This is a genomic window from Candidatus Sulfotelmatobacter sp. (genome assembly GCA_035504415.1).
Lineage (GTDB): Bacteria > Vulcanimicrobiota > Vulcanimicrobiia > Vulcanimicrobiales > Vulcanimicrobiaceae > Vulcanimicrobium.
In genome coordinates, this window is sequence record DATJRY010000003.1 from 113931 (window position 1) to 163660 (window position 49730).

At 69.4% G+C, this 49730-nt stretch carries 44 protein-coding genes and 1 tRNA gene (1 of these 45 only partly in view); 23 read left to right on the forward strand and 22 right to left on the reverse strand.

Annotated elements, in window-relative coordinates:
• The 5 genes from VMD91_00740 to rlmD form a co-directional block, all read left to right on the forward strand.
• Positions 1–27 carry the final stretch of a chemotaxis protein CheC gene (locus tag VMD91_00740; protein ID HTW82573.1) on the forward strand. The gene continues 585 nt to the left of window position 1, outside the view, so 27 of the gene's 612 nt are visible here — the last part of the coding sequence; its start codon lies beyond the left edge, outside the window; the stop codon is at positions 25–27.
• Positions 28–59: 32 nt separating this feature from the next.
• Positions 60–2129: a chemotaxis protein CheA gene (locus tag VMD91_00745; GenBank protein HTW82574.1), complete on the forward strand. Its 2070-nt coding sequence runs from the start codon at positions 60–62 to the stop codon at positions 2127–2129.
• Positions 2130–2308: 179 nt separating this feature from the next.
• The gene (locus VMD91_00750) at positions 2309–2785 is read left to right on the forward strand and encodes a chemotaxis protein CheW (protein HTW82575.1); all 477 of its coding nucleotides are present in this window, start codon (positions 2309–2311) and stop codon (positions 2783–2785) included.
• Positions 2786–2818: 33 nt separating this feature from the next.
• On the forward strand, positions 2819–3061 hold the full coding sequence (locus VMD91_00755; protein ID HTW82576.1) for a hypothetical protein: 243 nt from the start codon (positions 2819–2821) through the stop codon (positions 3059–3061).
• A 23-nt stretch (positions 3062–3084) separates the two neighbouring features.
• Entirely contained in the window at positions 3085–4551 is a 1467-nt protein-coding gene (gene rlmD / locus VMD91_00760) for a 23S rRNA (uracil(1939)-C(5))-methyltransferase RlmD (GenBank protein HTW82577.1), read from the forward strand.
• Positions 4552–4559: 8 nt separating this feature from the next.
• On the opposite strand, the gene VMD91_00765 is transcribed toward rlmD, so the two are convergent.
• Positions 4560–6497, reverse strand: coding sequence for a hypothetical protein (locus tag VMD91_00765; GenBank protein ID HTW82578.1), 1938 nt, complete (start codon positions 6495–6497; stop codon positions 4560–4562).
• Positions 6494–8392, reverse strand: a complete 1899-nt coding sequence (locus tag VMD91_00770; GenBank protein HTW82579.1) for a DUF4157 domain-containing protein — start codon at positions 8390–8392, stop codon at positions 6494–6496. The genes VMD91_00765 and VMD91_00770 overlap by 4 nt, the downstream gene beginning before the upstream one ends.
• A 173-nt stretch (positions 8393–8565) precedes the next feature.
• On the opposite strand from VMD91_00770, the gene VMD91_00775 reads away from it, so the two are divergent.
• The gene (locus VMD91_00775) at positions 8566–10185 is read left to right on the forward strand and encodes a hypothetical protein (GenBank protein HTW82580.1); all 1620 of its coding nucleotides are present in this window, start codon (positions 8566–8568) and stop codon (positions 10183–10185) included.
• Between the two features lie 40 nt (positions 10186–10225).
• Complete coding sequence (locus tag VMD91_00780; GenBank protein HTW82581.1) at positions 10226–10960, forward strand: VOC family protein; 735 nt, start codon at positions 10226–10228, stop codon at positions 10958–10960.
• Between the two features lie 59 nt (positions 10961–11019).
• On the opposite strand, the gene VMD91_00785 is transcribed toward VMD91_00780, so the two are convergent.
• The 3 genes from VMD91_00785 to VMD91_00795 form a co-directional block, all read right to left on the reverse strand.
• Positions 11020–11550 (reverse strand): tail fiber protein, encoded by a 531-nt coding sequence (locus VMD91_00785; GenBank protein ID HTW82582.1) that lies wholly within the window; start codon positions 11548–11550, stop codon positions 11020–11022.
• A gap of 12 nt (positions 11551–11562) precedes the next feature.
• Positions 11563–12090, reverse strand: coding sequence for a tail fiber protein (locus VMD91_00790; protein ID HTW82583.1), 528 nt, complete (start codon positions 12088–12090; stop codon positions 11563–11565).
• 122 nt (positions 12091–12212) lie between these two features.
• Positions 12213–14426: a hypothetical protein gene (locus tag VMD91_00795; GenBank protein ID HTW82584.1), complete on the reverse strand. Its 2214-nt coding sequence runs from the start codon at positions 14424–14426 to the stop codon at positions 12213–12215.
• Positions 14427–14862: 436 nt separating this feature from the next.
• Here VMD91_00795 and gatC point away from each other — a divergent pair, with 436 nt between their 5' ends.
• From gatC to VMD91_00825, 6 genes are read left to right on the forward strand one after another with little or no spacing between them, the layout of a single operon-like run.
• Positions 14863–15267 carry an Asp-tRNA(Asn)/Glu-tRNA(Gln) amidotransferase subunit GatC gene (gatC, locus tag VMD91_00800; GenBank protein HTW82585.1) on the forward strand — a complete coding sequence of 135 codons (405 nt, stop codon included), beginning with the start codon at positions 14863–14865 and terminating at the stop codon, positions 15265–15267.
• A complete protein-coding gene (gene gatA, locus VMD91_00805; GenBank protein HTW82586.1) occupies positions 15268–16779 on the forward strand; it encodes an Asp-tRNA(Asn)/Glu-tRNA(Gln) amidotransferase subunit GatA in 1512 nt (503 codons plus the stop codon).
• Entirely contained in the window at positions 16776–18308 is a 1533-nt protein-coding gene (gene gatB / locus VMD91_00810; GenBank protein ID HTW82587.1) for an Asp-tRNA(Asn)/Glu-tRNA(Gln) amidotransferase subunit GatB, read from the forward strand. The genes gatA and gatB overlap by 4 nt, the downstream gene beginning before the upstream one ends.
• A 22-nt stretch (positions 18309–18330) precedes the next feature.
• Positions 18331–18861: a GNAT family N-acetyltransferase gene (locus tag VMD91_00815; GenBank protein HTW82588.1), complete on the forward strand. Its 531-nt coding sequence runs from the start codon at positions 18331–18333 to the stop codon at positions 18859–18861.
• Positions 18851–19057: a hypothetical protein gene (locus VMD91_00820; GenBank protein HTW82589.1), complete on the forward strand. Its 207-nt coding sequence runs from the start codon at positions 18851–18853 to the stop codon at positions 19055–19057. Before VMD91_00815 ends, VMD91_00820 begins: the two co-directional genes overlap by 11 nt.
• Positions 19045–19995 (forward strand): hypothetical protein, encoded by a 951-nt coding sequence (locus VMD91_00825; GenBank protein ID HTW82590.1) that lies wholly within the window; start codon positions 19045–19047, stop codon positions 19993–19995. Before VMD91_00820 ends, VMD91_00825 begins: the two co-directional genes overlap by 13 nt.
• 21 nt (positions 19996–20016) lie before the next feature.
• Here VMD91_00825 and VMD91_00830 read toward each other — a convergent pair whose 3' ends face one another.
• The 5 genes from VMD91_00830 to VMD91_00850 are packed head-to-tail and all read right to left on the reverse strand — an operon-like array spanning position 20017 to position 24758.
• Positions 20017–20922 (reverse strand): phage tail protein, encoded by a 906-nt coding sequence (locus VMD91_00830; GenBank protein ID HTW82591.1) that lies wholly within the window; start codon positions 20920–20922, stop codon positions 20017–20019.
• A 23-nt stretch (positions 20923–20945) separates the two neighbouring features.
• Positions 20946–21458, reverse strand: a complete 513-nt coding sequence (locus VMD91_00835) for a tail fiber protein (GenBank protein HTW82592.1) — start codon at positions 21456–21458, stop codon at positions 20946–20948.
• 12 nt (positions 21459–21470) lie between these two features.
• Positions 21471–22007, reverse strand: coding sequence for a tail fiber protein (locus tag VMD91_00840; protein ID HTW82593.1), 537 nt, complete (start codon positions 22005–22007; stop codon positions 21471–21473).
• The gene (locus tag VMD91_00845) at positions 22007–22546 is read right to left on the reverse strand and encodes a tail fiber protein (GenBank protein ID HTW82594.1); all 540 of its coding nucleotides are present in this window, start codon (positions 22544–22546) and stop codon (positions 22007–22009) included. The genes VMD91_00840 and VMD91_00845 overlap by 1 nt, the downstream gene beginning before the upstream one ends.
• A gap of 13 nt (positions 22547–22559) precedes the next feature.
• Positions 22560–24758: a hypothetical protein gene (locus tag VMD91_00850; protein ID HTW82595.1), complete on the reverse strand. Its 2199-nt coding sequence runs from the start codon at positions 24756–24758 to the stop codon at positions 22560–22562.
• 167 nt (positions 24759–24925) lie between these two features.
• On the opposite strand from VMD91_00850, the gene VMD91_00855 reads away from it, so the two are divergent.
• From VMD91_00855 to VMD91_00865, 3 genes are all read left to right on the forward strand, one after another.
• Positions 24926–27298, forward strand: a complete 2373-nt coding sequence (locus VMD91_00855; GenBank protein HTW82596.1) for an endonuclease MutS2 — start codon at positions 24926–24928, stop codon at positions 27296–27298.
• A complete protein-coding gene (gene tyrS / locus VMD91_00860) occupies positions 27295–28491 on the forward strand; it encodes a tyrosine--tRNA ligase (protein ID HTW82597.1) in 1197 nt (398 codons plus the stop codon). The genes VMD91_00855 and tyrS overlap by 4 nt, the downstream gene beginning before the upstream one ends.
• Positions 28492–28562: 71 nt before the next feature.
• Positions 28563–28856: a hypothetical protein gene (locus tag VMD91_00865; protein HTW82598.1), complete on the forward strand. Its 294-nt coding sequence runs from the start codon at positions 28563–28565 to the stop codon at positions 28854–28856.
• A 3-nt stretch (positions 28857–28859) separates the two neighbouring features.
• Here VMD91_00865 and hslO read toward each other — a convergent pair whose 3' ends face one another.
• A complete protein-coding gene (gene hslO / locus VMD91_00870) occupies positions 28860–29741 on the reverse strand; it encodes an Hsp33 family molecular chaperone HslO (GenBank protein ID HTW82599.1) in 882 nt (293 codons plus the stop codon).
• A gap of 167 nt (positions 29742–29908) precedes the next feature.
• On the opposite strand from hslO, the gene VMD91_00875 reads away from it, so the two are divergent.
• The 4 genes from VMD91_00875 (at position 29909) to VMD91_00890 (ending at position 31496) form a co-directional block, all read left to right on the forward strand.
• Positions 29909–30223, forward strand: coding sequence for an HU family DNA-binding protein (locus VMD91_00875; GenBank protein HTW82600.1), 315 nt, complete (start codon positions 29909–29911; stop codon positions 30221–30223).
• Positions 30224–30261: 38 nt separating this feature from the next.
• A tRNA-Pro gene (locus tag VMD91_00880) sits at positions 30262–30338 on the forward strand.
• A gap of 86 nt (positions 30339–30424) precedes the next feature.
• A complete protein-coding gene (locus VMD91_00885; GenBank protein HTW82601.1) occupies positions 30425–30814 on the forward strand; it encodes a ribonuclease HI family protein in 390 nt (129 codons plus the stop codon).
• A 34-nt stretch (positions 30815–30848) separates the two neighbouring features.
• Positions 30849–31496, forward strand: coding sequence for a hypothetical protein (locus VMD91_00890; GenBank protein ID HTW82602.1), 648 nt, complete (start codon positions 30849–30851; stop codon positions 31494–31496).
• Positions 31497–31503: 7 nt separating this feature from the next.
• Here VMD91_00890 and VMD91_00895 read toward each other — a convergent pair whose 3' ends face one another.
• Positions 31504–31821 (reverse strand): DUF3465 domain-containing protein, encoded by a 318-nt coding sequence (locus VMD91_00895; protein HTW82603.1) that lies wholly within the window; start codon positions 31819–31821, stop codon positions 31504–31506.
• A 71-nt stretch (positions 31822–31892) separates the two neighbouring features.
• Here VMD91_00895 and VMD91_00900 point away from each other — a divergent pair, with 71 nt between their 5' ends.
• Positions 31893–32474, forward strand: a complete 582-nt coding sequence (locus VMD91_00900; GenBank protein ID HTW82604.1) for a GNAT family protein — start codon at positions 31893–31895, stop codon at positions 32472–32474.
• A 1-nt stretch (position 32475) separates the two neighbouring features.
• Here the strand turns inward: VMD91_00900 and VMD91_00905 are convergent, their stop codons facing one another.
• The 3 genes from VMD91_00905 to VMD91_00915 all read right to left on the reverse strand — a co-directional run bounded on the left by VMD91_00905 (position 32476) and on the right by VMD91_00915 (position 35455).
• Positions 32476–33201, reverse strand: coding sequence for a TetR/AcrR family transcriptional regulator (locus VMD91_00905; protein HTW82605.1), 726 nt, complete (start codon positions 33199–33201; stop codon positions 32476–32478).
• Positions 33202–33290: 89 nt separating this feature from the next.
• Positions 33291–33929, reverse strand: a complete 639-nt coding sequence (locus tag VMD91_00910; protein ID HTW82606.1) for a response regulator transcription factor — start codon at positions 33927–33929, stop codon at positions 33291–33293.
• A complete protein-coding gene (locus VMD91_00915; GenBank protein HTW82607.1) occupies positions 33926–35455 on the reverse strand; it encodes a HAMP domain-containing sensor histidine kinase in 1530 nt (509 codons plus the stop codon). The genes VMD91_00910 and VMD91_00915 overlap by 4 nt, the downstream gene beginning before the upstream one ends.
• A 50-nt stretch (positions 35456–35505) precedes the next feature.
• Here VMD91_00915 and VMD91_00920 point away from each other — a divergent pair, with 50 nt between their 5' ends.
• Positions 35506–37608 (forward strand): hypothetical protein, encoded by a 2103-nt coding sequence (locus VMD91_00920; protein HTW82608.1) that lies wholly within the window; start codon positions 35506–35508, stop codon positions 37606–37608.
• Positions 37609–37611: 3 nt separating this feature from the next.
• Here VMD91_00920 and VMD91_00925 read toward each other — a convergent pair whose 3' ends face one another.
• From VMD91_00925 to kdpF, 5 genes are read right to left on the reverse strand one after another with little or no spacing between them, the layout of a single operon-like run.
• Positions 37612–38499, reverse strand: coding sequence for a hypothetical protein (locus VMD91_00925; GenBank protein HTW82609.1), 888 nt, complete (start codon positions 38497–38499; stop codon positions 37612–37614).
• A complete protein-coding gene (gene kdpC / locus VMD91_00930) occupies positions 38496–39125 on the reverse strand; it encodes a potassium-transporting ATPase subunit KdpC (GenBank protein ID HTW82610.1) in 630 nt (209 codons plus the stop codon). The genes VMD91_00925 and kdpC overlap by 4 nt, the downstream gene beginning before the upstream one ends.
• The gene (gene kdpB / locus VMD91_00935) at positions 39122–41173 is read right to left on the reverse strand and encodes a potassium-transporting ATPase subunit KdpB (GenBank protein HTW82611.1); all 2052 of its coding nucleotides are present in this window, start codon (positions 41171–41173) and stop codon (positions 39122–39124) included. The genes kdpC and kdpB overlap by 4 nt, the downstream gene beginning before the upstream one ends.
• Positions 41173–42873 carry a potassium-transporting ATPase subunit KdpA gene (gene kdpA, locus VMD91_00940; protein HTW82612.1) on the reverse strand — a complete coding sequence of 567 codons (1701 nt, stop codon included), beginning with the start codon at positions 42871–42873 and terminating at the stop codon, positions 41173–41175. Before kdpA ends, kdpB begins: the two co-directional genes overlap by 1 nt.
• Before the next feature lie 13 nt (positions 42874–42886).
• Positions 42887–42976 (reverse strand): K(+)-transporting ATPase subunit F, encoded by a 90-nt coding sequence (gene kdpF / locus VMD91_00945; protein HTW82613.1) that lies wholly within the window; start codon positions 42974–42976, stop codon positions 42887–42889.
• Between the two features lie 272 nt (positions 42977–43248).
• Between kdpF and VMD91_00950 the strand changes: the two genes are divergently transcribed.
• Positions 43249–44598, forward strand: coding sequence for a tetratricopeptide repeat protein (locus VMD91_00950; GenBank protein HTW82614.1), 1350 nt, complete (start codon positions 43249–43251; stop codon positions 44596–44598).
• On the opposite strand, the gene VMD91_00955 is transcribed toward VMD91_00950, so the two are convergent.
• Together VMD91_00955 and VMD91_00960 are read right to left on the reverse strand one after the other, a co-directional pair.
• Positions 44595–45455, reverse strand: coding sequence for a CheR family methyltransferase (locus tag VMD91_00955; protein ID HTW82615.1), 861 nt, complete (start codon positions 45453–45455; stop codon positions 44595–44597). The genes VMD91_00950 and VMD91_00955 overlap by 4 nt on opposite strands.
• A gap of 29 nt (positions 45456–45484) precedes the next feature.
• Positions 45485–49714, reverse strand: a complete 4230-nt coding sequence (locus VMD91_00960; protein ID HTW82616.1) for a response regulator — start codon at positions 49712–49714, stop codon at positions 45485–45487.
• Positions 49715–49730 lie beyond the last annotated feature (16 nt).

The window sequence follows — 49730 nt, forward strand, 5'->3', positions numbered from 1 at the left end:
CTCTCGGTTTTCGGCGTCGACGACTGAGGACCCACGCCGAGTCCCTCGGCGGGTAGGACATGAACGACTTCTTCGACCGCTCCGAGTTCATCCAGTACTTCCGTGACGAGACGGACGAGCTGCTGCAAGCGATCGACGCCGATCTGCTGCGGCTCGAGCAGTTCGTCGATACGGGGACGATCGACGCCGAGATCGTGAACTCGCTCTTCCGCGCGCTGCACACGATCAAGGGCAGCGCGGGGATGCTCGAGTTCGGAGAAGTCCAGCAGGTCGCGCACAAGCTCGAGAACGTCTTCGACCTGCTGCGCAAAGACCGCATGCCGCTCACCGAGAGCGGGATCAACCTGCTGTTCGAAGGCCGCGACATGTTGACCGCGCTGGTGCGCGCGGCGGTCGACGAGGGCGAAGCGGCCCCCGCCGGGGTCGACGACTACGTCACGCGCCTGGACGACTTCGCGGCCGTCTACGACTCGACCGCGCAGGCCATCGAGGGACCGCGTCCCACCGTCGAAGAGCACGACGAGCACCTCATCCCGCTCGACGCCGCCCAGGTGGCGGCCTTCGAGGCCGAAGTCGAACGACTGCTGGCCGCCGCGACGCAGGGAGGCCCCGCGGCCGCTCCCGCGCCGGCCGTTCCGGCGCCGGCTGCCGAGGCGAGCGAACCGGTCGACGTGAACGCCGCGCAGGCCGCCGTGGACGCCCTGTTCGCCGCCGCGAGCGCGGCCAAGCCGGCCGCGCCGGAGAAGCCGGCGGCAGCCCCCGCCAAACCGGCCGCCAAGGCCGTCACACCCAAGCCCGAGGCGCCGGCCGAACCGGCGGCGCCCGCCCCGGCCCCCGCGGCGGCGTCCGCGGCGCCCGCTTCCGCGAACGGTGACGCCAAGCGCGCCGCCACCAAGAACCAGACGATCCGCGTCGACATCGAGCGGCTCGACATGCTGCTCAACCTGGTCGGCGAGCTGGTCATCAACCGCACCCGCATCTCGGACATCGCGGGGACGCTGGGCCGCGAGCTGGGCGGCAACGGCCGCTCCGACAACGGCCTCTCGCAGCTGGCCAAGGACCTCTCGGAGTCGTCCGCGCTCCTGGCGCGCACGACCAACGAGATCCAAGAGAGCATCATGAAGGTCCGCATGGTGCCGATCGGGCAGGTCTTCGACCGCTTCCCGCGGATGGTGCGCGACCTGGCCAAGGCGCGCGGCAAGGAGATCCACCTCGAGATCGCCGGTGCCGAGACCGACCTCGACAAGACGATCGTCGACGAGGTCGGCGAACCGCTGATGCATCTGGTCCGCAACTGCGTCGACCACGGCATCGAGCCGCCCGAGGTCCGTGAATCGCGCGGGAAGCCGCGCCACGGCACGATCCGTCTCAACGCCTACCACGAAGGCAACCAGGTCATCATCGAGATCGCCGACGACGGCGGCGGGATCGATCTGGCGCGGGTCCGCGAGAAGGGCATCCGCCTGGGCCTGATCACCGAGAACGACCGGCTGACCGATCGCGAGATCATCGAGCTGATCTTCACGCCGGGCTTCTCGACCGCCGATCAGATCACCGACGTCTCCGGCCGCGGCGTCGGGATGGATGTGGTCAAGAAGAACATCTTGCGGCTCAAGGGCGTCTTCGACGTCGACTCCGTGCAGGGCGAAGGCACGAAGTTCACCATGAAGCTGCCGCTGACGCTGGCCATCATCCAGGCCCTGCTGGTGCGCGTCGCCGACGAGCTGTACTCGATCCCGCTCGACGCGGTCATCGAGTCGCAGCGGATCGAGGCCGGCGAGGTCCGGACCGTCCACGGCGGCGAGGTCATCACGCTGCGCGGCCAGGTCGTGCCGCTGATCAGGGTCGGCGAGTTCTTCCGCCTCGACGCCCCGCGCGACCCCGACAAGGTCATGATCGTCATCGTCGGGCTGCAGGGCCGCCAGGTGGGGCTGGTCGTCGACTCGTTCCAGGGCGAACAGGAGATCGTCATCAAGCCCCTCTCCGACGTCATCGGCCGCATCGCCGGCATCTCGGGCGCGACCATCCTGGGCAACGGCTCGATCTCCCTGATCATCGACGTCCACTCGCTGGTCGCCAGCGCCTACGGCGGCGGCCGGGTCACCCGCGCCGAGTTCTCGGGCGTGTAAGGCTATGGTTGTCCGCCTGGACTCCTCGGCAAAAGCTGCCGATATGTTGTTGGAAGCCCCCTGGGGGAATCGAGCCTCTTCGGCATGCCGCCGGGCTTCCGCGCATGGGGGCCCCGCGCCGCAGGCGTGGGGGGCGCGGAGCCAGGGGCGGAGCGCCGTTGAACCGGAGTGTGGTAATCGTGTCTGAGACCGTGCAGGTCGTCTCGTTCAAGCTGGGCTCGGAAGAGTACGGCGTCGAGATCGCTCAAGTGCAGGAGATCAATCGCATGGTGGCCGTGACGCACGTGCCGCGTGCGCCGCAGTTCATGGAAGGCGTGATCAACCTGCGCGGGCAGCTGATTCCGATCATCGACTTGCGGACGCGCTTCGGCATGCCGCGTGCCGAGCACACCAAGAACACCCGCATCGTCGTCACCGACATCGGCGCGAAGCGGGTCGGCATGGTGGTCGACTCGGTCTCCGAGGTGCTGCGCCTGCCCACCGACGCGATCGAAGACGCGCCGGAGATGATCACGGGCGTGGACACCGAGTACATCCGCGGGGTCGGCAAGATCGAGGACCGTCTGATCATCCTGCTCGACCTGGCCAAGATCATCACCGGCACCGAGAAGCGCGAGCTCGAAGCGGCCGACGTCGACGCCGTAGCCGTCGGTTAGGGAGTCGGCGCGGTCGGCGCCGAAGCCACGCGGGTGACCGAACAGACCGCCGCCCCGAACCCCGAGATCGCCGCGTCGCGCCCGTCGAGCTTTCCGCTCGCCCGCACGCTGGTGTGGCTCGGCATCGCCGGGGCGTCCGCCGCGCTGACGTTCGTCGCGCTGCGCGCGACGATGCGCCGCGCTCCCGCCGCCGACGAGACGACGGAGCGCATCCAAACCCTCATCGAGGAAGCCAACCGGCTGATCAAGGCGCTCGACGAGAAGAAGCCCACCTAGTGGCCCTTCGGCCGCCTCGCACCGTGTCCGGGCTCGTGCCGGGCACCGTTGCGTCGGTTCGGTTCACCGATTTGCTCGCCAACGGGCAGGCCGTCGGCCGGATCAACGGGCTGGTCGTGTTCGTGAACGGGCCGCTGCCCGGCGAGCGGGCCCGGGTGCGGGTCACCCAGGTCAAGCCGAAGTACGGGGTCGGCGAGGTGGTGGCGTACGAGTCGCAGTCGGAGATGCGGGTCAAGCCGTTCTGCGGCGTGTTCGGCGTGTGCGGCGGCTGCCAGGTCCAGCACCTCGCCTACCCGGCGCAACTGGCGTGGAAAGAGCAGATCGTGCGCAGCGCGCTGCGGCGCATCGGCGGCTTCACCGACGTCGTCGTGCAGCGCGCGGTCGGGATGACGCACCCGCGCAACTACCGCAACAAGATGGCGCTGGTGGTCGACCACCAGGCCGGCGAGACGGTGTTCGGCTTCTATCAGGCGCGCTCGCACGCGCTGGTCCGCATCGACACCTGTCCGGTCGTCCTGCCGCAGCTCGACGCCGCCATCGGCGGCCTGTACGACGCGGCGCGCGCGGCCGATTCGCGCGAAGCGTTCGCGAACGCCAAGCACGCTATCGTGCGCGCCGGCGCGGCGACCGGGCAAGCCGTGCTCTCGATCACCACGGAGCGCCAGTCGCCGGCGATCGCGCAGCAGGCCGCGGCGATCGCGCGCCGCGTGCGCGGCGTGGTCGGCATCTCGAACTCGTTCGAGCCGCGCACCGCGAATGCCGTGCTGGGCCGCAGGATGCTCTACCCCTGGGGCCAGCGCGAGATGGAAGAGACGATCGAAGGCGTGCGCTACCGCGTCTCGCCGGCCTCGTTCTTCCAGGTCAACAGCGAGATGGTCGGGCGCATCTTCCGCTTCTTGGCGCCGGGGGTCAAGCCGGGCCGCACCATCGTCGATCTGTACTGCGGCGCCGGAACGTTCGCGATCTACTTCGCCTCGCGCGGCGCGCAGGTCGTCGGCGTCGAGGAGAACCCGGCCGCCGTGCGTGAGGCGCGCGAGAACGCGTCGGCCAACGCCGTCGAGGCCCGGGTGGTGTTCGTTGAAGGCCGCGTCGAGGGCGCCGTCGCGAACAAGCACGGGAAAGAAGCACTGGCGAACGCCGAGATCGTGTTCCTGGACCCGCCGCGCAAGGGCAGCGACGCCGCCACGCTCGACGCGATCGCGTCGGTGCCGGTCCCGAACATCTGGTACCTCTCGTGCAACCCCGCGACGCTGGCGCGCGACCTGGCCTATCTCGCCAAGCACGGGTACAAGCTCGGCGTGGTGCAGCCGTTCGACATGTTCCCGCAGACCGGCCACGTCGAGACGCTGGTCACGCTGCACCACGTGGCCAAGGAGGCCGAGGTGCCGCGGACCGAGCGCGAGCCGACCCCGTGGGACGAGCAGATACCGCTGTGGCCGCCCGACGACCCGTTCGCGGCCCACGAATACCCCGACTTCGTCGAGCAGTAGACGGGCGGCTAGCGCCGCGCTTGCAGGACGTTGATCCACCCGTCAGGCCAGCTGCCGTTCGGGTTGCGCATCGCGTGATACAGGCCGGCCGGCTCGTCGACGGCAAGGACGTGCAAGAAGCGGTTCCCGTCGAACGCGACGGCGGTTTGTACGCTGCGATCGAGCGTCGGGAGGCGTTCGCCGCCGATCGCGCCGTTCACGTTGCCCCACGCGTCCCAGGCCCCGGTCGTCCGCCGGATCGTGTGCCACAGCGCGCCGCGCTGATCGATCGCCGCCACGTGCAGCTCGGCGTTGTCGCAGGCGATCGCGGCGAAGCGCAACCGCCCGAGCTTCGCACCCGGTACGTGCGCGTCGACGTCGCGCCACGGCGCGGACCAGGTGCCGTTCGCGAGGCGCTGGGCGTGCCAGAGCCGCGCGTCCTGGTCGAGCGCGATCAGGTGGAGGTCGCCGGCATGGCTGGCCGCCGCCGCGACGAGCACGACCGGACCCAGTGCGGTACCGGCGCCGCGTTCGAGCGCGCCGTTGACGTCGAGCCACGGATCGGGCCAACTGCCGTTCCCGTCGCGTCGCGTCAGCCACGGCCGGCGGAGCGCATCCAGCGCGACGACCCACAGGTTGCCGCGCACGTCGGTAGTGCCGGTGACGTAGCTGATCTGACCGATCGAAGGATGACCGGCGCGCTGCACCTGCGCCTGAACGTCGCCCCACGCGTCCCACTTGCCGTTCTTCTGGCGGATCGAATGCCATAGCGTGCCGGCCTGGTCGATGAGCAGCCCGTTGACGCGCTCGTCGGAGAAGGTCGCGGCCGCGACGAGCAGCTTCGTATGCGGAGGCCCCGACGGGGTGATGCTCTCGAACGGGGTCCACGAACCGTTCCCGTTGCGCTGCGTGTGAAACACGAGGGCCTGTTCGCTGACGATGAAGGCGTGGAAGTCGCCCGACGGACCCGCCGCCGCGGCGGCGAAACCGGTCGGTCCCTGCAGAACGAGCACCCGGTACGCATAGCCGTGGATGCCCGCGTACACGTTGTAGCCGTCGGTTGCCAAGCGGGTCTCGTAGTCGCCGCCCGGCACGCCGAAGAGGCTCGCCAAGAGCACGCTGCGGCCGATCGCCCCGTCCCGCGGATTGAGGTCGAAGAGGTAGCCGTTGCTGCCGACGATGAGCCGGTCGGCGAAAGGCAAGACGTCGACGCGCGGCCAGGTCGAGGACACGGCCCGGTTCCAGCTCGCGCGCTTCCAGTCGTTGCGGTCGATACCGTACGCGTAGCCGTGAACGCCGGCGTACACGAACTTCTCGTCGGCGGCGACGCGCGTCGTGTAGTCGCCGACGCCGACGCGGCTGCTGACGAGCAGGTTGTGCTCGATCTTGCCGCCGGTCGAGATCTGGTAGACGTAGCCGTTGCTGCCGGCGAAGATCCGCTGCTGCGCGAAGACGACGTTGACGGGCTGGTAGGCGGCGGTGCCGCCGACGGCGACGTCCCAGCGGGCTCGGCGCCAGTCGCCGAGATCCAAGCCGTAGACGTATCCGTGCATGCCGATGAACAGTGAACGACCGTCGCTCGCCAGGCTCGGGCGGTAGTCCCCGGTGCCGAACCTGCTGCCGAGCAAGAGCTCGTGCACGATCCTGCCGTTGCCCGGATCGAGCTCGTAGAGGTAGCCGTTCGAGCAGGCGAAGAGCCGCGCGCCTTGGATGAGCACGGCAGTGGGCTCGAACTTGCCGGTTCCACCGACGCCCGTCGTCCAGGCGGGGCGCGACCAGTCGTTGCGCGCGATCGCGTAGACGTAGCCGTGAACGCCGACGTACAGCCGGCTGCCGTCGGCCGTCACCGCGGTCGTATAGTCGCCGATCCCGATCGCGTCGGTCACGCGCAGCTTGTGGCGCACCGCGCCGGTGAGCGGATCGAGCTCGAGCGCGAAGCCGTTCGTGCCCAGCAGCATCGCGCTCATCGGTAGAGCAAGACCTCGACGGGCTTGTAACGCGTGTCGGGCAAGCTCGTGTTCCACACCTCCGAGAAATCGAAGTCGCGCGAGGGAATCCCGAGCCGCGGCGAGGCGAAGCGCGTCAGCAGCGTCTTGAGGGTCGGCACGAAGTTCGAGAAGGAGTTGAACGCGAAGCTTTTCTGCTGTTCGTTCCACGTGCGCAAGTCGGTCACGTTCGTACTGCTCGAGCCCGCGCGATTGGGGAAGTGCCGCCGGATCGCCTCGGTGGTGATGCTCGAGGAGCCGTTGGCGAGGATGTCGAGCAGCGCTTGCTGCGAGAGATGCGCGGTGCTGCTGGTCGCCTGCACCCCGTTGCGGCCGTTGGCGCCCGTCAGGAGCGTGTCGTCGCCCCAGACTTCGTAGGGCGTCGGCGTCGCCAACGAGCTGACCCAGGCCGAGGTGGCGTTGTAATGGTCGTGCAGGCTCGCCGAAGCGAGCTGGGCGGCCGCGCTGGTCATGAACGTGAGGAATTGCTGGTACGTGTCGCCGGCGCCGGCGATTCCGGTCGCTGCAAGGCGTCCGTAGAAGGTGAGCTGCTCGTCGGCGGTCTGCGGATCGTTCGAGGGACCCATCCCGTTCGGATCGTACAGCTGCGACCCGGCCAGCCCCGGTTGCTGCTTCGCCGTCATGTTCTTGATGCGGTCCCAATCGGCGACCGGTAAGAGCGATTGGCCGGCGGCCCACTCGACGAACCACTGCATCACGAGCGTCTTGTTCACGAGGTGGCCGGCGGCGAACGAGTCCTGGAGAAAGTGATCCGCATAGCCATGGAAGACCCAGGCGTCGTGCGTGAGCCGAGCGCGTTCGCCGCTGTCGGGCGCGTTGTGGGCACGGCGGGCGAGGTCGCGCGCGATGATGTGATTCGCCTGCCAGCGGTACCACGAGAACGGCGCGAAGTGGCAGGCGTTGCGCGCGAGCAGACCCTGGTAGTGGTCGGACCCGTTGATTCCCAGGCCGAACGTCAAGCTGTCGAGCGCCATCGTCTCGACCAACGCGTTGACCATACTCAGCTTCCACGGCGCCGCCGCCGCGCGCGCGAAGGTGACGTTCGGGTTTCTCCCGCTCCGCAGCAGCGTGAGCTGGTTGTAACCCTCTTGTCGAATGCACTGCAAGACCGGCACCGTGATCGCCGCCGGCAACGTGTCGAGCGCGATCGGGTTCGAGAGGTAGTCGGGCAGCGCGTTGAGCTCACCATAGGTGACCAGAACGTTGTCCGGTCCCAAGCGCAGCGTGCGAATCCACGGCGAGAGCGCTTGGACGTCGCGCTCGGTGACGCTGTCCGGGTTGTACTGCCATTTCTGGAGCAGCGCGATCTGGTTCGCGAGGATCGCGTCGCGACGGGACCCGTGCGTCGAAATCTCGATCAGGTCCGGCGTGGGCCCGTCGCCGAGTAGACGGTGCTCGTACGAGACGTGGCGCTGGATGACGTCGCTCAGGCCGGCGGGCGGCGTCGAGCTCGCGCCGCCGACGACGAGCCCGCCGTGCAGCGCGCGTGCACCGAGCGCGTCGGCGGACCGTTCCGCGAGGGGCGAGTCGAGGACGCGCGGCGGGTGTGTACGATCCGGCGCTGGTCGACGGCGCGCCTGCTGCAAGACGTGCACGATCTCGTGCGCGATCAGCAGCCGTCCCGCATCCGTGTCGGGCGCAAAGCAGCGCGAGCGAACGACGACGTGCGCGCCGCACGCGAACGCGTCGGCTTGCAACGCCTGCGCGAGCTGATCCGTGCGCGCGTCGTGATGGATGCGGACCGCACGGAGATCGGTCGCGAACGCCGCTTCGAGAACGGCTCGCAGCGCCGGCGCGAGCGGCTCGCCGCCACACGCGAGCGAACGCAGCGCTTCACCTACACCCGAAGGTACCATTGCCTACCCCCCGGCAGAGACTTCCGCGTGTCCGTAGGCGGGTGCCTGCCGCCCGGCTCGAAGGGCATGGACACCGGGCCGCGGGACCCCTCGACTCGGACAACCCGTTGTCGGTGGTCGAGCCGGCGGCCGGATGGTAGGCTGAGAAAAACGCTGCTTTCGAGGAGGGTCGTATGGGTGTGCTTCGCGCTGCGTTCACGTTCGTCGTCGTCGTCGCGTGCGCGCTCGGCGGCGGCGTCGCCGGTCTGCTCGCCGTCCACGGCGCCACCAGCCCGGCGGCGCTGGCGGCGCCGGCCGCCGTCGCCTACGTCCCGATCGATCCGGCGGACTACATCTCGACCAAAGCCGCCACGGCGATCGCGACCGCGCAGAACGACGCCGCCGCGCAAGCCCACGCGGCGCGCATCTGGTCCGGCCTGACGCGGCGCACCAACCAGAGCGTCGACGGCGTGCGGCTGGCGACCTACGACACCTGGTACTCGCCGTGCGACGTCTTCCCGGACAACCCCCCGGACTGTCAGGTCAACAACGCCAACCCCTCTCAGGCGACGCCGACTCCCGCGCCGGGCGGGCACTTCGCGCTCGCCGCGCAGCCGAACCCGGCCGGGCGGCGCGCGTTCGTCGTTCCGGTACAGTTCTTCCACGAGCCCTCGCTCGCGCCGAGCGACGTTTTCTCGCTGGTCAAGTACAATCGTGAGATGGCCTCGTTCGTCGGGCAGTACGCGAACGGGCAACAGCTGGCGGCGCTGATCGGTCAAGGGACCGCGGAGATCCCCGACTCGATCTCGCCGCGCGCGATCATGACCAAGCCCGTCTACGAGCTGCTGCACACGACCAAGCCGACGGTGCTGCAGGTCTGGGCCGGACCGGGTCTGAGCGTTCCGCCGAGCTCGACCAGCGCGATCTTCACGCCGGGGCCGGACACCTGGAAGACGATCGTGGTCGTCGTGCCGCCGGGCGTGCGGTACACGCCCAAGCCCGAGCACGTGTGCGTCAACACCTACGACGAGAACGGGAACGGCACCGGTCACTACTGGACGACGGCGACGCCCGAGAAGGTGGTGCCGCTGAGCGATTTCTACGCGCTGCCGGCAAACGCGCAGACGATCCAGAACGTGCAGAACGCGCGCGCGACGTTCGCGCGCCTGCACCGGCTGCGCTTCCCACGCTTGGGAGCGACCGCGAGCGCGAAGTTCAGCTGCCCGCTCGAGACCTTCGACGCCGGCAGCTCGGTCGAAGCGCTGGTCGCGATGCACGTCGCGACCGCCGAATACCCGCACGTGTGGACGTGGGAGACGTTCTGGTATCAGCCGCTGGCGAAGGGGCTGCCCGGCGCGGTCGGACCGTTCGCGCACTTCGACGCGAAGACGGCCTGGTGGACGCAGGACGGCAATCGTTTCCGCTACACGTTCAACCCGTATCTCGAGGCCGGCTTCGGGCGCTGCGTCTTCTTGACGAACACGTGGCCAGGCAACGGCGCGACGCCCGGACCGTGCACGGGGACGCTGCCGCCCGCGTCGCCGACGCCGCCGTCGCTCGCCGCGGGGGCGCCGCTGCCGGCCGCGACGAACGTGCCGGTGCCCAACCTCGGGCGCACGACGAACTGCATCTCGTGTCACGAGAACGCGACCTACACCGTGCTCGGGAGCAAGGCGAATCCGGGCCCGGGCTACGTGGCGCACGACAAGCAGCCGCAAGCGAAGGTGCCGCAGTCGATCTTGGTGCTGAACCTGTGGAGCTTGGCCAACGACGCGCCGGCGCCCCCGAGTCCGAGCCCGACGGCCACGCCGTAGGGCAGCAGTAACGCCCAGCGCGGAAGCCGTAGAGTCCCGCGTGGGAAGAATCGTCGCCTTTCACCTGCCGGCGCGGGATCTCGAACGCGCAGCGGGGTTCTACACCAAGGTCTTCGGGTGGGAGCTGATACGCGACGACAACTCGCCGACGCCGTACGCGACCGATCCGGGCGGCACGGGCCGCGCGGTCGCCGGGGCGATCATCGCGCGTACCGAGACGGTCAAACAACCGGTCCCGGTGTTGGCGGTCGACGACGTCGACGCGACGCTCGCGCGGCTCGAGCGCCTGGGCGGCCACGCCGAGCCGGGCGCCAGCGGCGAATTTCGCTACGCGCGGGACTCGGAAGGCAACGTGCTCGGCCTCGCGCTGCGCGCGGGGGTGCGGCTCGGCGCGAGCGAGACCGGCGTGGGACGCTTCCTCAACCTGCACCTGCCGGCCGACGACATCGTGCGGGCGACGGTGTTCTACAGCGAACTGTTCGGCTGGGAGCTGCGCGCGACGCCGGGGGCGGTGCCCTACATCGTGACCAACCTCGCCCAGCTCGACGGCCCCGGCCTCGAAGCGGCGATCGTGCAGCGCGCCGAGCCGATCAAGGCGCCCACCCCGACGATCGAGGTCGACTGGATCGACGACGTCATGACGACGCTGGCGATGAACGAGGGCCAGGTGGCGCAAGTGAACGACATCGCCGACGTCGGCCGTTTCGGCTACGCGAAGGACTCCGAGAGCAACACGATCGCGCTGCTCCAGCGCAGCTTCTTGCTGCGGAGCTGAAGAGCGCGCCGGGCGGCTGCCCGACGCGCTCTTCGCGACCGTGCGTCTTCGGTGCGCCGTCAGTTGCGCGAGGGGAAGATGCCGACCAACGCGATCTCGAACGAGATGCACAGGTACGGCTGCTGGATGCCGAACGGCACGTTGCCGCCGGCGTTGCCGAGCATCGTCGGCTTCATGGTCGTGTTGGTGGCGGCGTTGGAGTAGATCTCCGGCTTCTGGCCGTTCTGCTCTGCCCCCGGGAGGTGGTTGGTCGGCGTGATCTGGTTCGAGAGCGAGCTCACCGCGTTCACCAGGTGGTTGTGCCGCGGTAGATTGTTCAGCGACAGGCCGACGTTTTCGCTCCCGCCGGCCTGGCCGATCACGTAGGTCGAGAGGCCGAGTCCGGTGCCTTGGTGGATCGGAAAACGGCTCTGCATGTTGGGAAGCTGAAACGTATTTACCCCGTTGCCGCCGTAGTACGTGCCGATGACCGAGAACAAGGCCGTATTCGTCTGAATCGCGAGCGTCTGTCCGTTGCACAACTGCCAGCCGTAGACCGCGAAGTTGCCGGCGAACATGCCGATGGTGGCGATGTAAGGAGGATAGTACATGAACCGTCCTCTCTAGTTCCGCGAGGGGAAGATGCCGACCATGGCGATCAGGAACGTAACGCATAGGTACGGCTGCATGATGGAGAACGGCACGTTTCCGCCGGCCGTCGCGATCATGTTCGGGTTCATCGTCGTGTTGGCGGTCGCGTTGGAGTAGATTTCCGGCTTCTGGCCGTTCTGCTCTGCGCCCGGGAGGTTGTTGGTCGGCGTGATCTGGTTCGAGAGCGAGCTCACCGCGTTCACCGTGTGGGTGTGGATCGGCATGTTGTTGTAGAGCAACGTGGTGTTCTCGGTCCCGCCGATCTCGCCGATGACGTACGTTGAAAGCCCGAGACCCGTCCCTTGGTGCAGCGGCACTCGGCTCTGCATGTTGGGGAGCTGGAACGTGCTCACGCCATTGCCGCCGTAGTAGGTGCCGATGACGGAGAACAGCGCCGTGTATGAGGAAATCGAGAGGGTCTGGCCGTTGCACATCTGCCAGCCGCGTATCGCGAAGTTCCCGCCGAACATCATGATGCTGCCGAGATAGGGTTGACTCATCCGCTACAAACCTTTCGCCGGAGAGGGAGGTGGTCGTATGGTCTGTGTGCTGCGGGACACGAGAGTCTGCGGGAGCCGGTGCCCGAGGCCGGCTCGCGCTGGTTACCTGGTCTCGAACGGCTCTAGAACGAGACCGCCGAGTCGGAGACGACATAGCAGTTGGGGGATTCGCCGCTGCAACTGCTCGCGAAGTCGGTGGTCGCCGAGTGCGGGCTCCCGCTGATCTGCGTTCCGGACGGCGTGAACTCGTACAGGTTGACGAAGATCGACGTTCCCGCCTGGTTCGGGCCGCTGTCGGTGGCGACCAGGTTGTCGCCGGGGATGAAGTGCATCGACGTGAATGCCTGGAAGCCGGGGTTCACCGTGGCGCCCGTCGTCCAGCCGGTGCCGGGATTGTGGAACCACGTGATTTCGTCGGTGGTGCCGTTGTACCAGGCGACGGCGACGGAGGTGCCGTCGCGCGATACCGCGACGTATTCCGGCAGCCCGGCGACCGAGCCGACCGAGACCGGGGCGTTGAGGCTCGCGCCGGTCGTTCCGTTGCGGGTGAGTTCGATGACGTTCGCAGAGCCGCCGGTCGTCGCGTTGACGTAGATCAGCGACTGGCGCCCGTTGTCCCAGGCCAGAACCGGGATGGCCGGGTCGTTGCCCGAGACGCTGGTGATGTACGGGCTCGAGATGTCTTGCTCGACGCCGTTCGCCCCGGTCGTGACGACGATCTCGTCGGGGGTCGCGTCGTCGACGTTCGCGATGTCGAAGGCATACCCGAACACGGTACCGGAGGCGTTGTCGAGGACGGCCACGCTCGGGAATTGGAGCTCCGTCGGCGAGTACCAATTACCGCTCGCCTCGAGCGAACTCGTCCAGTTGGTCACCGACGAGCCGCCCTGCGGGATGAAGCTCAGCCACGGCGTGTCGCCGGGCGTCGCGTAGTAGAAGTTGTTCATCCCGACGGCCCCGCTCTGCGTCGCGGTGCCGATCGAGACGTCGAAGCCGAAGTTGCTTCCGGTGTTGGGCGGGCTGCCGACGGTGCTCAGCGTTCCGAACGTCTGCGTCCCGCTGTTGTACGTCGTCGAGTAGACGTGGTAATTCGCTTGGTCGGCTATGAAGAGATCATCGCGCGTGTCGAAGCGCCCGTAGGTGTAGCTCTTGGTCGTCGTCGCGAGGACCTGAGTCGGGTCGCCGAGCGAGGTGTTGTAGGTGACCAGCTCGCACGTCTCGGTCGCATTGCCGTTGCAGCCGAGCGGGGCGATGAGGGTCACTGCGATCGTCACACTCCACGATGCGGTCGAGGGCCCGAGATTGTCGCTGTAGTGGTAGACGTTGGCACCGCTGCTGTGCGCGTGCGACAACCCCGTCGACACCGTGATCGTCGTCCCCGACACCCCGGTGACCAGCGCCTTCTCGGTGAGGACCGTCGTCCCCGAGAACGCGAGCTCGTCGATCACCAAGTACTGGCCGATGAAGATTCCGCTCGCCGAACTGACGGTGAAGCTCGTCGCGCCGGCGCTGGGCGAGGAGGCCAACGTGGTGGTGACGTTTCTGGTGCCCGCCGGGTCGGCCGCCACCGCGAACGTGAACGAGGTGCAGCTCGAGCCGGGCGTCAGCGTCAGCGTCGCGCCGCTCACCGACGTGGTCGAGCCGCTGCAACCGGTCACGGCGGCGTTGTTCGCGAACGTCGGCAGTCCGGGCTGGCTGCCGAACGCCGTACCGTGCGCGTCGACGACGGCAAGGGTGTACGACTCCGCGCTCGTGCCGTTTTGGGCGAAGCTCGTCCCGGAGGTTTGCGTGTTGGCGGTGATCGCACCGGGGTTGGCGTCGAGCGTGATCGGGGAGGCGACCGAGCCAAAGGTGTTGGCATGCCCTTCGACGACCGTCGCGCTGTAGAGCGTCTCCGCGAGCAAGTTGCTGCTGGCGTCCTCGATGCTGATCTGGGTCTCGTCCGTGCCGATCGGCATCTGCGCCGTGACCGTGCAGGTGTAGTCGCCGGCGCTGACCGTCGAACACGACCCGGAACCGGGTGTGAGCGTCGAGGTCTGCGCCGCATCGCTGACGGGAGAACCGCCGACCTCCAGGACCTGCACGGCGACCGTATGCGCCGTCGCCGGAATGTAGGCGGGGCCGCGGCGGCCCGCGGCCGCGGAGGTCGTGGGCGCCGGAATCGTCAGGGTCAGCGTGGCCGGTGCGCGCTGCCCCGAATAGGTGGGCGCCGTCGAGGTGCCGGTGGGTGCGGGGTACGGCTGCGGCAGGGCATGTGAGCCGCCACCCGCACAACCCGTCGCCAGCGCGACCAACGTGCCGAGCGAGGCGGACCATACCAAAGAACGCAACTGCACGAAGAAACCTTCCCGGTCAAGGTTAGCCGCACGCACCCGGGGGCGCGAATCAGCGCGGGTCTTCGAGGGGCCCCGAAGATCGCATGGAGATCGGTTTCGCGGCGCGCCCCGGTGCTCCTTGGCTGCTTGCCGCCGCTAGGTTGATAGAACAGAGGAAAAGTGGGACTCCGGGAGCGGATAAGAGGGACATGGATCGTGCGGGTTCCCTCTCTCGGGGCGCGGCGCTCCGTCTGGTAGCGGCTCTTCCTGGAGTGCTGCTCGGCGTTGCCCCGGTCCTCGCCAACGCGCAAAGTATCGAGTCTCTCAAGCAGAAGTACCGGTTTCAGGGACGCTCGCGCGGCAGCCAGGCGTGCCGGAACTGCGCGCACTTCACCAAGACGATCGGTGCCGCAGGAACGTGTTCGGTCTTGCAGACCCGTGTAACCCGGTATTCTTGGTGCACGGCCTGGAGCCCGAAGACCACCACCTGATCGTCGTCTGTCCGCCGGCGCCCGAGCTCGGCGGAGGGCGGGTCGCGAGCCGCGAACGATTCTTGGTCATGGCATCGGACCGGATCGATATCCGCCACGTCGCGAAGCTCGCACGGTTGGCGCTCACGGAGGACGAGGTCGCGCTCTACGGCGCGCAGCTCGGCAACCTCATGTCGCACGTCGACGCGCTGGCGCAACTCGACACCGCCGAGGTCCCGGCCACGGCCCAAGTGATCCCCTCCCGCAACGTCCAGCGGGCCGATGCGCTGCGGCCCGAGACGATGCTGACCCGCGAGGCCGCTCTGGCCAACGCGCCGCAGGCGCAGCTCGGGTTCTTCCGCGTTCCCCGCATCATCGGCGAGGAGGGCTAGGTGGACCCGATCCGCGACTCGGCCGCCGCCATCGCGCGCGCGGTCAACGCCCATGAGGTCAGCGCCGCCGAGGTCGCCGAGACCGTCCTGGCGCACGTCGAGCGCGCCGACGCGAGCCTGCTGGCGTTCCGGACCCTGACGCCCGAGCTGCTGCGCGAGCAGGCCCGGCTGGTCGACGCACGCCTGGCGGCCGGCGAGACGCTGCCGCTGGCCGGCGTCCCGGTGGCGCTCAAGGACAACCTCTGCGTGACCGGTACCAGGACGACGGCCGGCTCGAAGATCCTCGAGAGCTTCGTCGCGCCGTACACGGCGACGGCGGTCTCGAAGCTGCTGGCGGCGGGCGCGCTGCCGGTCGGAAAGACCAACCTCGACGAGTTCGCGATGGGCTCCTCGGGCGAGAACTCGGCCTTCGAGAAGCCCCGCAACCCCTACGACCTCGACCGCGTCCCGGGCGGGTCGTCCGCCGGCAGCGCGGCCGCCGTCGGCGGGTTCGAGACGCCGATCTCGCTGGGCAGCGACACGGGCGGGTCGATCCGCGAGCCGGCCGCGTTCTGCAACATCGTCGGCTTCAAGCCGACCTACGGCCGCGTCTCGCGCTACGGGCTGATCGCCTTCGCGTCCTCGCTCGACCAGATCGGGCCGTTCGCGCGCACCGTCGAGGACGCCGCGCTGACCTACGACGCGATCGCCGGCCACGACCCGCTCGACGCCACCAGCGTCGACCGCGTCGCCGAGCCGACCGCGAGCGGGCTGCGCACGGATTTGCGGGGCGTGCGGGTCGGCATCGTCAAGCAGTTCGATCTGGCCTCGCTGGCGCCGGACGTGCGGGCGTGCTATGAAGCCGCGTACGCCGACCTCGAGCGGCTCGGCGCGACGCTGGTCGAGGTGGAGTTGCCGACGGCCGACTACGGCGTCGCCACGTATTACTTGATCGCGCCGGCGGAATGCTCGTCGAACTTGGCGCGCTTCGACGGCGTGCGCTACGGCCTGCGCGTCGACGGCGCCGACGTCGGCGAGATGTACGAGCGCACCCGCGAAGCCGGCTTCGGCCCCGAGGTGAAGCGCCGCATCCTGATCGGGACGTACGCGCTCTCGTCGGGTTACTACGACGCCTACTATCTCAAGGCGCAGAAGGCGCGGACGAAGTTCGCGCAGGACTTCGCGCGCGCGTTCGAGCGCTGCGACGTCATCGCGTCGCCGGCCGCTTCGACGCCGGCTTTCACGTTCAACGCGAAGTCCGATCCCGTCTCGATGTATCTGATGGACTACTATACGATCCCGATCTCGCTGGCCGGTCTGCCTTCGCTCAGCGTGCCGTGCGGCGCGGTCGTCCCCGAGGACGGGACGCGGCCGATGCCGCTGGGTCTGCAGCTGGCGACACCGCTGTTCGCGGAGCGCGAGCTGCTCGGCATCGCCCACGCCTACGAGCGCGCAACCCAACACGCCCAGAAGTTGACGCCGGTGACAGAAAGCACTATGTCGTTGCGCGCGCCCTCGGGGAATCTCGCATGAGCACGATCGATAGCGCGCGCGCGAACGGGGGGCCCCACGCCGAAGGCGTGGGGGGCGCGGAGCCAGGGGCGGAGCGCCTTTCAAACTGGGAGGCGGTCATCGGGATCGAGTGCCATGTCGAGCTGAAGACCGAGTCGAAGATGTTCTGTGGGTGCCCGAACCAATTCGGCGGCGCACCGAATACGAACGTCTGTCCCGTGTGTCTCGCGATGCCGGGTGCGTTGCCGGTGCCGAACGCGCTGGCGATCGAGCACGTCGTTCGCGCCGGGCTGGCGTTCGGGGCGGAGATTCCCGAGCACTCGAAGTTCGACCGGAAGAACTACTTCTATCCGGACATGCCCAAGAACTATCAGATCTCGCAGTACGACATGCCGCTCACCCAAGGCGGCGTGGTGAAGTACTGGCTCGAGGACGGGACGCGCGGCTCGTGCCGCTTGACCCGCATCCATCTCGAAGAGGACACCGGGAAGTCGACCCACGCCAGTGCCGACGGCCGGCTGGCCGGCGCGACCTCGTCGCTGGTCGACTTCAACCGTGCCGGCGTGCCGCTGATGGAGTGCGTCGGCGAGCCCGACCTGCGCAGCGCCGACGAAGCGGTCGCGTTCCTCGAGACGCTGGCGCGCACATTCCGCGAGCTGGGCGTCTCGGACGTCAAGATGGAAGAAGGCTCGCTGCGCTGCGACGCCAACGTCTCGGTCCGCCTGCGCGGCGCGACCGAGTACGGCACCAAGGCCGAGATCAAGAACATGAACTCGTTTCGCAGCGTGCGGCGCGCGATCGTCTCCGAGATCGCGCGGCAGATCGCCGTGATCGAGAGCGGCGGGCGCGTGATCCAAGAGACGCGCGGCTGGGACGAAGGCGCGGGCGTCACGCGCAGCCAGCGCTCGAAGGAACAGGCGCACGACTACCGCTACTTCCCCGATCCGGATTTGGTGCCGCTCGACATCGCGCGCGGCGACGTCGACCGGCTGCGGACCGCGCTGCCGACGACGCCCTACGCGCGCTTCGAGCGTTATCTCGACGACTACGGGATCGACGTCAAGCGCGCGACGCAGCTGGTCGACGACGCGCGGCTCTCGGCGTTCTACGACGCGACGGTGTCGATCTCGAACAACCCGCTGGGGACGCTGGCGTTCGTGCTGGGCGACCTCTCGCGGTTGGCGAACGAGTCGGGCACGCACGTCGCCGACGGCAAGGTCACGCCGCCGGCGCTGGCCGAGCTGGTCGCCCTGACCTCGTCGAACGCGATCAACTCCAAGGCCGCCAAACAGGTGCTCGAGACGCTGTGGGCCGAGGGCGGCTCGGCCAAGGCGATCGTCGAGCGCGAGGGACTGGCACAGGTCAGCGATCGCGGCGCAATCGAGAAGATCGTCGACGAGGTGTTGGCCGCCAACGCGCAGTCGGTCGCCGACTACAAGGCCGGCAAGACCAACGTGCTCGGCTTCCTGACCGGCGCGGTGATGAAGGCCTCGAAAGGCAAAGCCAACCCGCCGCTGGTGCAAGAGCTGCTCAAAGAGAAGCTCGGCTGATCGCGGCGCGGCGGGTGCGCGAGTGATCGAGACGGCGCGGCTGCTGCTGCGCGAGCCCGAACCCGGCGACGCCCAGGCGTTGCGTGACTATCGCGTGCGCAACGCCGAGCGCTTCGACCGCTGGGACCCCTCGCTCGGCGACCAGGTCGAACGGCACCTGGAGTGGATTGAGTACGTGCGCGGCCGGCGCTACGAGGGTCGCGCGGCGACCTTCGTCGGCTTCGATCGCGCCGCCGTCGACGGCAAACCGATCGTCACCGTCGGCCTCTCGGGCTTCGGTTCCGATCCGCCGGCCGCGATGGTCGACTACACGCTCGACGCCGGCTACGAGGGACGCGGCTACGCCTCGGAGGCCGTGCGCGGCGTCCTCGACTACGCGGCGCGCGAGCTGGGGATGCGGCAGTTCAGCGCGACCTACGATCCGGCCAATCTGCGCAGCGGCGCACTCTTGCAGCGGCTCGGTTTTCAGATCGTCGCGCAGACGCCCGGCCTGCCGGGAATGATGCGCGCGCAAGTGTTGGCGGTGCTGGTCGGGGAGCCGCGTGTCGGCTGACGGGCTCGCGGCACTCCGCGCGCTCGTCGCCGCCGATGAAGACTGCGCCCGCGGCCTCGCGTCGGTGCCCGACGAGGCGTGCGCCGAGGCGGTGCTGCGACTCGCCGTGGAGCGTGGCCTGGACGTCACGCCGGCGGACCTCGACGCCGCGCGTGCGCAGGCTGCGTACGCGTGGAACCTGCGATGGATCGCCTGACGGCCGACCTGCGCGGCTGGACGCCGGTCCACCTCGCGATCCGCAGCGGGCCGCCGACGATCACCTGGGCGCGCCTGGGGGGGCCGCCGCGCCAACCGTTCTTCGAGCTCGACGCCGACCGCGCGATGCGCCGGCCGTTCAACGCGGTGTTCGCCGTGCGCACGCCGCTCGACGTCCTCGACGCGCTGGTCGACGACGCGGCGGCGCACCTGCCGGCCGGCTTCGTCTTCCACCAGTCGCGCGCGGGCTCGACGCTGATCGCCCGCATGCTCATGCAGCTCGACGGCGCCGTCGTGCTCTCCGAAGCGCAGCCGCTCGACGCGCTCCTCCACCTGCGGCGGCACGTGCCGGACGCGGTCACGCCGCGGCGGCTGCACGCGATGCTGCACGCGCTGGCGCGGCCGGCCGGCGAACGCGCGCGGACGTTCGTGAAGTGGGGCGCTTGGCACGCGCTCGAGCTGCCGGTCCTGCGCGCGGTCTTCCCCGCGGTGCCCTGGGTGTTCGCGTTTCGCGAGCCGCGCGCGCTGCTCGAATCGCAGGCGCGGCAGCTGGGTCCCGAGGCGGTGCCGGGGACGATCGATCCGCGATTGTTGGGGATCACCGATCCGGCCGAGCTGGCGGGCGAGGACTACGTGCCGCGCTTCCTCGCGGCGCTCGCGGAGTCGGCGCTGCGCGAAGACGCCGAACCCGGTGCGTTCGTCGACTACGCGGAGCTGCCGGAGGCGGTGTTCGCGCAGGTGCTGCCGCGCTTCGGCATTACGCCGACCGCCGGCGAGACCGCCGCGATGCGTGCGGTGACGTCGCGCGACGCAAAGCAGCCGTCCGTTGCCTTCGCGCCGCGCGCGCTCGACGCGGATCCCGAGCGGGACGCGTGGGCGCGCCGCTGGCTCGATCCGCTCTACGTGCGGCTGCGGACGCGGGGTGCCGCGGCGCGCTGACGTCGCGCCCGGGACCGGTGCCTATTCGCGCGCGGCGATCGCTTGTGCTTGTTGCGGCGTGATCGCCACCGAGACGAGGAATCCCGCCGCGGCGAGCCGCGCTTCCGCCGCGTTCGGCGACCAGCCGCCGCTGAACGGACGCAGGTAGCCGGCGTTGGCGCCGTTGAGTGCCGCGACCTCATCGTCGGTCAGCGCCGCTGCCGTCGCGGTGACGGCGCCGTGAAGGTCGGTGCGGCCGGCCGCCGCCGCGTCGATCGCGCCGTCGACCTGCGCTCGGGTCGCGGGCGAGAGCGCGCCCAGCGCCGCGGTGCGCGCGTCGCTGGTCGCCGCGGCGAAGCGCGTGCGATCGGCGCCGGAAAGCTCGGCCGGCGTGGCGCCGGTGACGTGGACGGCGGTGCGTGCGAGCTGACGCGCCGCGAGCTCCTCCGCTGTGGGCGGTGTCGGCAGCCGCGGCGGCGCGGGCCGCGCGTCCGGCCCGAGGCCGGCCGCGGCAACGGTCGAGGGCCGGCGTACCGCGGCGAGCGTCGCCGGACTGGTCGGTCGAGCGCCTTCAACGGCGATGATCAGTGGGAACGCTGCGAGCGGGAGCGCGAACGTCGCTTTCGCCGTCCCGTTCGAGCGGCCCAACAGTTGAGCGAGTCCCGCGTAGAGGTCGGACTGCAGCGCCTGGCCTTGCGCGAACATCCACCCGCGCGGCGCCACCGAGCCGTTGAAGCGGCGAGCTTCCCCGACGATCGGGTTGGCCAGCACGTCGGCGGGAATGGGGTCGGGCGTGACCGGGACCAACTGCAGCTTCGCGTTCGATTTGTGCGCGACCGCGGCCGGCGCATCGAGGCCGGGGATCGCCCGCATGACGGAATGGCCTCCGCCGCCGCAGCCGGCGAGCAGCGCGGCGCCGCTGCCGAGGAGAAAAGGAGCGCGCTTCATCCGTGTGTCTCGTCCTCTCGCGATCAGTTTCGGCTCGGAAAGATGCCCGCCACGGCGATGCAGTAGTTGAGCACCAGGAACGGTTGCCGGTTCTCGTGCGCGCCGCCGCTGCCGTAGGACGTCACCATCGAGGGCGACATCGAGACCATGTTGCTGCTGCCGGCGGAGTACATCGGCAGCGTGGTCGTGTAGGCCGGGTAGGCGCCGTTCATGTTGACCGAGTTCGCGTCGCCCAACTGCCCGTCGGCGCTCGCGAAATGAAGGTGGGCCGGCAGCTCGCTCTGCGTGAGCAGGTGGCTTTCTTCGCCGCCTTTCCCGCCCAGGACGTAGCCGCTGCTCACGTGCATGGCCACGCGGCCTTGCAGGTTGGGCAGGCCGAACGTGGTCGTGCCGTTGCCGCCGTACGTGGTGCCGATCAGCGAGAACATGGCCGGGTACGTGTTGATCGGCAGCGTCTGGCCATTGCACATCTGCCAATTCTTGGGGGCGAAGCTGAACGAGAAGATGCGGATCTCGGTGAGGAACGGGGTGGACATGCGCTCTCTCCTCTAGCTGCGCGGCGGGTAGACGCCCTGCAGGCAGATGCAGTAGTTCAGCGTCAGGTAGGGCATGAGGTTGTTGTGCGCGCTGCTCGAGCCCGTAACGCCGATCATCGACGGGTTCATCGTCACCGTCTGCGGTGTTCCTGAGGTCGAGTAGATCAGGGTCGGCGTCGCGTTGGCGGGTATCGTGCCGCTCGGCGAGGCGTACAGCGCGTTCGCGGGCGTGAGGTCGCCTTGCACCGTGTGCGTGTGCGAGGGAATCTCCGAGATGAGGAGCTGCAGCGAGGCCTCGCCGCCGGTGGCGCCGATCGGGAACGTGCCGAGCGGCGAGCTGGAGTAGCTCGTCGTGTGCATCGGCACCGCGCCCTGGAGATTCGGCAGGCCGAACGTCGACGAACCGTTGCCGCCATAGTTGGTGCCGAGCAGCGAGAAGAGCGCCGTGTTCGAGGAGATCGAGAGGAGCTGTCCGTTGCAGAACGCCCAGCTCACGGGCGCGAAGTTGAACGGGAAAACGCGGATTTCGGCGACGTATGGGCTCGACATCAGGTCGCGCTCGGGTAGACGCCGTAGATGGCGATGATGAACGTGATCGCCAGGTACGGTTGCATGTTGTCGTGCGGCTGGCTACCGCCTTGCATCGCCAGCATGGCGGAGTTGAAGGAGCGGTACGTCGTCGGATGCGGATTGTGCGCTCCGCCCGGCGTGCTATAGAGCGTTTTCGGCGCGACGTCGGCGTAGTAGGCGCCCGACGGGTTGCCGGTCGTGGCGGCGTTTCCGTCGGCGATCACCGCGTGCGTGTGCGAGGGGATCGTCGCCGAGGTCAGTTGGACGGTGGTGACGCCGCCGGTTTGCGCGAGGGTGTACGTGCTCGCGCTGCCGGTCCCCATGTGCAGCGGCACGCGAGCGGCGAGGTTCGGCAGCGCGAACGTGTTCACGCCGTCGCCGCCGTACGTCGTCCCGATCAGGTCGAAGAGCGTGTCGTAGTCGGCGACCGCGAGCAATTGACCGTCGCACGTCATCCAACCGGCGGGTGCGAAGTTGCCGGCGAACAACCGAATTTCGCCGAGGTAGGGTTGTCCCATCGTCCTCTCTCCGTTACGGCTTGAAGGCGACGCCGTGCGGCGTCGAGCTCAAGTGGGTGAAGCTGGTCTGCTCCGGCGCGGCCGCGAACGGCGTGCTCGTGTCGTCGTAGCAGTAGCGGTCGTCATCACCCGGGGGGACCGCACTGGCCGTAATGTCGTAAATGTACAGGCCGGTATAGGAATTCACGCTGTCGTACACTTCGAGCAGGAGCTTCGTGTTCGAGAGCCACGTCATTTGCTCGACCAGCACCGTCGCATTGGCGCCGCCGTCGACGTAGGTGTCGCAGTTGCTCGCCGCGTCGGTGACGCCGTTGAACGGAATCGGGCCGAGCACGGCGTTGCGCGCAGTGGTGTTGTCGTAGACCTGGACGAGGCTGTTTCCGGTCCACGCGGACCCGTACGCGACGGCGACGTAGCCGTTGGGGGCGGTCGCGACGAACGTCGCCTGATCGGAGAACGTGTCCGCGCCGATGACGTGCGTCTGCGTCGCCGACGGCGCGTTGCCGCTGCCGCCGATGGTGTAGAACGCGACGCTGGGGTGATACGCGGAGTGGTTCGCGATCACCAGCTGGCTGTTGGTGGAGTCCCACGCCAGCGCGTACGGCACGTCGACGGCCCAGGCCGTCGGCGTCGTCGTCTGCGAGATGCTGGTCTGGGTACCGTTGGGGCTGAGGATGACGATCTTCGACGTCCCGGCAGGGTTGCCGGACGCCGACGCGTCGGTCTCGGCGCCGTCGGTGAGCGCGGCCGCGTAGGTGCCGTGGCTCAAGGCGCTCAGCGGGATGTCGACGGCCCAGTTGTCGCCGATGCTCCCGTTGATCGGTGAGATCTGGCGAGCCGACGAGGCCAGCGTGTAGTCGCCGGTGAGCAGATACTCCGAGAGCAGGTACGTCGAGGTCGGCGAGAGGTCGGAGAGCGCGACGCTGCCGTCGCCGCTGTCGTAAGCGACGTTCTGCGGCGCGGTGACGTCGACCGAGGTCGTGGTGCTCGTGTTCGCGCCGGTCGTGATCGCGCCGGCCGGTACGCAGGCGAGGTTGCCCGCATTGTGGCTGCTGTTGTCGGCGTTGGCGATCAGCAGGTCGCCGCTGCTGTCCCAGGCGAGGCCGGTGGGGTTGTCGACGTCGGGTTTGTTCTCGTTCGTCGAGTTGGTGACCGCGAGGGTCGGCGTCGAGTAGGCCGTCAGCGAATCGGGGCCGCCGCTCCCGCCCAGCGAGACGTTGTAGAAGTTGACCGTCCCGCTGGTCGCGCTCGTCTGCTCGACGGCGGCCAGGAAGTTGTGGGCCGGGGGTGCCACACCCGTCGCGAACGTGAACGACTTGGTCAGCGCGAACGAGAGGCCGTCGCTGCCCGGTGGGACGAGCTTGACGTTGACGGTCGCGCCGGTTTCGCTGGAGCTCGTCGGCGTGAGGGTGAACGTTCCGGCGCTTTGGTTGATCGTGAACGTCACGTTGCCGCCGGTCCCGTTGATGGTGCCCGAGGCCGACTGATAGGTCGAGGTGTTGTCCTCGATTTCGACCGTCGGCAAGCCGGGTGCGACGATCGTCTTGCCGTCGGCGTCGGTCGAGGCGGTCGTGAACGTGACCGGCGTCGTGCCGGTGTCGCCGAACGCGGTGCCGACCGTCCCGACGCTGCACGCGCCGCTGCCGGTGACGGTGAACGCCGACGCATTGGCGTCGAGCGAGAGCGAGAACTGATTGGCGACGCCTTCCTCGACCCACTCGGTCGGCGTTTGCTCGGAGAGGACGTTCCCGGTGCCACCGTTGGCGTCCCAGCTCTTGATCGCGATCGTGGCGTCACCGATCGGGACGTAGGCGTTCACCGTGCACTTGTAGTTGCCGGCGTTGCTCGGGTCCGTACCGCACTGGCCGGCGGTGTTCGGGTTGCCGGTCAGGTTCGCGAAGTTGAAGGTCTGGTCGGCGAGCAGATATGCAGGCTCGGTCGACGTGATGTCCGTTCCGGTGCCGTGGATCTTGACGTCGGTCGTCTGGATCGAGACCGACTTGGTCGCGCTCGACATGTAGCGCGGCGAGCGGCGGTTGCTCGCGCTGGTCCCCGGCTTCGGGTAGCTGAACTGGAAGACGACCGTGGCCGATTGCGGCGAGTCGGGGGTACCCGGGCTGCTCCCGTGCGTCGCCGGAACCGTCGCGCCGCGCCCGCCGCAAGAAGACAAGCAAATGCCGAGTACGCCCGCCGCTATGATACGGCGCACCATGTCAACCCGCGATTGGCGCACGAAAACCCCCTAGGAGACAAGAGGAACGCACGCCCACCCGAAAAGGCGCGCCCGGACCGCATTCTGTACGCGGAATACAGGAGAGGGCCTGCGTCGGGCCGCCGATCTGTGGAAGCGCGCGGGTCCACGTCGAAGAGAGACTAGTGATGGAAAGCCTCCCGATCGACGAGCGCGGCCTGGACGTGCTCGATTTCGGTCGTATTCGCGAGCTATATGCCGGCCAAACGCACGGCGTGCGGGCCCAGGCGCGAGCGCTAGCGTGCATTCCGACCACCGATCGAGCGATCGTTCAGACATTGTTGGGTGAAACGACCGAGATGCGGGAGCTCGCACAAAGCGGCTACGGGCTCGAGCGCATCGACGACGTCGACGAGGCGATCGCGACCGCGGCGCGCGGCGTCGCGTTGCCGGCTCGCGAGCTGCGCGCCGTCGCCGACGCGCAGGCCGCGGCGAGCGCGGCGGTGCGCGGGCTGCGCGAGGCGGAGCTGGAGCTGCCGCTGCTGCGCGCGCGCAGCACGACGTTCCGGGCGCTCCCGCAACTCGTCAACCGCATCCACGATGCGATCGACGAGCGCGGAACCGTCCTCGACCGCGCCTCACCGGCGCTGGGTCGCATTCGCCGCGGCATCGCGCAGGCGCAAGACGACGCGCGCGATCGCGCCGCGGCGCTGGTGCGCTCGGCGCGCTACGCGGCGGCGATCCAGGACGCGATCGTCACCATCCGCGACGGCCGCTACGTCATTCCCGTCAAAGCCGAGTTCCAAGGCCAGATCCCCGGTATCGTGCACGACTCGAGCGCCAGCGGCCAGACGCTGTTCGTCGAACCGCTGGAGACCCTCGAGGCCAACAACCGCATGCGCGCGCTGCAGGCGCAAGAGCAGGCCGAGATCGCCCGCATCTTGGCGGAGCTCTCGTCACTGGTCGCACGCGAGGCCGAGCAGGCCGCGATCAACGTCGACGTCTACGTCGAGCTCGATCTGGCCGCGGCGCGCGCGCGCGTCGCCGACCGCATGAACGCCGTCGCACCCGTGCTGGCCGGCGACGCGGTCGTCGAGCTGGTCGACGGGCGACACCCGCTGCTCGGGGAGCGGGCGGTGCCGCAATCGATCCGGCTCGACGAGGAGATCCGGATGCTGATCGTCTCGGGGCCGAACATGGGCGGCAAGACGGTCACCCTCAAGCTGGTCGGGCTGGCCGTGCTGATGACGGCGTGCGGCCTGCACGTGCCGGCCGTCGCGGCGCGGATCGGCGTCTTCGCGCGCATCTGCACCGACATCGGCGACGAGCAGTCGATCGTGCAAAACGCCTCGACCTTCTCCGCGCACGTCCGGCGCTTGGCCGAGATCGTGGCCGGCGCGGACGCGCGCACCTTGGTCCTGATCGACGAGATCGGGAGCGGCACCGAACCGAACGCGGGCGCCGCGCTCGCCGTCGCGGTGCTCGAGCATCTGCTGGCCAGCGGTGCGCGCGTGCTGGCGACCACGCACGCGACCGAGCTCAAGCTGTTCGGCGCCGATCATGCGCACGTCGCCAACGCCAGCGTGCGGTTCGACCCCGAGACCTACGAGCCGACCTATCAGCTCGACGTCGGGTCGCCCGGTCAGTCGCTGGCGTTCGCGCTGGCACGCCGGATGGGCTTGGCACCGGCCGTGGTGGCGCGCGGGGAAGAGCTGCTCGGCGAACAGGAACGCCACTACGACCGCGCGCTGGCCGAGGCGGCGGAAGAGCGCACCCGCGCCACCCGCACGCGCGAGGAGCTCGAACGCGAACGCGCGCACGTGCGGACGCTGGAAGAGAACGCGCGCCGGCGCGCGGAGGCGCTCGAGCGCGAGCGACGCGAGCTGGCGGCGCAAGCCGACGCGAAGCTGGCGGCCGCGTTACGAACGTTCACCGCCGAGCTGGAACGGCGCGCCGCCGCCGGCGGCGAGCGAGGCGTTCGCGCGCCGCGCGTGACCAGCGGGCAGGCCGACCTGTTGGCGCGCACGCTCGACCAGATGCACCGCGAGCTCGGCCTCGAGGCGCAGCCGAGCGCGCCACGGGCCGGCGAGAGGGCCGTGCCGGTCGGGGTCGGCGACCGGGTCCACGTCGTCTCCTGGGACCAGGACGGGACCGTCCTCGAGGACCTGGGCGAGAGCGCTTTGGTGCAGATCGGCGCGATGCGCATGACCGTCCCCAAGCGCGACCTGCGCCCGCGCGGTGGCCCGGCGCCGGCCCGGGAACGCCGCGCCGAAGGCGGCGCCGCGACGCTGGCCGCCGCCACCGGCGCGCAGACCGAGCTGGACGTGCGCGGCAAACGATTCGTCGAGGCCGAGCCGCTGGTCGATCGTTGGATCGACGATGCCATCATGGTCGGGCACTCCCCGCTGCGGCTGATCCACGGCAAGGGGACCGGTCTGCTCGGGAAAGGCCTGCAGGAGTACCTGCGCGCCCATCCCTTCGTTCAAAACGTCCGCTACGGAAACGCCGACGAGGGAGGCGGGGGCGTGACGATCTTCGAATTGCGCGCGCCGTCCGCATGAACACGAAGACGCCGCGCGAGCGCGCGGAATGGCTGACCGACGGGTGCGATCACGTCGAGACGCTCGACGAGCTCACCGCGCGCATCGCGCGCGGAAAGCCGCTGCGCGTCTACCTCGGCCTCGACCCCACCTCGCCCGACTTGCACATCGGCCACGCCGTCGTGCTGCGGCTGTTGCAGCGCTTCGTCGAAGACGGTCACGACGTGATCTTGCTGATCGGCGACTTCACCGCGCGCATCGGCGATCCCAGCGGCCGCAACGCGCTGCGCCCGCCGCTGAGCGACGAGCAGATCGACGCCAACATGCGCACCTACGCGGCGCAGGCCGGCAAGGTGCTCGACATGAGCAAGGTGACGCTGCGCTACAACAGCGAGTGGCTCTCGAAGCTGACCTTCACCGAGATCCACAAGCTGCTCTCGTTGACGACCGTCGCGCAGATGCTCGAGCGCAACGACTTCAAGCTGCGCTATGAGAGCGGCGTCCCGATCGCGCTGCACGAGTTCGTCTACCCGGTCGCGGTCGCGTACGATTCGGTCGCGATGAACGTCGACGTGGAGCTGGGCGGTTCCGATCAGCTCTTCAACTTGCTGATCAGCCGGCCGTACCAGGTCCACGCCGGACAGGACCCCGAAATCTGCATCACGGTCCCGCTGCTCGAGGGAATCGACGGCGAGAAGAAGATGTCGAAGTCGCTGGGCAACCACATCGGCTTGACCGATCCGCCCAACGAGATGTTCGGCAAGACGATGCGCATCCCGGACCAGCTCTTGCCGCGCTACGCGCGGCTCGCCGCGTGGTGGCCGGGCGAGCGGGTCGAGGCGCTGCGGGTGGGCTTGGCGGCCGGGACGGCCGTGCCCATGGACGAGAAAAAGCATATCGCCGAAGACCTCGTGGCGCTGTATCATGGACCCGACGCCGCCCGAGCGGCGCGCGAGTGGTTCGAGCGGACGATCCAGCGCGGGGAGATTCCGGCCGAGATGCCCGAGCTGCGGCGCGACGGCCGGGAAAAGGTCACCGACCTGCTCCTCGCGGCGGCCTTCGCCGATTCCAAGCGCGCGGCGCAACGGCTGATCGCCGAAGGCGGGGTCCGGATCGACGGGACGGTCGTCACCGACCCGGCCGCCCGCTGGACGGCTCGGGCACCGGCGGTCCTGCAGGTCGGCTCCCGCAAGTTCGTCCGCGTTCTCCCCTAGTGGCTCCGGCTGCGCCGAGGCCGTCGCGTTCGGGCTTCGCCCGAACCGCAATCCAAAAGAGGTACGACCACATGGCGACTCACCACACCGCAGGTCCCGCTCCGGCGATCACCTATACCCCGTCCGAGACGGTGGCCGGCCCGACGTTCACCTGCCCGCGGTGCGATCGCGTCTATCCGTATCCGGTCGACCACGGCGCGCCGGTCCGGTGCGAGTGCGGCTGGTGGTACACGAACCTGGGTCACGGCCGCATCATCGAGGAGTTCCGCCCCCGCATCGGCGGCGCCCAGACCGCCGGCCCCGAAGCCGCCGCCGAGACGGCCGCCGAGTTCACGGCCGACCACGGCCGGGGCCTGGGCCACTAGCGCTCAGCCGAGGCGCTCCGCGAGCGCCTCGACGTCCTGGGCGCTGAGCACGTACCGCTCGCCGCAGAAATCGCAGGTCGCCTCGGTGGCGGCCTGCTCGCGCGCCAGCTTCGCCAGCTCGTCCTTGCCCAGCCCCAGCAGCGCCGTCTCGACCTTCGCCCGCGTGCACTGGCAGTCGTACGCGACCGACTGACCGCCGTAGACCTTGAGGTCGAGCGCGCCGGCGACCGCGTGCAGCAACGCGTCGGGATCGGCGCCGTCGACGATCTGCGTCGTCACCGGCGGCATCGCCGCGGCGGCGCGCTCGAGCGCGCCGATCGTCGCCTCGTCGGCGCCCGGCAGCACCTGCGCGATCACGCCGCCCGCGGCGCGGATACCGGCCGGATCGGCCAGCACGCCCAGCGCGACGACACTCGGTATTTGTTCGGAGTTCGCCAAGTAGGCGGCGACGTCGTCGCCGATCTCACCGCTGACGAGCGGCACGATGCCGCTGTACGGCTGGCCGATCTCGAACGACTTGGTCACCTGCAAGCTGCCGCCGCCGACGACGGCCGCCACGTCGAACTTCCCGCGCGCGTTGAGCGGCAGGTCGGCATGGGCGTTGCGCGCGTACGCGCGCGCCGCGATCGCGTCCGGGCCGGCGCGCCACGCGTCGGCCGTCAGCGAGCCGATCGGGCCGTCGCCGACGACCTGTAAGGTCAGCCGTTCGCGGCCCTGGAGCGACGCGCCGAGCAGCGCCGCCGCGGTGACCAGGCGGCCGACGGCCGCGCTGGCCGTGGGGGCCAAGTCGTGGCGGTGGCGCGTGTCGCGCACGAGCGCGGTGGTGACGCCCGACACGAGGGAAACCGTCCCGCGCGCGGCGGAAGCGGTGACGATACGATCCATTCTCTTACGATAACCGTTCGCGGCTTTTCGCCGTTGCGGCGCCCTTTTTTCTCGATTGCGGCCAAAGGGAGCCGGACGCGCGCACGCGTATCTCTTTTGCCGAGCGAGCGGTGCCGCCACGTTTGGTAACCGTTCGGTACGACGTTCTCATCGAGGTGCAAACTAACGTGACCAAAGCCGACATCGTCGACTCTCTGGCGAACGAGCACGAGCTCTCCAAGCGGCAGGCCGGCGAGATCGTCGATCTGATCCTGGACGAGATCACCGGTGCGCTCAAGCAGGGCGACAAGGTCCAGCTCATCCCCTTCGGCAGCTTCGTGGTGCGCGAGCGGAAGGCGCGCGTGGGGCGCAATCCGCAGACCGGCGACACGATCAAGATCGCCGCGCGCCGGGTGCCGGCGTTCTCGCCCGGCAAGGGCCTCAAGGATGCCGTCGGCGGCGCCAAGCGCGCCGCGAAGAAGGCCGGCGGCCGGAAGAAGTAAAACCCCGTATCTTCGCGCGCGGGTCGGCGCGAGGAGACCGGGCAGTGGCGCAGCTTGGTAGCGCATCAGTCTGGGGGACTGGGGGTCGCAGGTTCAAATCCTGTCTGCCCGACCAACACGACGAGGCCCCGCGGCACACCCGCGGGGCTTCGTCTCGTCCGGCACAGCACACGAAGGAGCGCCGTTCAAATCAAAGCGACCTTGTACGCCGATGGCGGCTCGCGCGGCAACCCGGGACCGGCGGCTTCGGGCGCGGTGCTCTACGACGAGCGCGGCGAGGTGCTCGAGGAGATCGGCGTCTTCCTGGGCGTGACGACCAACAACGTCGCCGAGTGGACGGCGCTGCTGGCCGGCCTCAAGGCGGCGCTTGCTCGCGGCGTCGACGACATCACCGTCCGCATGGACAGCGAGCTGGTCGTCAAGCAACTCTCGGGCGCCTACCGAGTAAAGCATCCCGGGCTGATCCCGCTGCATGCCGAGGCCAAGGCGCTGCTGCGCCGGTTCGCGCACGCCGAGGTCGGGCACGTGCGGCGCAAGGACAACGCGGCGGCCGACGCCGTCGTCAACCAGGTCCTCGACGCCCACCGCTGACACCCCCGCGCCCAGCCGCACGTTGTAGAGAAAGATGCGCCGTTTCCCCGTCACCTGGCTGATCCTGATCGTCGTCGTCGTGGGCGCCGTCGTCGGCTGGCGCATCTTCTTTCCGCTCGAGTCGGCACGCTACGCCTCGGTGCAGCAGGTGCGGCACGAACGGTCGATCTTTCACGTCAGCGAGACGATCGCGCACGCGAAGGGTCCGCTCGCGCGCGAGGTCTGGCGGCTCGACAACGTCGACGGGAGATCCAGCGCCAGCTACAGCGCGGAGAACCGCGCCGGGACGCGCGTGGCGAAGTTCACCACGCCGGTCACCGGCTACGACGTGACGTTCGCGTTCGAAGCGCTGGTGCGCGACGGCGTGTGGCAGTTGACGAACCGGCCCTATCGCGGCAACACCGACAACGTCTACACGGTCTCGGTCGAGCAGCGCATCGGCGACCGCGGCGGATCGCGCACGTTCAGCTTCACCGATCCGCACTACCTCGCGACGACCGCCGGACGCCAATACGAGATCCATCTCGACAAGAACAAGCCGGTGCCGGACCTCTTGACGCTGCAGTCGACGTCGACGGCCGATCCGCGCTATCAGAAGGTGGTCGACGACTTCGCCTCGTTCGGGCCGCCCGGCTTCCGCCAAACGGTCGCCACCGCGCGCAAGAAGCTGCTGGCCTCATAGCCGCCGCTCACGCGTAGCGGCGGCCGTTCAGCTCGACGTAGCCGCCGACGTGCGTTCCCCATGGGTCGTGATGGGTGAAATGGACGATCGGCGGTTGGCCGCGGTCGGGCACGAGCTCGCCTTGCACGACGACGTGGTCGCCCGGCGCGACCGGGACCCGCGGCGCGATCGTCACGTTGTCGATCACGCGAAAGCGCGTGCCGTCCGCGCCGCGGCAGTCGAACTGCTCGTGCTCCATGCGCGAATGCTTGCCGAAGAAGAAGCGGGGCGGCGTGAGCACCGTCCCGGCGTAGCGGACTTCCATCAGCACCTCCGCCGTCCTCATCACGCGCGCGGGTCCCGATGACGAGGAGGCACGCGCGCCGAGCGCGCCGTAGCCGAACCCGTGAGGCGGCGATGAGGACCCTGCGGACCGCGCGGCTGACCCTGGCCCCGGCCGAGGCGCAGAATGCGCGCGAGTTGTGGGAGGTGCTCAACGCGCCGGATCTGCGCAAGTTCCAGGACATTCCGCGCGTGCGCGCCGAGGAGTTCGAGCGCCAGGTCCGAGCGCGCCCGAAGGCGCTGCGCGCGAGCGCGAGCGGGCGCTTCGAATGGATCGTGCGCGCGGGCGAGCCGCCGGTCGCCGTCGGGTGGGTCTCGCTGCGGGTCAACGACCGCTCCCCGCGGGTCGGCGAGGTCGGCTACAGTCTGGTGCGCGAAGCGCGCGGATTCGGCTACGCCAGCGAGGCGTTGGGCGCGGTGGTCGACGAGGGCTTCAGCGCCGGCGAGTTGGACGAGATCCAGGCCTGCATCGTGCCGGACAACGTCGCCTCACGCGCCGTGCTCGACCGGACCGGCTTCCGCGAGGAACGGCTGCTGCGCGGCGGCGCCGTCATCCGCGGGCGCCACGTCGACGTGCTCTTGTTCACGCTGCCGCGCGGCCTCTGGGACCGTGCGCGCCGCGAAGCGTTCACGGTCTCCGAGGCCAACGGCGGCTGAGCTAACCCAGCCCGCAGAGGTCGATGGCGAGCCCGACCAACCCGTCGAGCGTCCCGTCGGCGACGTTCCCCTCGATCGCGGCGTCCCGGGCCAAGGCCACCACGATCGCGACCAGCGCGTACGCGGCGAAGCGGGCCGAGGACAGGGTCGCGATCCCGGAGTGCTGCAGCGCCTCGAGGTAGTGGGCCACGTCGTCGACGGCCGCGTCGACCGCCTTGGAGCGGGCTTTGGCGACGGTCTCGTCGGCGTTCGAGAAGACGTACCACGCGCGCACCAGGCCGCGGTGGCTCAGGGCGTCGGCGGCGACGTCGCGGATCCAGGCCGCCACGCGTTCGCGCTCCAGCCCGCGGTCGACCGGCGGGGCGGCGAAACGGGTCGTCACGTCGCCCAGCGTCGGACCGCGACGCAGGATCGCCTCGCGGACCGCGTGCGAGCGGTCGGCGAAGTAGCGGTAGAACGTGCCGTACGCGACCCCCGCCTCGCGGGCGATCGTGCCGGCCGAGAGCGACTCGGCGTCGCGGTCGGCCAGCAAGCGGGTCACCGCGTCCAACAAGCGATCCCGGGAGCTGGGTCGCGGCGGGCGCGCCGGCAGGCCGGCGTCGGCGGGGTCGACGCGGCCGAGGTACGTCCAGCGGCCGCGCACGCGCCGGGTCACCGGGTCACGGAAGCTCTCGACGCGGTATCGATACGCCCGCCCGCTGACGCGCTTGATCACCTCGTAGGCCATCGCAGGGCCTCCTTCCAACAATGCTGGCAATTCTCTTAGACACGCGGTACGCCGCCTTCTTGCATTGGCAGGGAGGGTTGCCCGAGATTTTACGAGAGCAGGCCCCTGCGGAAGGCTGTCACGGCGGCATGAGCCCGGTCTGAGGCGGACAGCTTCTCGAGGATGTCCCGGACATGGCCCTTGACCGTCCCCAGGCCGAGGTGCAGCCGTTCGGCGATCTCGGCGTTGCCCACGCCGTCGGCGATCAGCCGGAGCACGTCGAGCTCGCGCGGCGTCAGCGGCGAGCTGGTCGCCGGCACCGCCTGCGGGCTGAACCGTCGCAGGACGACGTGCGCGATGCGTGGGTCGAAGTACGCGCCGCCGGCGGCGACGGCGCGCGCCGCGTCGACGACGATGGCGGCGTCGGACGATTTGACGCAGTACGCGTCGGCGCCCGCGGCCAGCGCGGCCAAGACTTCATCGTCGAGCTCGTGCATCGTCACGACGACGACGCCGACCGGATGCGCGCCGGCTTTGACGTCGCGCGTGACGTCGAGTCCGTCCTTGCCGGGCAGGCCGATGTCGACGATCGCGACGTCGGGGAGCTCGCGCAGAATGGCCGCTTCACCGGCGATTCCGTCGCCGGCTTCGGCGACGACGTCGAAGCCGGCCGCTTCGAGCGCGGCGCGCAAACCGGCGCGCGTCAGCGCGTGGTCTTCGACCAGGACCACGCGCACCGCCGCGCTCACGCCTGCACCGGGAGCGCGATGGTGAAGATGCTTCCGTGCGGCGTGCGCGGTTGGTAGAAAGCGTTGCCGTTCGACTCTTCGGCGACGCGCCGCACGATGTAGAGTCCCAGCCCCGAGCCCGCGCCGCGCCGGTTCTGTCCGCCGGCGAAGCGTTCGAACAGCGTCGCGCGCGCGTCGGGTGCCACCCCCGGACCGTCGTCGGCGACGGCGATCTCGACCGTCTTCCCGCTCCCGTGCACGCCGACGTCGACGATGCCGCCGCCCGGCGTGTGCTCGAGCGCGTTGGCGATCAGGTTCGTGACCGCGCGGCGCAGGTCGCCGCGGTCGCCCGCCACCTGCACGCCGTCGCGCGCGTCGACGTGCAGCGCGACCGCGCGCGCGGCCGCGATCGGTGCCAGCTCGCCGGTCACCTCGCGCACGAGGCCGCCGACGTCGATGCGTTCGCGGCGCGGCGTACGCTCGCCCGACTCGAAGCGCGCCACCAGCAGCAGCGTCTCGGCCAAGCGCTGCAGCTCGTCGGTCGCGACCAGACTGCGGTCCAGGATCTCGCCGTATTGCGGCGGCATCGGCCCATAGAGTCCCTCCTTCGCTTGGCGGAACGTGAGGCCGAGCGCCGAGAGCGGCGTGCGCAGATCGTGCGAGAGCGCGTACACCAGATCGCGAATGACGCCGCTGCGTTCGGCCAACGCTTCGTTGCGCTCGGCGAGCTGCGCGAACAGACGCGCTTGGCCCAGCGCCGCGGTCGCGCTGCGCGCGTAGGCGCGCGCCAGCGTGCGCGCGTTCTCGTCGAACGCGTCGGCGGTCCACGCGTCGACTAGCAGCACGCCCAGCGCCGTGCCGCGGTCGGCCAGCGGGATCGCCATCGCCGCGCCCGCGCCGATGTCGTCGAGCACCAGTCCGCCGACCGGATCGCCGTGGGCGACGACCAGCACGTCGTCGAGGTCGAGCGCGCGCCGCGCCAGCGAGCTCAGACCCGGCCCGGCGCCCTCGGCGACGACGACGTCGTCGCCGTCCCGCTGCGCGAACAGCACCGGGCCGCGATCGGCCGGCAGCCAGCGCGCGTGCTCGGCGTCGAACAGCGCGGGCGCTTCACGCACGACCGCGCGCGCGACCAGGTCGTACGAGAGCGAGCTGCGCAGACGGTCGACCGCGGCGCCGAGCTGCCCTTCGCGTCGCGCCCGCGCCTCTTGCGCCGCCAGCCGTCCGAACGTTCGCGCGCGTTCTTGCAGCGTCGTGCCGAGCCAGCCGACCAGCACGATCGAGAGCGCCGCCAAGAAGCGGTCGCCGACGCCGATCGGATCGAAGTGACCGGCCTGCACGCCGTTGATCCAGGCGGCCACCACGTTCGCGATCAGCGCGACGACGACCAGCGAGGTCGTCAAGGCGCGGCTACCCGCGAACGCGGAGAGCACGATCGGGATGTTCAACAGGATCGCGACGACGAGCGTCTGCGGCGTCTTGGCGTCGAGCACGAACGCGACGGCCAGCATCGCGAACGAGAGGACCGGAATCCAGCGTGCGCGCACGCCGACGCGTTCGGGGGCGGACGTGGCCGCCCTGCGCCGAAGCAGGCGGAGTGGAACGCCCGAGCGCGCAGTCGCTGCTCGTCGAGCTGGGCCTGGGCCCCCGCCTGACGATCTACCTCGGCAGCGCTCCAGGGGCGGGCAAGACGCATCGCCTGCTCAGCGACGCGATCGGCCAGATGCGTGCCGGGCGGCGCGTCGCGATCGGTTGGGTCGAGACCAAGCACCGGCCGGACCTGGACGCGCTGGCCGCGCGCGTCCCGCGCATCCCGCCGCGCCGGTTCGGCACCTTCGAGGACTTCGATTTCGAAGCCGCCGTCGCGAGCGACGCCGAGACGATCGTGCTCGACGAGCTGGCGCACGCGAATCCGGAGGGCGCGACGCACGCCAAACGCTGGCAAGACGCACTGGCGCTGCGCGACGCGGGCAAGTCGGTGCTGGGCGCGTTCAACGTGCAGCACCTCGATTCGGTCGCGCCGGTCGCCGAACGAATCCTCGGCTACCCGATTCGCGAGATCGTGCCGCTCTCGTTCCTGCGCAGCGCCGATACCGTCATCGCGCTCGACGTCTCGCCGCAGATCCTCGAGTCGCGGCTGCGCAGCGGACAGATCGTGCGCGCCGAGGACATCGATCGCGCCAGCTTCGGCGCGTTCAAGCCGCAGAACCTCGAGATGCTGCGCGAGCTGCTGCTGCGCACCGTCGATCAGCTGACCGTGCCGGTCAGCGCGCCGGCGCAGTCGTCGGTCGAGTTCGCGGCCGTCGTGCCGGGGATCGACTACGAGTCGTACCTGCGCCGGATGGCCGGACTGGCCGACGCGCTCGACCTCGCGCTCGAAACGGCCGCCGTCGGGCCGGTCGACGCGGACGCCTACCTGGAGGCGCGACTCGCCGTCGAAGCCGGCCGCATCGACGCGCCGCCCGCGTTCGTCGAACGGGGTGACCTGCGCGAGATCCGGGCCGCGCTGATCACGGTTCCGGCGGGCGAGTTCGCGAGCAAGCTGCTCGCCAAGCCCAGCGATCGCGACGTCTACGTCGCCGATCCCACGCGCCCGCCGATCGTGCGCGGCCCCGACGGCGCGCGCCACCCGTACGGCCACGTCGTCGGCGACCGGCTCAAGCTCGGCTACGGCAAGCTGACGATCTTCCTGGGCTCGGTGGCCGGCAGCGGCAAGACCTATGCCATGCTCGACCGCGCGCACGCGCTGTTGGCGGAAGGCGTCGACGTCGTCGCGGCGCTGGTCGAGACGCACGGCCGCGTCGAGACGGCCGCCAAGCTGGAAGGGATTCCGCGCATGCCGCGGCTGCCCAACGGCGAGCTCGATCGCGAGACGCTGCTGGAGCGGCGTCCACAGGTGGCGCTCATCGACGAGCTGGCGCACACGAACGCCGCCGGCAGCCCCTACGCCAAGCGCTACGACGACGTCATCAACGTGCTGCGGGCCGGCATCTCGGTGATGACCACGCTCAACGTGCAGCACCTCGAGGGGCTCGGCGACGCGGTCGAGCGGATCACCGGGACGCGCGTGCGCGAGACGGTCCCGGACGCCATCCTCGAAGTGGCCGACGAGCTGATCGTCGTCGACGTCGCGCCGGACGTCATCCGCCAGCGGTTGCGCGAGGGCAAGATCTATCCCGCCGAGCGGGTCGACACCGCCTTGGCGAACTTCTTCAAGACCGATCATCTGGCGGCGCTGCGCGAGCTGACCGTGCGCGAGGTGCTGCACGCGCGCTCGACGCGGCGCCACGTACGGCCATTCTCGCGGATCGTGCTGGGCGTCGCGCCGCGCGCGCGCGACGTCGCGCTGATCGAGCGGATGGGCCGGCTCTCGCGCCGGCTCGACGTCGACCTCCGCGTGATCACCGTGCTGCGGCCCGGGGAGGACGAACCGCAGGCCGTGCTCGACGCTTTGTTACACGCGACGCGCGCCGCCCGGGGGAGCTTTCTGGCCGATCGCGCCGTCGACGCGGCGGCGCGCTTGGTCGAGATCGCCGGCGCGACCGACGCGTTGGCGGTCGAGGCGCCGCGTCACGCGCGGCGCCTCTTCGATCGGCGCAGCTCGTTCGTCCAGCGCCTCTTGCGCGCCGGCGCGAAGGAGCTCTTCGCGCTGATCCCGCGTGACGCCGTCACCGCGGCGACGCCGCGCGACGGCGACTGACGGTCAGAACTCGTAGCTGAAGCCGGCGCCGACGTAGTGCCGGCTGACCGACGGCAGACCCGGTGCGACGACGATCGCGTCGGCATGGCCCCAGTTGAGGTCGAGCTGCGCGTTGCCGACGTCCTTGCTGACGCCGGCGTCGAGCCAGGTGTGCGTCGGCGTCCCCGGCCCCTCGCCGTGCGACTGCGCGTACACCTCACCGAACAGGTTCCACGAGGCGGGCATCGCCGCGCTCAGGACCAGCGAGGGAATCGTCGAGGCGTAGTGCTGCGGCCCGGCCGGCGCGGGTGCCGCCAGCTCCGACTGCTGCACGCCGCCGGCCAGGCCGAACACCTTGCCGATCTGCCAGGCGAACTGCGCGTTGTAGTTCTGCGTCATCGCGGTCGCGCTGCCCAGCTCGAACGGGTTGGTCAGCGGGTTCGTCCCGGTCACGACCGTCGTCGAAGCGCTCACGCCGAACGCGACGTTCTGATACGACGCGATCTGCCATTTGGCACCGACGCCCGCGTCGCCGGTCGCCGAGGTGCCGTCAGCGCGGTACGCGGTGGGCGGGAGGAGCTGCAGCTCGACGTCTTTGATCGGCGTGCCGAAGCGCAGCGCGGCGTTGGGGACGCTTTGATCGGTGTAGGCCCCGGCCCCGCCGACGACCGTTTGGCTCTGGAAGCCGGTCTCGATCTCGACGTGTCCCTTGGGGACGACGCACACCGAGTTCGTCTGCGTCGGGCGGCTCACGAGTGCGCTCAGGCCGCCGCTGGTGCAGTAGTCGCTCGGTGGGGCCGGCGTCGCCGAGGGGACGGGGCTCGGGGCATTCGGCGGGATCGTTTGGGCAGCGACGATCGGTGGCAGCGCCGCGAGCAGCGCTGCCGTCAGGATCGGGGAGAGGCGGTTCACTGTGCGGGAGATGCTCCTTGCGCGTCCAGCGCGCGATTGAGATCGAAGACGTTGACGCGCGGTTCGCCCAGAATGCCGAGCTGGCGCGGCGTGACGTGCTGCGCGACGAGCGCGCGCACGGAGGCCGCCGACATCCCGCGCGCCTTGGCCACGCGCGGTACTTGGTAGTAGGCGGCTTCGGGCGAGATGTCGGGATCGATGCCGCTGGCGCTGCTGGTGACCAGATCCGGCGGAATCGGTCCGGTCGCGTCCGGGTTCGCCTTGCGCAACGCGGCGATGGTGGACTTGGTGGCGTCGATCAGCTTCTTCGAGGTCGGGCCGTAGTTCGTTCCGCCGGTCTGCGTCGGGTCGTATCCTTTGCCGGCCGCGGACGGCCGCGGCTGGAAGTAGCCGGGCTTTGTGAAGTTCTGCCCGACCAGCTCGGAACCGATCACGGCGCCGCCGGGACCCGTCACGAGCGAGCCGTTCGCCTGATGGGGGAACAGGACGCTCGCGATGCCCCAGATGACCACCGGGTAGATCAGGCCGAACGCGACGATCGTGACGACGGTGTAGAGCACCGAGGTGACGAGATGGCGCAGGGTGCTCTCGCGCGCCGACGGCGTGGGTGTGGTCGTGGTGGTCATGAGTGGGCTCCGGTCAAGTGCAACGCGACGAGGATCAGGTCGATGAGCTTGATCCCGACGAACGGGACGACGATCCCGCCCAAGCCGTAGATCAAGACGTTCTCGCGCAGCACCGCGTTGGCGCCGCGCGGGCGGTAGCGCACGCCGCGCAAGGCGAGCGGGATCAGCGCGATGATGATCACCGCGTTGAAGATGACCGCCGAGAGGATCGCGCTCTGCGGCGTCGCGAGCCGCATCACGTTGAGCGCGTCCATCTCCGGGTAGGCGACCGAGAACATCGCCGGCAGGATGGCGAAGTACTTGGCGACGTCGTTGGCGATCGAGAACGTCGTCAGCGCGCCGCGCGTCATCAGCAGCTGCTTGCCGACCTCGACGACCTCGATCAGCTTGGTCGGATCGGAATCGAGGTCGACCATGTTGCCGGCCTCTTTAGCCGCCTGCGTGCCGCTGTTCATCGCCAGCCCGACGTCCGCTTGCGCCAGCGCCGGCGCGTCGTTGGTGCCGTCGCCGGTCATCGCGACGAGCCGGCCCGCGGCCTGCTCGCGCTTGATCAGCGCCATCTTGGTCTCGGGCGTGGCCTCGGCGAGGAAGTCCTCGACGCCGGCCTCGCGCGCGATCGCGCTGGCGGTCAGCGGGTTGTCGCCGGTGATCATGACGGTGCGGATGCCCATCGCGCGCAGCCGGTCGAAGCGCTCGCGCATGTTCGGCTTGAGCACGTCGCGCAGATAGATGGCGCCGAGCACGCGGTTCTCGTCGGCCAGCAGCAGCGGCGTGCCGCCCGCGCGCGCGATCCGTTCGACGTCGCCGGCCAGCGGCTGCGCCGCCGTCCCGCCCGACGTCTCACCGACCCAGGCGCGTACCGCGTCGGGCGCGCCCTTGCGCAGCCGGCGGCCGCCGGTGTAGTCGACGCCGCTCATGCGCGTGTAGGCGCTGAACGGAACGATCGTCGCGTCGGCGGGCAGCTTTCCGTCACCGGCCTCGACGTGCGGCGCCGCGAGCGTCACGATCGAGCGCCCTTCGGGCGTCTCGTCGGCCAGCGAAGCGAAGTACGCCGCGCGGTACGCCGATCCGAGGTCGACGCCGGGCGCCGGGATGATCTCGGTCGCCTGACGGTTGCCCAGCGTGATTGTGCCGGTTTTGTCGAGCAGCAGCGTGTCGACGTCGCCGGCGGCTTCGACGGCCCGGCCGCTGGTCGCCAGCACGTTGCGCTGCAGCACGCGGTCCATCCCCGCGATGCCGATCGCCGAGAGCAGACCGCCGATGGTGGTCGGAATCAGGCAGACCAGCAGCGCGATCAGGACGACGACGCTCGGGACGGTCCCCGCGTAGAGCGAGAACGGCGCCAGCGTGGCGACCGCGATCAAGAAGATGATCGTCAGGCCCGAGAGCAGGATCGAGAGCGCGATCTCGTTGGGCGTCTTCTGGCGCTGCGCGCCCTCGACCAGCGCGATCATGCGGTCGAGGAACGACTCGCCCGGGTTCGCGCTGACCTGGAAGACGATGCGGTCGGAGAGCACGCGCGTGCCGCCGGTGACCGAGCTGCGGTCGCCGCCCGCTTCGCGGATGACCGGCGCGGACTCGCCGGTGATCGCCGACTCGTCGACGGTCGCCGCGCCTTGCACGATCTCGCCGTCGGTGGCGATGACGTCGCCGGCCTCGGCGACGACACGGTCGCCGCGGCGCAGGGTGGAGGAGACGACGCGCTCTTCGCGGCCGTCGACCAGCCGCCGTGCATAGGTGTCGGACTTGGTGCGCCGCAGGAACTCGGCTTGCGCCTTGCCGCGCCCTTCGGCGACCGCTTCGGCGAAGTTCGCGAACAGCACGGTGAACCACAGCCACAGCGAGATGACGATGTCGAAGCCGGCCGTTCCCGCGCGCGCGTCGCGCAGCGCGTAGAACAGCGTGACCAAGGCGCCCACCTCGACGATGAACATCACCGGATTGCGGACCTGCGTGCGCGGGTCGAGCTTCACGAACGAGTCGCGGATCGCCGGCAGGATGATCTGCCGGTCGAACAGCGAGCGCTGGCGAGGAGTGACGGATACCATCAGAAGAGCTTCCCTTTGAGGGTCAACAGGTGTTCGACGATCGGTCCCAGCGCGTCGGCCGGGAAGAACGTCAGCGCGCCGACGATCAGGATCGTGCCGATCAGCAGCACGACGAAGATCGGCGAGGTGGTGGTGAACGTGCCGGCGGTCGGGGGGATCGATTTCTTCGCGGCCAGCGCGCCGCCCAAGGCGAGCACCGGCACGATCTCGGCCAACCGGCCGAAGAGCATCGAGATGCCCATCGAGACGTCCCAGTACGTGTTGCCGCCCAGGCCCGCGAACGCGCTGCCGTTGTTGTTGACGCCCGACGTATAGGCGTAGAGGAGCTCGCTGAAGCCGTGCGGCCCGCTGTTGTTCAGCGTCGCCAGACCCGCCGGCAGCACCGCCGCGATCGAGGCGGGAATCAGCGAGAAGGCCGGCACGACCAGCACGGCGAGGATCGCCAGCTGCACTTCGCGCCGTTCGATCTTCTTGCCGATGAGCTCCGGCGTGCGCCCGACCATCAGGCCGGCGATGAAGACCGTCAGGACCACGAATTCGAGCATGCCGTACAAGCCGCTGCCGACGCCGCCGAAGACGACTTCGCCGAGCTGCATGTTGACCAGCGGCACCAGGCCGCCGAGCGCGGTGAACGAGTCGTGCATCGCGTTGACCGCGCCGCACGACGTCGCCGTCGTGACGGTTGCCCACAGCGCCGACGCGGCGATGCCGAAGCGCGTTTCCTTGCCTTCGTAGTTGCCGCCGGCGATCCCGAGCTGGTGGAAGATCGGGTTGCCGGCCGCCTCGGCGGCATAGCAGACGACGCTGCCGACCACCAGCAGGATGCCCATCGCGGCGAAGATCGCCCAGCCTTGGCGCTGGTTCTTCACGTAGCGTCCGTAGGTGTAGGTGAGCGCGCCGCCGATGACCAGGATCAAGAACAGCTCGAACAGATCGCTGAAGCCGGTCGGGTTCTCCCATGGCGAGGCGGAGTTCGCGTTGACGAAGCCGCCGCCGTTGGTGCCCAGCTCCTTGATCGACTCCATCGAGGCCATCGGGCCCTGGGGAATCGACTGCGCGGCGCCTTCGAGCGTCTTCACGGCCGTGTAGTCGTGGAAGTTCTGCGGCACGCCTTGCCACGCCAGCACGAGCGCGCCGACGAACGCGATCGGCAGCAGCACGTAGAGGATCGATCGGGTGAGGTCGACCCAGAAGTTGCCCAGCGCGTTGGCGTTGACGCGCGAGACGCCGCGGATCAGTGCGATCGCGACCGCGATGCCCGCGCCCGCCGACACGAACATGTGCCATGCCAGTCCCGCCATCTGGCTCAGATAGCTCATCGTCGACTCGCCGGAATAGAACTGCCAGTTGGTGTTCGTCATGAACGAGACGGCGGTGCTCCAGGCCAAATCGGGAGCCAGGTTGCCGAAGTGCTGCGGGTTGAGCGGCAAGAACGCCTGCGTGCGCAGCAGCGCGTACAGGTAGGCGAGGCCGACCAAGCTGAACGCGAGCAGCGAGAAGGCGTACCCCTTCCAGCCCATCTCACGGGTCGGATCGATCCGGCACAGGCGGTAGAAGCCGCGTTCGATCGGGCCCATCACCGGCGAGAGCCACGTGCGGCCGCCTTCGAAGACGGTGAACATGTACGCGCCCAGCGGCCGCACGCACAGCCACACGAGCACGAAGAGAAGAATGGCTTGCAGCCATCCGATGAGGGTCATGTCGGCGATCCGTTCAGAAGCGTTCCGGACGCAGCATCGCGTACGCGAGATAGACGAGCCCGGCGACGGACAACAGCAGTCCGAGCCCCAAATCGAGCGTCATAGGCGTCCGCAGCCGATCACATAGCGGTCGAGCAGCCAGAAGCACACCGCGCTGAGCACGATAAGCCCGGCCTCGAGGACCAGAGGGTTCATGGCACGATCCTAGTCCCGCCCCGCTCGCGGCGGAAGCCGCCGATCGGATGATCCGAACGGCCGGGGTCGGCGCGGGACCCGGCGCGAAGCCCGCCCGTCATGGCCGGTCAACCCTCGGAGCGAGCCCTCGCCGCGAAGCTACAGGAGGTCGAAGCGCAGCTCCGCGCCGGGCGCGGAACCGTGGCGACGCGGGTGCAGCGGGCGCAGCTGCTCGACCGGCTCGGCCGCAGCGACGAGGCCGCCAACGCGTACGCGGACGTGCTGGCGCGCGAGCCCGACCACTTCGGCGCACTGAACGATCTGGCGCTGCTGCTCTACCGGACCGGCCGCCGCGGCGACGCGCTGATGCTGTTCGCCGACGCCGTGCAGCGTCACCCCGGCAACGCGGTCGCGCACGCCAACTTCGGCTTCGTGCTGCTCAAGGGCGGCGATCTCGAGCGCGCGCGCGCCTCGTACGAGTCCGCCGTGCGGCTCGACCCTGGCAACGTCGAGGCGCAGCGCGGCTTGGCGACCGTGCGCGCGCAGCTCGGCGAGGTGGTCGCCGCGGCCGGCGCGGGCACCTCGCTCGTCACCGTCCCGTTCACCGGCAACGGCACGCCGGTCAGCGTGCTGCTGCTGGTCACCCTGGGTGCCGGCAACGTCGCCGCCGAACGGTTTCTCGACCCGCGCGTGTTCGCGACGACCAAACTGACCGTCGAGCTGCACGAGGGGGCGCTGCCCGCGCACGAGGTCGTCTTCAACGCGATCGGCGACGCCGACAGCGCCGGCCCGGCGCTGGCACGGGCGAGCGCACTCCTCGACGGTGACCGCGCGCCGCTGATCAACCCGCCGGCCGACGTCGCGCTGACGACGCGGGCCGGCAACGCCGACCGGCTGAGCGGCCTGCCCGGCGTGCGCACGGCGCGCACGGCGCTGGTCCCGCGCGCCGAGCTGACGGGTCCCGACGGCGCGGCGGCGCTCGAGCGGCGCGGTTTCGTGTTTCCGCTGCTGCTGCGCAGCCCCGGCTTTCACACCGGGCAGCACTTCGAGTACGTCGCGGCTGGGCGCGAGCTGGCGGTCGCGGCCGGCGCGCTGCCGGGCGAGGTGCTGCTGGCGATCGAGTACGTCGACACGCGCGAGCCCGGCGGGAGCTACGCGAAGTACCGCGCCATGCTCGTCGACGGGCACCTCTTCCCGCTGCACCTGGCGATCGGGCGGCAGTGGAAGGTCCACTACTTCAGCGCCGAGATGGCCGAGCGGCCCGACTATCGCGAGCGCGAGCAGCGCTACCTCGACGACATGGCCGGGACGCTCGGTCCGGCGGCGACCAACGCGCTGGCGAGCGTCGGAGCCGCGCTGGCACTGGACTACGCCGGGATCGACTTCGGCTTCACGCCGAGCGGCGAGCTGGTCGTGTTCGAAGCCAACGCGACGATGGTCGTCGTGCCGCCGGCCGCCGACGAGCGCTGGGAATATCGCCGCGCCGCGATCGCGCGCGTCGGCGACGCGGTGCGCGGCATGCTGATCGGCCGCGCGGCGCTGCCGCGCTAACGAACGCGGCGGTAGAACTGGTCGGCGGGATCGACCTGTTCGTAGGCGCGTTGGTGCGGCGTGTAGCGCAGCGTCTCTTTGGCGCCGATCCCGAGGTAGCCGAGCCGGACCAGGCTCTCGTAGACGACTTGGTGCGCGCGGTAGACCAGCGTGCGGTTGAAGTGGCTGAAGACGTTGCGTGCGACGACCAGGTGGAACTCGTTGAACGAGCCGTCGGTGACCAGGTTGTGCTGGGCGAAGACCATCTGCTGGCGCAGCGTCGGCTTGAAGCGCGCGACACCCTCGCCGATGTCGACGTAATCGGAAAACTGTCGGCTTCCGCCGGCCTCGACGTACCGGCTCGCGAACTCGTCGAGCAGGTCCAGCGGGAAGGCCCCTTCCTTCGCGCGCTCGACGCTGCCCTCGCTGGCCTCGGTCACGTAGATGCGCACGCGGTGCGCGAGGTCCGCCTCGCGCAGGATGATCGCCAAACCGTACGCGTCCTCGCCCGAGCCGATCACCCAGAGCCGCACGTGCGGGAAGGTGCGCAGGCGCGGCAGCACCCGTTCGCGGAAGGCGGCGAAGAAGGCCGGCTCGCGGAACGGGGAGCCCGCGTTGTGGGTAAGCGCTTCGATCAGCCGTTGCAACACGGCCGGCTCGTGGAGGACGCGTTCGAGGAGCCCGGTCGTCGAGCGCGCTCCTTCGGCACGCACGCGTTCGGAGATGCGCCGCTTGATCGTCGCCGGAGCGTAGTCGCGGAAATCGAACCCGCATACGCGGTACACCCCTTCGAGCAAGAGGTTCAGTTCGAGATCCGCGATGGCCGGTGAAGTCGGTGTCGGCGCCGCGGCGCCGGATGCCCCGACCTTAGCGGACAAAGCGTCCACGCTTTGACCGATAAAGTCTATCATGCCGTGACGTTCAGCCAGACGCGGATGAGGGCCACGAGCTGATCGATGTCGACGGGCTTGGAGATGTACTCCGAGGCGCCGGCCGCGAGGCACTGCTCGCGGTCGCCCTTCATCGCCTTGGCGGTCAGGGCGATGATCGGCAAGTTGCGCCACTGGTCGCGCGAGCGGATGCGGCGGATCGTCTCGTAACCGTCCATCTCCGGCATCATGATGTCCATCAGGACGACGTCGATTTCCGGATGCGTGCGCATCAGCTCGATGGCCTCCAGGCCGGATTCCGCCGAGAGGACGTTGATCTTGTACTCTTCGAGCGAGCTGCGCAGCGCGTAGATGTTGCGCACGTCGTCGTCGGTGATCAGGATCGTGCGTCCTTCGAGCGAGGCGTTGGCGACCGCGATCCCCACCGGGCGTTTGACGTCCGGCAAGCGCGCTTCGACCTGGTTGAGGAAGTAGCTGGTCTCGTCGATCAGCCGCTCGGGCGACATCGCGTCCTTCACGATGACGGACTCGGAGAGCCGGCGCAGCGCCGCCTCTTCCTGCTCGGTCAGCTCGCGCCCGGTGTAGACGATGACCGGGACGCGCACGTGCGCGGGATGCTGCTTGACCCGCTCGATCAGATCGAGGCCGGACATGTCCGGCAGCCCCAGGTCGACGATCACGCAGTCGAACTTCGCCTCGTCGAGAGCGCGCAAGGCCTGCGTCGCGGTTGAGACGGCGGTGACCGTCACCTCGCCGGTTTGGATGAGATTGGCCATCGCCGAGAGCTGCGTGACGTCGTCCTCGACGACCAGCACGTTGCGGGTCGCCGCGTCGGCGAAGCCGAGCAGGTTGTCGAAGGCCTGGGTCAGCGCGTCCTCGCTGGCCGGTTTCTTGAGGTGCGCGAACGCGCCGGAGTCGAGCGCTTTTTGCCACTGCTCTTCACCGGAGATCACGTGCACCGGAATCGCTTTGGTCGCCGGATCGCGCTTGAGCTGATCCAGCAGCGCCCACCCGTCGACGTCGGGCAGGCCGATGTCGAGCGTGATCGCGTCGGGGACGAACTGGCGCGCCAGCGTCAGACCTTCGGCCCCGGTGCGCGCCGTGAGGCCCTTGAAGCCGCGGTCGCGCGCCAGGCCGACCAGGATGCGCGCGAAGGTCGCGTCGTCCTCGATGATCAGCGCGACGCGGTCGTGCGGCCTGACGTTCTCGCGGTCGTCGTCGACCGGGTCGAGCACCGGCGGCGGGGTGAGCGTACGGACCGGCGCCACCGAAACGGCCGGGCTCTCGATCCGGCGAGCCGGCGGCAGCGGCGGCAGCTCGATGGTCGAGGTGCCGCGCGTCGTCCGCTCGAGCGGATGATAGAAGGTGAACGTCGAGCCGGATCCCGCCTCGGACTCGACCGTCATGTCGCCGCCCAACAGGCCCGCGATCTCACGCGAGATCGCCAGGCCCAAACCGGTGCCGCCGTACTTGCGCGCGGTCGACATGTCGGCTTGCTGGAAGGCTTCGAAGATGACGTTGTGCTTGTCGGTCGGGATCCCAATCCCGGTATCGCTGACCGCGAAGGCCACGAACTGCGCGGGGTGACCGTCGATGGTGCGATCGATGCGGTGCAGCACCAGATCGACCGAACCGTGCGCGGTGAACTTGAACGCGTTGGAGAGCAGGTTCTTGAGGATCTGCATCAGGCGCGTCTGGTCGGTCTCGAGCGTCTCGGGGACGTCCGAGTCGACCTGGATCTGGAAGCGCAGCCCGCGCTCCTGCGCGACGCCGCGGAAGGTGCGTTCGACGTCGTCGCAGATGTCGCTGATCCGCTGCTCCGCGATGTCGACCGAGGTCGTTCCCGACTCGATCTTCGAGAGGTCGAGGATGTCGTTGATCAGCGTGAGCAGATCGGTGCCGGCGCGCCGGATCGTCTGCGCCATCTCGACCTGTTTGCCGGTCAGGTTCGCGTCGCGGTTGTCGCTCAGCTGCTTGGAGAGGATGAGCAGCGAGTTGAGCGGCGTGCGCAGCTCGTGCGACATGTTGGCCAGGAACTGCGATTTGTACTTCGAGGTCAGCGCGAGCTGTTCGGCCTTTTGCTCGAGGGCGCGTCGCGCTTCTTCGATCTCGCGGGTACGCTTCTCGACCTCTTCGTTCTGCTCGGCCAAGAGGCGCGCTTTCTCTTCGAGCTCCTCGTTGGTCTGCTGCAGCTCTTCTTGCTGCGACTGCAGCTCGGCGGTCAGCGACTGCGACTGCTTGAGCAGTTCCTCGGTGCGCATCGTCGCGGCGATCGTGTTGAGCACGATACCGATCGACTGGGTCAGCTGGTCGAGGAAGAGCAAGTGGTTGTCGCTGAAGGCCTCGAACGACGCCAGCTCGATGACGGCTTTGATGTCGCCTTCGAACAGCACCGGCAGGGCGACCACGTTGAGCGGCGTCGCGCTGCCCGTGCCCGAGGTGACGGTCAGGTAATCGCCGGGCGCGTTGGTGATGAGGACGCGGTTCTTCTCGGCGACGCACTGGCCGACGATCCCCTCGCCGGGGGCGAACTGCAGCGCGCCTTTGCGGCGCGGCGCGGCGTAGCCGGCCGTGTACCGCAAGAGCGGCGTCTCGTCGATCGGCTCGTTGAGGTAGAAGATGCCCAGCTGCGCGTTCACCAGCGGGGCCAGCTCGGTCATGATCAGCTTGGCGACCGTCTTGATGTCCTTCTGGCCTTGCAGCATCCCGGTGAAGCGGGCGATGTTGCTCTTGAGCCAGTCCTGCTCGCGGTTCTTGCGCGTCGTGTCGCGCAAGTTGCGGATCATCTCGTTGACGTTCTCGGTCAGCTGACCGACCTCGCCCTGCGCCCCGACCTCGATCGTGCGCGAGAGATCGCCCTTGGTGACCGCCGTCGCGACCTCGCCGATCGCGCGGATCTGCGAGGTCAGCTGCGCGGCGAGCTGGTTGACCGAGTCGGTCAGGTCGCGCCACAGACCGGCGGCGCCGGGAACCTCGGCTTGTCCGCCGAGCTTGCCTTCGAAGCCGACTTCGCGCGCGACGGAGGTGACCTGGTCGGCGAAGATCGCCAGCGTGTCGATCATGCCGTTGATCGTGTCGGCCAGCTCGGCGATCTCGCCCTTGGCGTCGAGCACGAGCTTGCGCTGCAGGTCGCCGTTCGCGACCGAGGTGACGACCTTGGCGATGCCGCGCACCTGGTTCGTCAGGTTGCCGGCCATCCGGTTCACCGAGTCGGTGAGGTCCTTCCAGGTACCGGCGACGCCGGGGACGGCGGCCTGACCGCCGAGGATCCCTTCGCTGCCGACCTCGCGCGCCACGCGCGTCACCTCGCCGGCGAACGCGTTGAGCTGGTCGACCATCGTGTTGATGGTGTCTTTGAGCTCGAGCATCTCGCCGCGGACGTCGACGGTGACCTTCTTCGAGAGGTCGCCGTTGGCGACGGCGGTGGTGACCTTGGCGATGTTGCGGACCTGGTTGGTGAGGTTCGCCGCCATCGAGTTGACCGAGTCGGTGAGGTCCTTCCAGGTGCCGCTGACGCCTTGCACCTGCGCCTGACCGCCGAGCGTTCCTTCGGAGCCGACCTCGCGCGCGACGCGCGTCACTTCGCCGGCGAAGGCGTTGAGTTGGTCGACCATCGTGTTGACGGTGCCCTTGAGCTCGAGGATCTCGCCGCGCGCGTCGACGGTGATCTTCTTGGAGAGGTCGCCGCGCGCGACGGCGGTCGTCACGTCGGCGATGTTGCGGACCTGCGCGGTCAGCGAGGAGGCCATCGAGTTGACGGAGTCCGTCAAGTCTTTCCAGGTGCCGCCGACGCCCGGCACGATGGCCTGGCCGCCGAGCTTGCCGTCGGTGCCGACTTCGCGCGCGACGCGCGTCACCTCGGCGGCGAACGCGTTGAGCTGGTCGACCATCGTGTTGACGGTCGCCTTGAGCTCGAGCATCTCGCCCTTGACGTCGACGGCAATCTTACGCGAGAGGTCGCCGCGGGCCACGGCCGTCGTCACTTCGGCGATGTTGCGGACCTGCGCGGTGAGGTTGCCGGCCATCGAGTTCACCGAATCGGTAAGGTCCTTCCAGGTTCCGGCGACGCCAGGCACGTTGGCCTGGCCGCCGAGCTTGCCGTCGGTGCCGACCTCGCGGGCCACGCGGGTCACTTCGCCGGCGAAGGCATTGAGCTGATCGACCAGGGTGTTGATGGTGTCCTTCAGCTCGAGAATTTCGCCTTTCACATCGACCGTGATTTTGCGGGACAAATCGCCGCGGGCCACGGCGGTGGCGACTTCG

Coding starts and splice junctions, on each gene's coding strand:
- VMD91_00835 (HTW82592.1), bottom strand. CDS start 21,458: ATGTCCACCCCGTTCCTCACCGAGATCCGCATCTTCTCGTTCAGCTTC.
- VMD91_00890 (HTW82602.1), top strand. CDS start 30,849: ATGCGCCGTTTCCCCGTCACCTGGCTGATCCTGATCGTCGTCGTCGTG.
- VMD91_00825 (HTW82590.1), top strand. CDS start 19,045: ATGGATCGCCTGACGGCCGACCTGCGCGGCTGGACGCCGGTCCACCTC.
- VMD91_00845 (HTW82594.1), bottom strand. CDS start 22,546: ATGGGACAACCCTACCTCGGCGAAATTCGGTTGTTCGCCGGCAACTTC.
- tyrS (HTW82597.1), top strand. CDS start 27,295: ATGAACACGAAGACGCCGCGCGAGCGCGCGGAATGGCTGACCGACGGG.
- VMD91_00850 (HTW82595.1), bottom strand. CDS start 24,758: ATGGTGCGCCGTATCATAGCGGCGGGCGTACTCGGCATTTGCTTGTCT.
- VMD91_00840 (HTW82593.1), bottom strand. CDS start 22,007: ATGTCGAGCCCATACGTCGCCGAAATCCGCGTTTTCCCGTTCAACTTC.
- kdpA (HTW82612.1), bottom strand. CDS start 42,873: ATGACCCTCATCGGATGGCTGCAAGCCATTCTTCTCTTCGTGCTCGTG.
- VMD91_00900 (HTW82604.1), top strand. CDS start 31,893: ATGAGGACCCTGCGGACCGCGCGGCTGACCCTGGCCCCGGCCGAGGCG.
- VMD91_00770 (HTW82579.1), bottom strand. CDS start 8,392: ATGGTACCTTCGGGTGTAGGTGAAGCGCTGCGTTCGCTCGCGTGTGGC.
- VMD91_00745 (HTW82574.1), top strand. CDS start 60: ATGAACGACTTCTTCGACCGCTCCGAGTTCATCCAGTACTTCCGTGAC.
- kdpC (HTW82610.1), bottom strand. CDS start 39,125: ATGACCACCACGACCACACCCACGCCGTCGGCGCGCGAGAGCACCCTG.
- kdpB (HTW82611.1), bottom strand. CDS start 41,173: ATGGTATCCGTCACTCCTCGCCAGCGCTCGCTGTTCGACCGGCAGATC.
- VMD91_00895 (HTW82603.1), bottom strand. CDS start 31,821: ATGAGGACGGCGGAGGTGCTGATGGAAGTCCGCTACGCCGGGACGGTG.
- VMD91_00830 (HTW82591.1), bottom strand. CDS start 20,922: ATGAAGCGCGCTCCTTTTCTCCTCGGCAGCGGCGCCGCGCTGCTCGCC.
- VMD91_00790 (HTW82583.1), bottom strand. CDS start 12,090: ATGAGTCAACCCTATCTCGGCAGCATCATGATGTTCGGCGGGAACTTC.
- VMD91_00905 (HTW82605.1), bottom strand. CDS start 33,201: ATGGCCTACGAGGTGATCAAGCGCGTCAGCGGGCGGGCGTATCGATAC.
- VMD91_00855 (HTW82596.1), top strand. CDS start 24,926: ATGGAAAGCCTCCCGATCGACGAGCGCGGCCTGGACGTGCTCGATTTC.
- gatB (HTW82587.1), top strand. CDS start 16,776: ATGAGCACGATCGATAGCGCGCGCGCGAACGGGGGGCCCCACGCCGAA.
- VMD91_00865 (HTW82598.1), top strand. CDS start 28,563: ATGGCGACTCACCACACCGCAGGTCCCGCTCCGGCGATCACCTATACC.
- VMD91_00765 (HTW82578.1), bottom strand. CDS start 6,497: ATGAGCGCGATGCTGCTGGGCACGAACGGCTTCGCGCTCGAGCTCGAT.
- hslO (HTW82599.1), bottom strand. CDS start 29,741: ATGGATCGTATCGTCACCGCTTCCGCCGCGCGCGGGACGGTTTCCCTC.
- VMD91_00775 (HTW82580.1), top strand. CDS start 8,566: ATGGGTGTGCTTCGCGCTGCGTTCACGTTCGTCGTCGTCGTCGCGTGC.
- VMD91_00785 (HTW82582.1), bottom strand. CDS start 11,550: ATGTACTATCCTCCTTACATCGCCACCATCGGCATGTTCGCCGGCAAC.
- kdpF (HTW82613.1), bottom strand. CDS start 42,976: ATGACGCTCGATTTGGGGCTCGGACTGCTGTTGTCCGTCGCCGGGCTC.